This is a genomic window from Streptomyces viridochromogenes DSM 40736 (assembly GCF_000158955.1).
GTDB classification, from domain to species: Bacteria; Actinomycetota; Actinomycetes; order Streptomycetales; family Streptomycetaceae; genus Streptomyces; species Streptomyces venetus.
The window spans coordinates 3,789,391-3,845,233 of the sequence record NZ_GG657757.1 but is presented as its reverse complement, the minus strand read 5'-3'; the positions used below and the strand labels follow the sequence as shown (position 1 = coordinate 3,845,233).

Here is a 55,843-nt window from a genome sequence, read left to right as displayed (position 1 = left end):
GCCCACGGCGCCGGTGCCGGTCCCGTGCCGGTCCGGAAGACCGCCGCCGACGGCCCCTGAGCCGCCGGGGGAACCCGCCAGGAGAACACAGGAGAGCAGCGGGCGCGCAGTACGATGATCGGAACCCCGGTTCGTGCGGGGTCCCGTGACTGAGGAGATGCGTGCCCGTGCCTGCCCGACTTCCTTCGTGGGCCTGGGTGACCGGGCTGACCGTGGGAGCGATAGCCGCGGTGACCGTCCTGGCCGTGCAGGCGGACCAGGGCCCGCACCCCGCCGCCACATCGGCCAAGCCGAGCAGCTCTGCCCCGGCGGGCGCGCGGCCCACCCCCACCGCGTCCGCCCCGACCAAGGTGCCCGACGGCTCCGGCACCGGCCGGCGCGTCGTCTACTCCCTCGGTGCCAAGCGGGTGTGGCTGGTCGACGCGAGCGAGGCCGCGCGCCGTACGTTCACCGTGTGGCCGGGCACGGTCAGCCCCGACCCCGGCACGTACACGGTGTCCTCCCGCAACGCGGCCGCCACCGGCTCGGACGGCGTCCAGATCGAGCACATCATGTACTTCGCCGCGAAGGACGGCGTCTCCGTCGCCTTCTCCAACGCGGTCGACGGCGCCTCACCGCCGCCCGCCGACTCCGGCGCCAGGACGGGCGGGGTCCGGATGAAGAAGGCGGACGGCACGGCACTGTGGGCGTTCGGCACGGTCGGCACGACCGTGGCCGTGGTCAAGTAGACCCGGTGTTCAGGTGGCGGGCGTCTCCGTACGCGGGGCCGACAGCTGGTTGACGACCAGCACGACTCCGCTGAACAGGAAGATCCGGGTCGCGGCGTCCAGCCCGTTCCAGCTCTTCGACTGCCACATCGAGAACCACTCACCGCCTATCGCGATGAACCCGGCGCCGAACAGCAGCATCACCATCAGCAGCCCGTAGCTGGAGAACTGCCGGGCGCGCGCCTGATCGTGCCTGGCCCACAGCCAGCTCCCGTAGACGAGGACGAGTGCGGCGACGGTCTCCCACGCGATGATCAGCACGTAGGCGGTGTCCTGAAGTCCCGTGCTCGTTATGGCCCGCCACATCAGGTCCTCGTCCTTGAACGTGGTGTCCATGGCCAGCACGTGCCGGACGAACTGCTGGTTGGTGCCGAAGTCGGTGATGTTCCCGAAGGCGACCAGCGCCATGTAGAGGGCGATGGTGGCGGTGAGCAGCATGGCGGCAAGGGACAGCCTGCCGCGCGGAGTTGTGGAGGTGGCCATGCCGATCATTCTCCCCGCGTGTGGCCCTCCGGTGTACCCCGTGACCATCGAGCGACAGTGACGACCGCGAAGAGGACGTTTGTAGGGGGAGATTCGGTGCACTCGAAGAACTAACAAAATCCTTATATGACGGAGTGGAGAGGCGTTATGGGCATCATTGCTTGGATCATCATCGGGCTGCTCGCGGGAGCGATCGCCAAGGCTCTGATGCCGGGCAAGGACCCGGGGGGCATCATCATCACCATGCTCATCGGTGTCGCCGGTGGGCTGCTCGGCGGCTGGCTCGGCAAGGTCATCTTCGGCGTCGACTCCATCGACGGGTTCTTCGAAGTCTCCACCTGGATAGCCGCGATCGTCGGCTCCCTGATCCTGCTCGCCCTCTACCGCGCCGTCACCGGCAACCGGCGCTCGCACCGCCACGCATGACCGGTTGACGTTCAGCTCGTCGGAGCCGCCCCAGTCGGTGGGGCGGCTCGTGGCGTTTCTGGAACCATCGGAGCCCTGAGCCCTTCGGTAATGTGTTCGCCACAGGAGGGGCTCACGGCAGCCGCCAGACGGGGGAACAACGTTGACAACCACTCACGCCTTATCCGGGGCGAGGACCAGCCCGCCGCAGGACGGCGACACGGTCATCGACGTACGCGACCTGCGGATGCGCTACCGCAGCCAGGACGTGCTGAAGGGCGTCGGCTTCACGGCCCGGCGCGGCGAGGTCCTCGTGCTGCTCGGCCCGAACGGCGCCGGCAAGACGACCACGATCGAGGTCCTGGAAGGCTTCCGGATGCGCTCGGACGGGGACGTGACCGTCCTCGGCACCGATCCGGCCCGCGGGGACGAACACTGGCGTGCGCGGCTGGGCATCGTGTTGCAGTCCTGGCGGGACCACGGCAAGTGGCGGGTGCGCGAACTGCTGGCCCATCTCGGCTCGTACTACGTGCCGTACTCCACCGCCCATATGCCGCGCCCGTGGGACGTCGGCGAGCTCCTCGCCGCGGTAGGGCTGACCGAGCAGGCGGACAAGCGAGTGGCGACTCTCTCCGGCGGGCAGCGCAGGCGCCTCGACGTGGCCATCGGCATCGTGGGCCGACCCGAGCTGCTGTTCCTGGACGAGCCGACGGCGGGTCTGGACCCGGAGGCCAGGAACGAGTTCCACGGCCTGGTACGCGGGCTCGCCGACGAGAACACGACAGTGCTGATGACCACCCACGACCTCGCCGAGGCGGAGAAGCTCGCCGACCGGATCCTCATTCTCGCCGGTGGCCGGATCGTGGCCGACGGCTCGGCCGACGAACTGTCCCGCCAGGCGTCGGCCGAGGCCACGGTGCGCTGGACGCTGGACGGACGCCCCTTCGAGGAGGCGACCGCGGAGCCCACCGCGTTCGTCCGCCGGCTGTTCGAGGAGCACGGAGACGCGGTCGGCGGACTCGAGGTGCGCCGGGCGAGCCTGGAGGACACCTACCTGACGATGGTGCGAGAGCTGGAGGCAGCGCGATGAGCCCGGTGTGGCACGCGGCGGGAGCAGGACTCCGGCGCGGCTGGACGGAACTCCGGCAGACCTTCACCACCGGCCAGGACGTGTTCGGGTACGTGCTCTGGACCGTGCTGCTCATGGTGCCGCTGTTCCTGCTCAAGGACGATCCGCTGAAGGGCGCCGGCATCTCGACCGGCGCGTTCATGCTGCCGAGCATGCTGGGCATGACGCTCGCGTTCACCGGGATGATGACCACGGCGCAACTGCTCGCGACCGAGCGCGAGGACGGCACACTCCTGCGGGCCAAAGCGGTGCCGCACGGCATGGTCGGTCACCTGGTCGGCAAGATCATCATGGTCTCGGGGACGGCCTTGGCCTCCATGGCACTCCCCTTCGCCGTCGGCATGTTCCTGGTGGACGGCGTCGCCCGGCAGGGCGGCGGAGCGTTGCTGACGCTGGTGTGGGTGATCCCGCTGGGACTCCTGGCGACCCTGCCGATCGGCGCCGTCATCGGCTCACTCGTCAGCAGTCCACGCACCATCGGGCTGCTGATGCTCCCGGTGATGGGACTCGTCGTGATCTCCGGGATCTACTTCCCCCTGTCGGAACTGCCCGAGTGGCTGCGGACCGTCGGGCAGATCTTCCCCGTGTACTGGGTCGGCCTCGGCCTCCGGTCCGCGCTGCTGCCGGCCGACGCGGTAGCCGCCGAGATCGGTGCGTCCTGGCAGCACCTGGAGACAGCGGGCGCACTGGGTGCGTGGACGGTCGCCGGTCTGCTCCTCGCCCCGTCCGTCCTGCGCAGGATGGCCCGCCGCGAGTCCGGGGCCGCGATGGCGGAACGCCACCGCAAGGCGATGCAGCGGGTCGGTTAGCGACCCGTCGCGAACTCCAGGAACTGGGACCAGGCGCTGTCGGTGAAGGCCAGACGGGAGCCGGTCCTGTTCTTGGAGTCGCGGATGTGGACGGTGGGATGAGGGGTGGGGGATATGGCGGCCTCAAGGCAATCGGGGCCGTCGTTGCCGCTGTAGCTGCTCTTGAACCACGTCAGCGGAGTGGTGGTCATGTCTCGTCTCCCAGCACTTTTTCGATGAAGGCCAACGACTCGCGGGGCGAGAGGGCTTGCGCCCGGATCATGCCATAGCGCGTATCGAGGACCTGCACGTCCTTCGGCTCGCTGATCACCCGGTCGTACAGCTGGCTCTCCGTGTGACCGAGCGCCTTGCCGCCCTGGAGCTTCAACAGCCGGAACGAGCCCATCACGGCCGCGTGGTCCTCCCTGTTCATAGGCAGCACCTGGATCTCGACATGCCGCAACTCGGCTACCTTCAGGAGGTGTTCGAGCTGGCGACGCATCACCATCCTGCCTCCGAGTGGCCGCCGCAACGTCATCTCTTCCTGGACAAAGGTGATGACAGGCCGCGGCACCCGATCGAAGACGGCCTTCCGTGCCATGCGTGCGGCCACATGACGCTCGATCTCGTCCTCGGTGTAAGCGGGACGCCGCATCTCGTACAACGCCTGGGCGTAGTCAGGGGTCTGCAGCAGTCCATGGATGTGCAGGGCGGAGTAGGCCCCCAGCTCGACCGCCTGGTCCTCCAACTTGGTCAGGTCGCGGACGGTTTTCGGATACCGAGCCTTCTCCACATCCTCCTTCATCGCGGAGAGCTTCCCGCCGGCGCCGAGCACCTCATCGGCCTTGTCGAGGAAGTCCGGCTTGGGGACCCGTCGCGCCCGCTCGACGGACGAGACCATCTCCTCCCCGTACCCGATGGCCGACCCCAACTCCGCCTGCTTCAACCCGGCGGCCTCACGCCACATCTTGATCTGCCGCCCGACGGCCCTGAGCACGGCCGCAGCTTCCTCGTCCTCCATGCCTTCCCCTCCTGACGTACCAGCCGTACGACCCCGCCACGCAGTCGGACAGTCACCCTCCGTACCGAGGTCATTGCTGTTCAGGGTAGGGACGAACGACCACGCTGGGTGACATGAGTCAGAAATCCCCCACCCGAATCCCGCTCCACACCCGGCACTTCGCTGTGCAGCTGTCCGCTACTCGAAGAGGTGCTCGACTGGCCCGCCTGCTGACCGAACGCCAACTCGACGCGTGGGGCGAGCCGTACGAAACTGCCGCGCAGGTCGTGGCGGAGCTGGCGTCCAACGCCGTACGACACGGCCGCATCCTGGGCAGGGACTTCCGGCTGCGCCTGAAGCTGCACGCCGACCGCACGCTCCGTATCGAGGTCACGGACGCCCGGGGCGACCGGGTCCCGCGACTCCCGGACCCGGGGGAGCAGGACGCGGAGGGAGGCAGGGGCCTGCGCATCGTCGAGGCGTACGCGGAGTGCTGGGGGGTGACGGAGGCCCCGGCCGGCGCGAAGACGGTGTGGGCAGAGCTGGTCCTGGGGCCGGATCGCGGCCCGTCATGACCCGGCCGTTCACGACGCCAAAGACCAAAGAACCGGGGAAAGAACCAACCCGCCCCCACCGCCCCCGCAGCTCACCCGCAGGGGTGAACATCACCAACTCGGCTGGCATGGAGGGCAGTCGATGGTGCAGCGTCAGCGCAGACAAGCCCACAAACGAATACGGCCCCCGCCGGGACTGCCATCCCACTGCGAGGGCCTGATCACCAAGGAAGCGAGACCCTTCCCGATGACTGACCAGCACCCTAGCGCGCCCGCACGCGCGCAGTCCGGCACTTCCGGTGTCCAGCACGTGACGGAACGCCACGACGACCACTTCACCGTCGTCGGCAACCACCTCGCCCAGCACCCGGACCTGTCCCTGACGGCCATCGGCCTGGCCGTCCACATCCAGTCGCTGCCCGCCGGAACGCCGGTCGGCATCAAGGCGCTGGCGGCGAAGTTCCCCGAGGGTGAGATCCGCGTCGCGGCGGCCCTGCGGGAGCTGGAGGCACACGGTTACCTCGCGCGCCCCAGGGAGCGTCTTCAATCGGGCCGAGTCGTAACCCGCACGGTGTCGTACAACAAGCCTCAGACGGCGACCCCGGACCGCCGCCTCGTATCCGCCGCACCCCGGAAGGAACCCGCGCCATCGCCGTCGCGCGGAACCGCCGCCGACCTCCTCACCGGCCTGCGAGCCCTGGACTCCCGCCTCCTCCTCAGCGAACGCGACGTACACCGTCTGGCTCCGGCGGTCTCGGCCTGGCTGGAGCGCGGCGTCCCCGCCACGGCCGTGGCACGCACCTTGACGTCCGGCCTCCCCCAGACCCCGATCCACCACCCGGCGGCCTTCCTGGCCCACCGCCTGACCAGCCTCCTCCCGCCGCCGCTCCCCGAGGCGCCGCCCCGTCCCGAACCCGCACCGCGCCCGCACCCCCTCCAGACCTGCGACGGCTGCGACCGAGCCTTTCGGGCCTCGGAGCCCGGCCGCTGCCGCGACTGCCGCACCATCGAACCGACGGCGGCCTGAGGATGCCGGGAACGGGCCATGCGGTCCCTGACCTGACTCCGAACGCATTGCGTGATGCCGTCGCCCGGGTCGCCCCCAGCCGGCTGCCGGTGCTCACCCAGCACCTCTTCGAGGCCACGACCAACGCCCAGCAGACCCAGAGCCTGGCGCCCCTGCGTGCGTTCATCCACTCCTGGGCCGTTTTCGTCGCCATCGAGCGCCACCCCGCGCGAGCCGAGCGCCTTCGCGAACTGGAGCGGATCGTGGACCTGGGCGAGGAAGACCCCTCTGAAGCCATCGCCGAGATCCGGGCCGTCCGAGAGGCCGCAGAGGCAGAGGCAGGGCTGCGACGGACGTGAAGGGAGCCCCCCGCCCCCATTCGATTACAGTGCTGGGCATCGTACGAATGGACGGTCCCTGGGAGGTCGAGGTGGGTGCGACTGCCGGCGCCGTCTGGGGGCGTACGGAGCAGCAGGACTTTCGTAGCCGGGTGCGCGGGACGTTGCTCGGTGTCGCCGTCGGCGACGCGCTCGGCGCGCCCGTCGACGGGCTGGGGATCGACGCGATACGGGAGGCACACGGCGGGGAGGGGCTCGTGGATCTCGCCCCCGCCTACGGCAGACGCGGGGCCGTGACGCATCTCACCCAGCTCAGCCTGTTCTCCGTCGACGGGCTGATACGGGCGCAGGTGCGGCGCGACACCGGCGCCTGGCATCCGCCCACCGACGTGCACCGGGCGTACCTCCGCTGGGCCGCCACCCAGCGCGACTGGGGGCCCGACATGCGGCGCAAGGACGACGGCTGGCTCGCCCGGGAGGAGTGGCTGTACGCGCGGCGGGACCCCAGCGGGGCGCTGCTGCTCGGGCTCGGTGACGAGACCATGGGAACCCCCGAGGCGCCGAAGAACCCCGGCGAGCTCGGGCCCGAGGCCGCTGCCCGGTCCGCTCCCTTCGGGCTGCTCGTGGGGTGGGAGCCGCAGCTCGTCGCCCAGCTCGCGGTGGAGTGCGCGGCACAGACCCACGGGCACCCCACCGCCTGTCTCGCGGCCGGTGCGTACGCCGTGATCGTGCACGCGCTGGCGCTCGGCGAGAGTCTCGACGGGGCCGTGCAGCGGGCGTTCGCGCTGCTCGCCGCCCGGCCCGGGCACCAGCCCGTGTCGGAGGCGCTCCAGCACGCGCTGGGTGCCGTACGGCAGGGCATGCCCGGACCCGAGCGTGTGAGCGAGCTGTGCGGGGCCGGTACGGCGGAGAGCCTCGTCGGCGCCGCCGTGTACTGCGCCCTCGTCGCCGCCGACGTCCGGCACGGGCTGTGTCTCGCGGTCAACCACGACGGCCCGTCCGCCGCCACCGGTGCGCTGACGGGCGGCCTGCTCGGTGCCCTGCACGGCGAGACGGCCCTCCCCCCGGCCTGGCTGGCCGAGCTGGAGGGCCGTCCCACGATGCTGGAGCTGGCCGACGACTTCGCCATGGAGATGACCCAGGGGCCCGCCCTGCACGGGCCCGGCGGATCGTCGCCCGGGTGGCTCGCCCGCTATCCCCGTGCCTGACAGCAGAACCTCGTGATCACTCCTTGAGGGTCGTCCGCACCGCCCCGTCCGCCGGACCGGCCGGTGTCGGGATCGCGGCCGCCGCTGCTCCGTCCCCGTCGGTGTTGATCTTCTCGATGAGGGCCAGCCGCTCGGGGGTGTCCTCCGGCTTGATGTAGCCGACGAGGACGTAGAGGACGAGGGACACCGCCAGCGGCACCGACACCTGGTACTGGAGCGGCACGCCGCCCTCGACGTTCCAGTTGATCGGGTAGTTCACCAGCCAGAAGGCGAGCAGGCCCATCGACCAGCTGACGAGGGCCGCCGTCGGACCGGACCGGCGGAACGTCCGCAGCAGGCCCAGCATCATCGGGATCGCCATCGGGCCCATCAGGCCGGCCACCCACTTGATGACGACCGTGATGATGTCCTTGAACGCCGGGGAGTTGACCTGGGTGGCCGCCGCCATCGACAGGCCGAGGAAGACGACGGTCGCGATCCGGGCCACCCGCAGGCCCTGGCCCTGGGACCAGGTTCGTGCCCTGGCCCAGATCACCGGCGCGCAGTCCCGGGTGAACACCGCCGCGATGGCGTTGGCGTCCGAGGAGCACATGGCCATCGTGTGGGAGAAGAAGCCGACGATGACCAGGCCCAGCAGGCCGTGTGGGAGGAGCTGTTCGGTCATCAGGGCGTAGGAGTCGGAGCCGTCGGGCTTCTGGGACTCGACCAGCAGCGGTGACATCCACATCGGGAAGAACAGCACCAGCGGCCAGACCAGCCACAGGATCGCCGACAGCCTCGCCGACCGCTCGGCCTGGTACGCGTTGCGCGTGGCCATGTAGCGCTGGGCCTGGTTGAGCATGCCGCCGTTGTACTCGAAGAGCTTGATGAAGAGGAAGGCGAGCAGGAACACCGTGCCGTACGGGCCGACCAGCGGTTTCTCGTGGCCCTGGAGTTCGGGGGAGTCCCAGACGCCGAAGAAGCCTCCGTGGTTGTCGAGCCGTACGGCGACGGCGATGAACATGGCGACGCCGGCCAGCAACTGGATGATGAACTGGCCCAGTTCGGTCAGCGCGTCGGCCCACAGGCCGCCGATGGTGCAGTAGACCGCCGTGATGGCGCCGGTGATGAGGATGCCCTGGTTCAGGGAGATCCCGGTGAAGACCGACAGCAGCGTGGCGATCGCAGCCCACTTCGCGCCGACGTCCACGATCTTCAGCAGCATGCCGGACCAGGCCAGCGCCTGCTGCGTCTTCAGGTCGTAACGGTTCTTCAGGTACTCCAGCGGGGAGGCCACATGGAGGCGTGAGCGCAGGCGGTTGATGCGCGGCGCGAATAACTTCGACCCGATGGCGATGCCGAGGGCGATCGGGAAGGACCAGGTGACGAAGGACGTGACGCCGTAGGTGTAGGCGATGCCCGCGTACCCGGTGAACATCACCGCGCTGTAGCCCGACATGTGGTGGGAGATGCCGGAGAGCCACCACGGCATCTTGCCGCCGGCGGTGAAGAAGTCGCTGACGTTGTCCACGCGTTTGTGCGACCAGACGCCGATCGCGACCATCACGGCGAAGTAGCCGATGAGCACGGCCCAGTCGAGACCGTTCATGTGCGCCCTCCCAGGGATCAGCCCGGCGCTCATCGTGGGCACTGTCACGTGAACACGACAAGTGACCGTCGGGTCAAAGGGAGGTAAAAATGTTCGACGTGATGGCCTTGGTTCACCTACATGAACTCACCGCATCAACTCCCCGGCGTTGACCAGCAACGACTGTCCGGTGATCGCCCGCGCCCGGTCCGACGCCAGGAACACCGCCGCGTCGGCCACGTCCGTGTCCGTCGCCAGATCGGGCAGCGCCATCCGCCCGGTCAGCCGTTCCAGGACGGTCGCCTCGGACACGCCCTCCGACTGGGCCGCGAACCGCACGTACGCCCGCACCGGCGGCCCCCACATCCAGCCCGGCAGCACGGTGTTGACCCGGATCCGGTACGGCCCCAGCTCCCGGGCCAGCGAGTACATCGCACTCGTCAGCGCCCCCTTCGACGCCGCGTACGCCGCCTGCCGCACCTGCGACGGGGCCGCCACCGCCGACTGCGTCCCGACGAACACCACCGATCCGCCCCCGCCCTCCTTCAGCGCCGGCAGGCAGGCCCGGGTCATCCGCAGCGTGCCCAGCAGGTTGACGTCCAGCACCGAGCGCCAGGACTCGAAGTCCGCGTCCTCCAGCCCTCCGAAGTAACTGTCCAGGGCCGCCACATGCACCACCGCGTCGATCCCGCCGAACCGCTCCCGCGCCAGAGCGGCCAGCGCCTCGCACCGGGCCTCGTCGCAGATGTCGACCGCGCGGTACGCCGTACGTGCCCCCTCCGGATCGACCTCCTCGGCGATCTTCGCCAGGTTCGCCTCCGTACGGGCCCCGAGCACGGCCCGGCCGCCGTCCCGTACGACGGCCGCGGCCACCTGCCTCCCCAGCCCGGCCCCGACCCCCGACACGACGACCGTCTTCCCCGCGAGCAACGACATCGCAGACCTCCCCGGAACCCTGGCGCATTATCTGACGGAGCGTCAGAGTATGGGTCAGCCGCCGAAGAAGGGGAAGGGCATGAGCGAGGACACCCGCAGCGAGCTGTACGCCGAACTGGCCGCCGTCGGCCCCTACGGCACCCACCCCGGCCACGCCCTCATCACCATGGTCGAACCGCACCCGGGCCACGAGTACGCCTACAACCGCTGGTACGAGGACGACCACTACTACGCCGGTGCGATGGCGATGCCCTGGATGTACGCCGGCCGCCGCTGGGTGGCGACCCGGGACCTGCAACTCCTGCGCTACCCGGAGAAGTCGGCCGTCGCCCAGCCGGTCACCGCCGGCTGCTACCTCTCCACGTACTGGATCACCGCCGGCCGCTACGACGACCACATGCGCTGGACGGTCGCCATCAACAAGCGCCTGGGCCGCGACGCCCGCGTCTACCACGACCGCACGCACGTCCTCACCGCCTTCCAGGACCACGAGGCGACGGTGTACCGGGACGGCGCGGCGGGGCCACGCGACGTCCACGCCCTCGACCACCCCTACGCGGGCCTGGTCCTCCAGGTCGTCGAGTCGGACACCGCGGAGCAGCGCACCGCACTGCTGGAGTGGCTGCGCACCCGCCACCTGCCGGGGCGCCTCGCGGGCTCACCGGCGGCGATGGTGACCGTCTTCCGGCCCACCCCGCTCCCCGGCGACCGCATGACCTACGTCAAGCAGGTCGAGGGCGTGGACACCCGGCTGACCCTGCTGTGGTTCCTGCGGACGGACCCGAGGGAGTGCTGGGAAGCGCACTTCACCGGCCTGGACACGGCCGTGGCGGAGTCGGGACTGGGCAGGGTGGAGCTGGTGGCGCCGTTCGTCCCGACGGTGCCCGGCACGGACACGTACGTGGACCGGCTGCGCTGACAGGAAGGCGCCAGGCCGGGCTCGCCGGGCTCAACCGGACGGCGCGACCGGGGACCGCACGCCGAACCACTGCTCGGCGCCGAACTCCTCGAACCGCTCCACCTCGGTGAACCCCAGCCTCGCCGCGAGGCGCATCGAGCGGGCGTTGGCGGTCTGGGTGCAGAGGACCACCGGCTCGCCGGGCAGCGCGTCGGCGCACCAGCCGAGCGCCGCCCCGCACGCCTCGGCGGCGTACCCGCGTCCCCACGCCTGCGGCAGGAACGTGTAACCGAGCTCGACCTCCCCGCCGTCCGCACGGATATGACCCGGACGCTCCGCCTCGCGCCGGTCAAGCGTGACCAGGCCGATCATCGCTCCGTCGAGATCGATCACGAACAGGCCGGGGCGCCGCCCGGGCGCCTCGGGCATCGCGCGGTCGAGCTCGTCACGCGGCCGGGGACCACCGAGATAGGCGTGCACCTCCGGCGACGCGAACAGCTCGACGAACGCCGCACGGTCGCGGGCCTCGGACTCGCGGAGCACGAGCCGTTCGGTCCGTATCGGGGCAGGGGGCCAGGCGACGGGTCCTAACTCGGTCATGGCGGGCAACCTATCGCGCGCCGGACCCACCCCGGTCAGCGCAGTTCCTCCGGGCACGGCGTCCCCCGGGGCAGCTGGTAAGGCGCCGCCAGGCGGTACGTCCCCGCCTTCGGGGCGAGGAGTTCCGTCCACTTGTCGCCCTGCGCGTCCTCCACCGTCTCGGTCAGACAGCCGTTGACGTTGACGTACGTCTTCGGCTCGCCCTCGGGACGGTTCCTGGACGCCGGCGTCTCCTGCGGCGGCTTCAGGCTCTTGCCCTCCTCGTCGACGATGCTCAGCCACGGCGAGTACGGGATCCGGACCAGGATCCGGCCCGCCTTCTTCACCTGGAGCACCATCTCGCCCTGCTCGGCCCGGTCGACGACCGTGTTCGGCTCGGCCAGCGGGGTGGGGGCGGTCACCTCGAACAACTGCCAGGTGGCGTCACCCCAGACCTGGTTGAGGTACGGCAGCCCGCGCCGCACCAGCGCCCGCTCACGCTGGCCCCCGTCACCGTCCGGCTCGCCCTTCGGCAGCACCACGTAGTGCACCGCCCAGCGCTTCAGCCACTCGTGGTAGTTCGCCGAGTTGAGCGTGTCGTCGTAGAAGAGGGGGTTGCGCTCCATGTCGGCCTGCCGGTTCCAGCCGCGGGCCAGGTTGACGTACGGGGCGAGGGCGGAGGCCTCGCGGTGGGAACGGGCGGGGACGACCTCCACCCGGCCCTTCTCGGCGCCGACCTCCTGCAACTCGTTGACCAGCGGGGCCAGCTCGCGCGACCAGTTCGCCGCCGGGGCCGTGTGGACGATGTCGTCGACCGACTTGAAGCCGATCCACACGACGAAGCCGACGAACGCCACGACGACCGCGTACCAGCCGCGGCTGCGCGGCACCGTGAACGGCAGCGCGGCCACCAGCGCGACCCCGGCGAACAGCATCGCCAGACGCGTGATGTTCGAACCGATCTGGCTGCTGATCAGCCACACCAGCACGACACTCAGTCCGTACACGGCGGCCGTCAGCCGGACCGTCTTCCACTCCTCCGGCACGAGGACGTAGACCAGGACGGAGAACGCGAGCGGCAGGAGTACCGAGGCCCACGTCATCGGCTGCGTCCCCGAGAACGGGAACAGCCACGCCGACATCGCCACCACCGCGGTCGGCGCCAGCCCCAGCGCCCACGCGCCGGGCCGCCGCTTCTGCAGGAACAGCGCCACCGCCACCAGGCCCACGAACAGGCCCGCGACCGGCGACGACATGGTGGCCAGCGCGGCCAGCGGCGCCGCGGACAGGGCCTTCGCCCAGCGCTTGTAGCGCCAGCGGTACGGCCAGCAGAACACGACGGCGACCGCGCCGAGCGCGAACATCATGCCCAGGCCGAACGTGACCCGCCCGGACACCGCGTTGCAGAACAGCCCGAACACGCCCGCCAGCGCAGCCCAGAGCGGGTTGCGGACCGAGCGGCTGCGCATGAGGAGCAGGGTCAGCAGGCCGGCCGAGACCGTCCCCGCGATCATCATCGTCGTCCGCACGCCGAGCACGGACATCAGGTACGGCGACACCACGCTGTACGAGACCGGGTGCATCCCGCCGTACCAGGCGAGGTTGTACGCCGAGTCCGGGTGCCGGCCGACGAACTCGGCCCACGCGTCCTGCGCGGCCAGATCGCCACCGCTGTTCGCGAACGTGAAGAACCAGACGACGTGGAGCACTCCGGCCAGACCGGTGACGGACAGGACGGGGTGGCGCAGCATGCGCTCACGCAGGGTCAGGAGGACGCCCGGCATCCGGGAGTCGGAGGTGCCGGGGGTGCCAGGGGTGGGGGTGCCGGGGTCGCCGGTGGTTTCGCGGGTGCCGGAGGCGCCAGGGGTGCTGGGCACGTCGCCGTCACGGCTGCCGGGGCCGTCGCGGCCTTCCCGGGCGCCGGCTTCCCGCATCCCGGCATCGCGCGTGCCCGTTTCCCGCGTGCCCGCCTCCCGCGTGCCCGCCTCCCGCGTGGTGCCGGCGCCCCGCGGGTCGGTGTCCCGTGGTGCGGACAGGCGTATTCGCGGGCCGGATACCGGGCCCGGATCGGCGTCGTCGGCGCGTGTCGGCTCCGCAGTGGCCACTCGAAGGCACTCCCCGTGTCCCGTCTTCTGTTCTCGACGTCTCGTTCTCGTCTTCCGCTCCCGGCCGTGTCCCGTTGGTCCGCGGTTCACGGCCGTGCCGCAGGCAACCGAGTCCTGCCCGATTCGCGACGCTAGCACGCACCCCACCGGGCGGCGCCCGGACGGGCGCTCACCCGGTGGGGTGCGGTGGTGCGAGCGGGCGGTCCCGGCTCAGCCGAGGCGCGTCAGCTTGTCCGCGAAGCCCGGCTCCACGAGGTCCTTCTGGAGGGCGACCGGAACCTTGACCGCGCTGGTGGTGCCGTCGCCGACGGTGAGCGTGCCCACCTTCGTACCGGCCTTCGCCACGTGCGGCAGCTCGTCCGCGGCGAACGTCAGCTTCACGGACAGGCCCGCCCAGCCGACGGCCGTGACGTCCTCGGTGACGGCGACCGGCGTACGGCCGCCGAGACCGTCGTCCGCGTACCCGACGACATCGCCCTTCTTCAGGATCGTCGCCGACTCCAGCGCGCCCTGGGCGGCCCGGATCAGCTGGTCGCCCTCGTGGAGCGCGGCGCCCAGGATGGTGTTGTCGGGGCCGCCGGCGGGCTGGCGCACCACGGCGCCGATGATCCGGCGGGTCTCGCCGTCGACGTCCTTCTTCGCGGCGAAGACGAGGTTGCCGAGGGCCGAGGTGGTGGTGCCGGTCTTGATGCCGGTGACGTCGTTGTAGCCGACCAGACGGTTCCAGTTGTCGTGCTTGGTGCCCTTGTAGTCGACGTACGACATCATCGCGGCGACCTCGCGGAAGGCGGGCTGCTGCATGGCGGCCTTGGCGAGCTTCACCTGGTCCACGGCCGTGGAGACGGTGGTGTTGTTCAGACCCGACGGGTCGGTGTACGTCGTGTTCTTCATGCCGAGGTCCTTGGCGGCGTCGTTCATCTTCTGCACGAACGACTTCTCGGAACCGGCGTCCCAGCGGGCCAGCAGGCGCGCGATGTTGTTCGCGGACGCGATCAGGATGCTCTCCAGAGCCTCCCGCTGGGTGATCTTGTCGCCCTTGGTGACGTCGACGGTGGACTCCTGGCCGGCGTCGGACTGGTCCTCGGCGGCCTGGTCGATCTCGATCTTCGGGCCGGGCGCGCCGCTCTTCAGCGGGTGCTCGCGCAGGATCAGATAGGCGGTCATGACCTTGGCGACACTGGCGATCGGCACGGGCTTCTGCTCACCGGACGACCCGAACGTGCCGATCCCCTGCACGTCCAGAGCGGCCTGGCCCTTGTCCGGCCACGGGATGTCGGGCTTGCCGCCCTCGAAGGTGTAGCTGTCCTTCGCGGTCAGCTCGAGGGTGGGCGCCGGCAGCGGGCGCACGCTCTGCACGACCCCGAGGAGGACCACCAGCAGCAGCGCCAGCGGCGTCCAGATCTTCACCCGCCGTACGGCCGTCCGCAGCGGGGTGTCCGGCGGCGGCGGGGTGTTGGTCAGCTCCGCGAGCAGGTCCAGCGGAGGCTTGGGCGGCAGCGGCTGCTGCGTGGTCCGCTCGGGGCTGACGGTGGGTACGGGGGCCGTGGCGTCGGCGGGGGCGGCCTGTTTGGGCGCTGCGGGCGCTGCGGTCGGTGCCGTCGGTGCGGTTTGTCCGGTGGACGCCGGCTTGCGCGTCGACGGGTCGTCCAGCGGCTTGAGCGCGACGAACTTGCTGGTCCGCTCGGACTCCTTCTCGGGCACGTCCTTGACGCCCTTGGCGCCCTTGACGTCCTTCGCGACCCCGCCGAGCTTCAGCATGGTGGTCGGCTGGTCGACCGGCGGCCGCGGGGCCTTGAAGACGGCGGTGGGCTGGTCGACCGGGGGTTCGGGGGTGGCCTTGTCGCCGTCGTCCTCGTCGTCGTCCGCCTTGGGGGCCTTGTCGGTGCCGTCGGCGTCGGAGTCCGCGTCGGAGTCGGGGTCGGGGTCGGAGTCGGTGGTGTCGTCCGTGTCCGTGTCGGCCTTGGGTGCGGCCTCGGCCTCGGCCTTGTCGTCGGCGGCGTCGGTGTCCGTGGCGGAACGGTCCGCCTCTCGCTCTTCGGCCTCCTCGTCGGCCCCGTCGGCCTCGTGGCTCTGAGAGGCCTCAGACGCCGCCTCTACGGCCTTCTGGCCGCCTTCCGGGGCGTCCGCGGGCTCTTCGGCGCTGTCACTCGCCTCATGGTCGTCCTCGGTGACCTTCTCGGCTGCGGCGGCGGGCTTGTCCGCGTTCTCCGCCTCGTCGTCGTCCTCGGCGTGCTTGCCGGTCTCGGCGGCGGGCTCGCCCGAACTCTCGGCTTCGCCCGAACTCTCGGCCTCGTCGTCGTCCTCGGCGTGCTTGCCGGCCGCGGCGGCGGGCTTGTCCGCGTTCTCGGCCGCGTCGTCCTCGGCCTCCTGGTCGGCCTCGGTGTCCGGTTCGGCCTCGGCGGAGTCGTTCCCGCTTCCCGCCGCCCCGGTCTCCCCGGTCTCCTCGGTCTCCTCGGTCTCCCCGGCCGGGTCGTCCGCGTTCTCGGCGTCAGCCTTCCCGGCGTTCCCGGCCTTACCGGCCTTCCCGTCGTCCGCGGAATCCTTTCCGGCGTCCTCGGAGTCCGCGTCCTGGGCCTCCGTACCGGCAGGCTTCCCGTCCTCGTCCTCGTCCTCGTCCGCCGACGCGACCCACGCGGCGACGGCGTCCCGCAACCGGCCGTCACCGGAGGCGGAGTCGGAGTCGCCCTCGCTCCGCTCACCCGAGCCGGAGGACTCTCCGGTGCCCTCGTCCTTCTCGGCGTCCGCGCCCGCGTCCTCGGCGCCGGAGTCGCTCTCGCCCTGCTCCGTGTCCTCGTCCTCCGGCCCCTCGTCCGTCCGCACGGACAGCACACGGGTCGCCGTGTCGACGCCTCCGCGTGTCGAGGACCTCTTCGCCTCCCTGGCCATCGCGAGCCGCGGATCGGCGGACTCGCTCCTGGCCTCGGGAACCGGACTCGCGCTCCCCGACGTCCGTTCTGCCGACGACTCGCGCTGCTTCGACCTGTCGGGGGACTCGCCCGCCACCGATGCCTCCTCCTCGCGCCGCACTCCCCGCGTGCGCGTACCGAACCGTGAACCGCCGCCCTGACACCGCTTTCCCGCGCTGTCCGAACCATGTACCAGTGTCCTGTGCGCGCACTGAACCCACCCGGTAGACGAGAACGACATACCTACTGGTTCCACTACGAACCGGTCACGCACCCTCGACAGACCAATGTGAGAGGGGTCACCCTGTCTTTCATCCACGCGGGGAGGCATGGATGGGCAGGAGCCGCAGAACACTTCCGGAGGAGCTTCTGCTGCTGGCATTGGACCCGGCCACGGGTACCACTGCGCAGCCGCAGTCGCTCGACCTCGGTCTGGCCGGAGCACAGCTAGTAGAGCTGGCGCTGGCCGGACGGATAGCCCCAGACGGGGATCGTATCGCCGTGGTAGCCCCACGGCCGACTGGAGACCCAACGTTGGACTGCGCGTTGGAGTTGCTGCGTAGGCGCGGCGCTCCCGTGCGGGCAGTGAACTGGATTGGCGGGCCGCGTCTCGGGCTTCGCCAGACCTACCTCTCGCATCTGGAGCGGTGCGGCATGGTGCATGCCGTGGCGGGCCAGATGTGCGGAGTGCTGCCGACGACTCGCTACCAGGCGACGGACACCGAAATCAGCCGGGAGATCAGGGCCCGGCTGGACTCGGCGATCCGCACCGGCGTACCGCCGGACCCGCGGACCGCCGCGCTCGCCGCCCTGGCACACGCGGTCGGCCTCGGCAAGCACCTGTACCCGGGCAACGAGGGACGCTCCTCTCGCTCCCGGCTGCGGGACCTGATCAGGCACGACCCCATGGGCGGTCTCGTCGCGCACGCCGTGATGGACGTCCAGAACGGCGTGGCGGCCCAGCCGCGCCGCAGCCCGGCCCCGTCCGGCCGTCAGGCCGCCGGCGGAGCCAGGCCCGCACCGGAACCCGCCCGCGGTGTTCCGATGCAACCGCGCCACGGAACCATGGCGCGTGCCGCGGCCCACTGAGCCGCGCCGCACCACGAACACCACGCCGCACCCAGAGCCCGGTCACGGGAGCCGCTGTCCGAGCGGGGCGGGGAGAGCACACACTCTCCCCGCCCCGCTCGGCGTGCCCGTGTCCGAACTGGCGGGTACCCGCCGCATATCCACCGTTTCCCAGCGGTAGTAAGCGCCTTGGTGGCAGTCTGCTCAGCAGCAGATACGCAAAGTAGAGGCACGCAGCCGGAGGTGCACGTCCCGTGGCGTCCAATGTCAATCCCACCGTCAGGCGCCGCCGGCTCGGCCAGGAGCTGCGCAGGCTCCGTGAGCTCAAGGGCATGACGGCCGAAGAGGTCGCCGAGCGGCTGCTGGTGTCGCAGTCGAAGATCAGCCGGCTGGAGAACGGCCGGCGCAGCATCAGCCAGCGGGACGTCCGCGACCTGTGCGGGGTCTACGAGGTCGAGGACCAGCGGATCGTCGACTCGCTGATGCAGATGGCCAAGGACTCCCGGCAGCAGGGCTGGTGGCACGCCTTCGGGGACATCCCGTACAGCGTCTACATCGGCCTGGAGACGGACGCCGAGTCGCTGCGGGTCTACGAACCGCAGATCATCACCGGCCTGCTGCAGACGCGTGCGTACGCCGAGGCCATCATCCGGGGCGGCTCGCCCGAGGCCTCGGAGGCGGACAACGACAAGCGCGTCGAGGTCCGGCTGCGCCGGCAGGGCCGTATCACCGCCGAGACCGATCCGCTGCGGCTGTGGGTGGTCCTGGACGAGGCGTCCCTGCACCGGGTCGTCGGCAGCCGGCAGGTGATGCGCGAGCAGCTGGAGCACCTCATCGAGATGTCGCAACTGCCCCACATCACCGTGCAGGTGCTGCCGTTCGAGGTCGGCGCGCACGCCGGCATCAACGGCCAGTACTCGATCCTGGAGTTCGCCGACGCGGCCGACTCGAGCGTGGTGTACATCGAGGGCGTGACCAGCGACCTGTATCTGGAGAAGCCGCTCGACGTGCAGAAGTACACGGTGATGTACGAGCATCTGCGCGCCCAGTCGCTGAACGTGGACCAGTCGCGGCAGCTCGTCGAGCGCCTGGCGAAGGACTACGCGCGGGGCTGACCAGCCGTCGGGTGACCTTTCGTCGGGCAAAGCGCGGGATGCTACACCCCTGACACGCCTGACTGGAAGTCTCCCCTGGAATATGCCATCCAGTCGAGTGAATGGCTGCTCCGAAAGAGGATGTTGGCGAGTAGCGTCGATCACGCCAACCACCAGCACGGGTTGGCGTAAACGCAACTGGCTACGGAGCGAACATGGCAATTCGTCTGGGCGCCACGGAAACGTGGACGACGTCCTCCTACACCAACAACAACGGCGCCTGTGTGATGGTCAGGTCGACCGTCGAGCAGGCGCTGGAGCTCGGTGACACCAAGATCCCCGAGGGCCCCAAGCTGGCGTTCCCCGCCGACGCGTGGAACGCCTTCGTGGCCTCGGTCAAGTCCTGAGACACCGAACGACGACAGCACAAGCACCACCGACAGAGCCCTCTCGACCAGCATCGCCGTCCTAGCCGAGAGGGCTCCGCTCGTGCCCGGCCCCCGAAGAGGGGTCAGCTCACCGGGAACGCCACGTCACACACCGGGTCCCCGGCTCCCGCCGCGTCCCAGTCCGCGAAGTACACCTCCCGGCACGGGCCCGCCTGTTCCAGGCCCTCCCGGGTGATCCACTCCTCCACCGCCTCGAAGGCCGCCATGATCTGAGGATGGGCCACCTGCGCCTTGGTGATCCGGGTGTAGGCCAGCCGCCGGGCGGGGTCCACCCGTACCGTCGTCCCACGGGCCCGGCCGTGCCGCTCGACCCACTCCCGGGCCGCCGCCTCGTCGGCCACCGGCACGCAGGCCTCGGCCGGTCCGTCGCTCTCCATCGACACCTCGGAGTGGTAGACGACGAACGGCGCCGCCGCGACGCCGCCGCACTCCCGTGCCGCCGACTCCAGGCGGCCCAGCGACGCCCCGATCCACGTGGGCAGCTCGCCCGCCAGGAGATGCCGGGTCTCGCTGATCACCACCTGCCCGGGCACGTCCACCGTCTCCACCGCGAACTTCTCGTACATCTCGGAGCTCCTCCCCGACAGCCGTCCACGGAGGTACTCGGCGAGCGTCCGCTGCCCCGCCACCCGCGCCTCGACGTTCGCCCAGTACGCGCCGAGCAGCTCGGCCGCCGCCGGCCCGTCGCCCGCCGAGACCACCTCGGCGATCCGGGCGAGCGGCATGTCCAGCTGCCGCAGCATCGCCACCAGCCGGGCCCGTTCGACCTGGCCGGCGCGGTAGTAGCGGTAGCCGGTGGTCTCGTCGACATGCGCCGGTGACAGCAGCCCCAGCCGGTCGTACAGCCGCAGCGCCTTGGCCGACAGCCGGGCGCGCGCGGCGAACGCCCCGATGGTGAGCAGGTCCCGGTCCGGTACGTCCACCACGGCATCCTCCGTCATCGGGCGGCTCTTCCGCCCGACGACGAGGACACTCGGGCCTGCCCCAGGGGCAAGGTCAACCGGGTCGGTTCTCAGGCCAGCTGGGCCTCCACCGCCGCCACGACCTCCGCCGACTCCGGCTCGGTCTGCGGCGAGAAGCGGGCGACGACCTGGCCGTCCCGGCCGATCAGGAACTTCTCGAAGTTCCAGCGGATGTCCCCGCTGTGGCCCTCGGCGTCGGCGAAGCCGGTCAGGCGGTCGTACAGCGGGTGCCGGTTCTCACCGTTGACCTCGACCTTCTCGGTCAGCGGGAAGGTCACGCCGTACGTCGCCGAGCAGAACTCGGCGATCTCCTCGGCGCTGCCGGGCTCCTGACCGAGGAACTGGTTGCAGGGCACGCCGAGGACGGTGAACCCGCGCTCCGCGTACTGCTCCTGGAGCTTCTCCAGACCCGTGTACTGCGGGGTCAGGCCGCACTTGGAGGCGACGTTCACCACGAGCACCGCCTTGCCCGCGTACTGGGACAGGGCGGCGGAACCGCCCTGCAGCGCACCGATCTCGACGTCGAGGGGAGAGGAACCGTTGGTATTCGTCATGCCGGGAGCCTAGCTCCGCCGGGTGCCGTGCCGGCTGCGGGCCTCGGCGGCATCCACCAGTACCTGCCCCGCCGCCGTCCGCGAGTACAGCACCGACCTGCCCGCCCGCCGCCGCTCCACCAGCCCGGCGTCCAGCAGCACCCGCAGATGCCGCCCGACCGACCCGAGGCCCTGGCCGGTCACGGCGACCAGCTGGCTGGTGCTGAGCGGGGAACCGAGCCGGACCAGCACACCGGCGCGGGCGGCTCCGAGCAGCGCGCCGAGGCCGGCGGGAGCGGTCCTGGCATCGGGGTCGGCGAGGGCACCCGCACACGGGTAGACCAGCGCGTACCGGTCCGTGCCCTCCCAGGACACCCAGCCGATGCGCTGCGTGGTGATCGGCACGAACACGAGCTCCGCGCCGGAGATCTCGCGCGGCGGATAGTCGCGCGCGTTGACCTGGAGCCGGTTCTCGCCGAGCCACCGGGTCCCCGGCCGCAGCGCGCCCAGCGCCGACGCCCAGCCACCCCTGCTGACCTGCGCGGTCCGCGCGACCACATCGGCCTCCAGGATGCGCCGCCGGTGCGGCCAGTACGGTCGTACGGCCGTGGCCCAGACGTACGTCAGCAGGTCCGCCGCGCGCTCCGGCAGGTCGTCCCGGTGCAGCCGGGCCGGGACCGGGCCGCGCAGGGAGAGGGTGAGATCGGAGCGGGCCGCCGCCGGGTCGGCCGCCCGCACCTTCGCGACGCCCTCCTCGAAGGTCTCCCCGTCGCGCGGGGTGGGGGAGAGGAAGTCGGCCGTCCAGTCCCGCCCGATCCCGGCGCTGACGAGCAGCGCGGTCACCGGATCCCGCGCCAACCGCCGCCGGTAGTCGGGCAGATGGGCGTCCAGCCAGCCGCGCTCGCCGGGATGCGCGGCCACGGCCCCGTGCAGCAGCCGCAGGCTCCCGAAGGCCTCCGCGAACGGCGAGATCAGGAACCGGCTGCCGGCCAGGGTGTCGGCGTTGATCTGCCACCAGCCCATGGAAGACCCCCGATGTTTCGCATGTGCGCGAAACGATAACCCTGCGATCCGCGGCGCCACAGACTCCGTCACATGCGCAGTTACCGCGAACTGTTCCGCACACCGGAGTTCACCCCGTTCTTCCTGTCCGGCTCGGTGCAGACGATCGCCCGGACGATGAGCGGACTGGCCCTGGGCACTCTCGTGTACCGGGCGACCGAGTCGCCGCTGCTGTCCGCGGTGAGCATGTTCGGCTCGTCGCTCGTGCAGGTGCTGGGCGCGACGTTCCTGCTCTCGGCCGCCGACCGGCTCCCCCCTCGTGCGGCCCTGACCACCCTGCACCTCCTCTTCGCCGCGGCCACGGCCGCCCTGGCCCTGCCCGGACTGCCGGTCTGGGGGATCCTCGCGATCGTCCTGGCCAAGGGGCTGGTGGAGTCGGTGGGCGGGGGAGTGCGCTGGGGCCTGCTGAACGAGATCCTCTCCAAGGTCGGTTATCTGCTGGGCCGCTCGGTCTTCAACATGATGACCGGCCTCATGCAGATCACCGGCTACGCGACCGGTGGCGCCCTGGTGGCGCTGCTGTCCCCGAGGGTGTCCCTGATGGTGGCCGCCGCCCTGTACGTCCTGGGCGCGGTGGTCGTCCGCCTCGGCCTGACCCGCCGCCCGCCGCGCACGACGGGCCGCCCCTCGGTGACGGCGACCTGGCGCGCCAACGTGCTGCTGTGGTCCTCCGCGCCCCGCCGCCAGGTCTATCTGGCCCTCTGGATCCCCAACGGCCTGGTGGTGGGCTGCGAATCCCTCTACGTCTCCTACGCGCCCGACTCCGCCGGCACCCTGTTCGCCTGTGCCGCGCTGGGCATGCTGGCCGGGGACGTGCTGGTGGGCCGCCTGCTCCCACCCCGTCTGCGGCCGCGCCTGGGCTTCCCGCTCCTGCTGATCCTGGCCGTCCCGTACGTACCGTTCGTCCTGCGTCCACCGCTTCCGCTCGCGGCGGTCGCCGTCACGCTGGCGTCGGTCGGCTTCGGGGCGAGCCTCGTGCAGCAGGAGCGGCTGATGGCCCTGACACCCGACACGCTGGCGGGGCAGGCCCTGGGGCTGGACTCGGCGGGCAGACTCACGATGCAGGGTGCGGCGGCGGCACTCGCGGGGTCGGTGGCCCAACTGACGTCACCGGCCTCGGCCATGACGGCGACGGCCACGGGCTCGGTGGCGGTGACGCTGCTGCTGATGGCGGCGGCGAGGCGCACAGAACGCGCACCGGCGACGGTGCCGGAACGGCTCTCCTAGTGCCGCGGCAGCCAACGTGTGCCCGTCAAGGAGCGGCGTCCGGCGCGGCGAGTGGGGGTGCCCCGAACGTTGCCTGTCGGGGCACTAGCCGTACGTCCGCTCCTCGGAGCCCGAGGCGGCCTCGGTCTCCGCGAACACCTCAGGAACCTCGTTGTCCACCACGACCCGTGACAGCAGCACGGCCAGGCGGTCCCGCTCGGCGCCGCTGAGCCCGGAGGGCAGCGCCTCCATCCGGCGGCACGTCTCGGCGTAGAACCTCCCGGCGAGCGCCGCCCCCTCCTCGGTCAGGCCGACCCGCACGGCCCGCCCGTCGCGCGGGTCGGCCTCCCGCCGCACGAGCCCCCGCTGCGCCGTCCGGTCCACCAGCCCGGTCAGACTCGACTTCGCCAGCCCGAGTGTCTCCCCGAGCTCACCCATGCCGTACGGCTGGGGCATGAGCACGCACAGCAGCTGTCCCTGCTGCGGGGTCAGCCCGTAGGCCCGGCTGGTCTCCGCGTACACACCGTCCACCAGGAACGCCGCCCGCACCAGCGCGGCGACGACCCCGACCTGCCCGCCTGCCCCCTTGCCCATCGGGTCAGGGTACCGACCGGTAGGACCGGCCCAGGGAAGTACGGCGGACAACCGGTCACTCCTCGGCCGGGTCACTCCTAGCCCGGGTCACTCCTCGTCGGGGGCCTCGCCCTCGATGAGCCGTTCCGCGATGTCGTCGGCCCACTCCTGGGCCCATCGGCGGAGCCCCGCGACGTCCCGGACGTCGAGGCCGCGGGCGGTGAACGCGCTGTCGTCCAGCCAGTCCGTGCCGGTCAGCCGGGACTGGAGGTCGCTGAGGTCGAAGGCGTCGGAGTGGCGGCGGCCGAGTTCCTCCAGTTCGGGGTGGCTCCAGCGGGCCGAGGCGGCGTGCACGTCGACCAGGTCACGAGCGAGACCGCGGTCGGCCAGGTCCCGTACGCGGGTACCGACGAGGTCGTCGAGGGAGAGGGCCGGCCCGAGCTCCGTCACCACGGGCGGACGCCACAGCACCTCCTTGTGGACGCCGACCCCGTACTCCTCGGCGGTCGCCGGGTCGGTGACGAGGAACTGGGCGGACAGCGGGTCGGTCTCCAGGCTCCGCACCAGCCACCCGCGCTCCACCAGCCCGGCCCGGACGGCGTCGGCGATGCCGTCCATCGCGGCGGGATGCTCGGTGGCGACGTCCACGTCCGGCCCGGCCCGCCCCACGAGCCCGTGCGCCAGCACGGCGTACCCACCCATGAGGACGAGCGAGTACACCCCACCCACATCAACCAGATCCCCGATCAACCGCCGAACCGACTCGGGGACGGGGGGAGGCGGCGCGACCATGCCCTGATTATCCCGACCCGCGGCCCGCGACGCCTTCTTTACCTTCGGGCACGCGGGCAACCGCGCAATCTTGGGGGCGCGGGGAACTGCGCGATCTTGGGGGCGCGGGGAACTGCGCGACCAGCCCCCACGGCGCCGCACCCGCGCCACAACCCCGACCACCCCCTACAGCTTGCGCCCCACCCCACAGAACGCATCCACGCCACCGGCACCAACACCAGCACCCTCAGACCCCGCCCGCCACTCAGGCACCCTCACCACCCCCGGCTCCACCAACTCCAGCCCCTCGAAGAACCCGGCGATCTCCTCCACACTCCGGACGTAGTACGGCACGGCCCCACTCGCGTTGTACGCCTCCGACGCCGCGATCATCCCCTCACTCGTGGCCGTGCTGTCACTGATCACGAGGTGGCTGCCCGACGGCAACCCGGCCATGAGCCGCCGCACCAGCTCACGCGCCTGGTCGTGGTCGGCGACATGGCCGAGCGTGTTGAGGATCATCAGGCCCACCGGCCGGGAGAGGTCGAGCGTGCCCGCGGCGGCCTCCAGGACGGCCTCCGGGTCGTAGAGGTCGGCGTCCAGATAGGCGGTCCGGCCCTCGGGGGTGCTGGTGAGGAGGGCGTTGGCGTGGGCCAGCACGATGGGGTCGTTGTCGACGTAGACGATCCGGGCGTCCGGTGCGACGCGCTGCGCGACTTCGTGCGTGTTGTCGGCGGTCGGCAGCCCGGTCCCTATGTCGAGGAACTGCCGGACTCCCTGCTCACCGGCCAGGTACTGGACGGCCCGTCCCAGGAAGCGGCGGCTGGTGACCGCCACGTCGACCAGGCCCGGAAAGATCGACTTGATCTGGTCGCCGATCTCACGGTCGACCTCGTAGTTGTCCTTGCCCCCGACGAAGTAGTTCCAGAAGCGCGCGGAGTGCGGCTTGGACGTGTCGATACGGGCGCGCAGGCTGTCGTCGGGCATCCGGGTCTCCTGGGGGCGGGGGGTAGGGGGGACCGGCCCACCAACCTAGGTGAGATTCCCGGCCGGACCCGGACCTCGGCCGCCCCTGCTGCCTGCCCACCGTGGGGTTTCGGCCATCAGTCCCGCCCGAGTGGCCCGGCGGGAAGTCCGAAGTGCTCGGCGATGATCCGGACGGTTTCGGCGCCGTCGGCGTTGAAGCCGGGTTCGGAGTCGTAGCGGGTGGTGCGCCCGACGAGGCCCTCCTCCAGGAACTGCCGTATAAAGAGGTCGGCCTGGCTGCCGAAGCGGTGGGACTCCCGGCGCTCGCCGAGGTTGAAGAGCGACACGGCGAAGCCGCCGCGGCTGTAGGCGAACTGGCAGGGGTGCTGGGCGCAGTGCGGCACCGCGTAGGAATGGCCGCAGGCGCAGGCCGGGGTGGAGGCCAGGAAGACCATGTGGACGTTGTGCTGGTCACTGACGCGGTCCGCGTAGCGGAAGCCGGTGATGTACTGGCCGAGTTGCTGGATCGCTCCGCCGTCCGGGTTGGTCTCGGCGTGGTGGGCGAGCCAGGCCCAGCCGTCCTCCGACGCACCGGAGGCGGCGGGCAGTCCGGCCTCGGTGAAGAAGCCGTTCAGGTCGGCCAGGGGGATCCCCCGGCAGAACGTGCGGAAGCCGGCCGGGGCGAGCCAGGTCACGGGGCCGTCACCTCCGCGGACAGCGGCGGCGAAGGCAGGGAGAAGAAGCCGGCGACCGCCCGGACGATGCGGTTGTGGTCGTCGTAGTGGTGGTCGAAGCAGTCATGGCCGCTGTCGTCCGCCTTCTCGCACTCGGCGTCGGGTCCGATCAGCTTCGCGGCCAGCAACTCGGCGGACAGGTGGTCAGGGTTGTCCCCCGGACGCTGCGTCAGGTCCTCGAAGCTGAACCAGGTGATCAGCCGCCCGTCCCGGTAGTACTCGAAGTGCGGCGGATGCGCCTTCGCGCTGCACGGCTCGGTCACGAACACCACGATCTCGGCGCCCGCGCTGAGCGGCCCGTAGGAGACCGGGTCGAAGTCCTCGATCTCGGCGTTGAGCATGTCGTGCACCGCCCACGCCCATCCGTTCCCCTCCCCGGTGACCAGGGGTTCCCGGTGCACCCCGCGCAGCCCTTCGGCGAGCGCGTCGAGCCCCATGCCGCGGCCGAAGACCAGGTTCACCTCGTCGTGCCGACCCGAGTCCAGGACAGGGTCGGTGACGTGCATCCATTCAGGCATGCGACGCATCGTAGAAGGGACCACTGACAGTCGGTCGTCCGCCGTTCTGCCGGGTGGCGCGACGGCTCGCGGATGCCGTCGCGCCGTTCGGTCAGCCGGGGGCGACGGCCCGGCCCGTCTGCGGGGAGATCATCCCCGCGCACAGACCGCGGGCCGTCAGGGACTGGGCGATGCGGGGGACGGCCGCGAGGGTGTTGGCGGGCCAGTCGTGCATGAGGATGACCTGGCCGTTGGTCAGCCGGCCGACGGACTGGACGATGGCGTCGGTGCTCGCGCCGTTCCAGTCCTGGGAGTCGACGTTCCAGATGATCTCGGTCAGGCCGTACCGGGCCGCGACCGACTTGACCGTCGCGTTGGTCTCGCCGTACGGCGGGCGGAAGAGCTTCGGTGAGCCGCCGCCGGCGTTCGCGAGGGCCTGCTGGGTCCGGGAGATCTCGGAGTCGATCTGTGCCTGGCTCAGCTGGGTCAGGTGCGGGTGGGTGTAGCTGTGGTTGGCGACCCACATGCCGGCGGCCACCTGGGCCCGGACCAGGGACGGGTTGGCCGCGGCGTACTGGCCCTGGTTGAACATCGTGGCCCGTAGGCCGTTCCGGCGGAGTGCGTCCAGCAGCTTCGTCGTGTTGCCGGACGGCCCGTCGTCGAAGGTGAGCCCGACGTAGCCGTTGCAGGCCGCGGCCCGGTCCGGGACGGCGGCGGCGGTGGTGGCGGTCGTGAGGGTGGCCGCCGCGGCCGTCGCGAGGGCTGTCAGCGTCGTGACCAGGGCGCGTCGTGAGGAGCGTGTGCGGGTCCTCATCGTCAGCGCACCGTGATGTTGGAGCTGCCGCTGCTCTGGTAACCCTCGGTCGCCATGATCATGTAGTACTTGAAGTTGCCGAGGGGCATGCCCGCGCGGGCCCACGCGTCGAAGTGGTTGCCGGCGGTGATGGTGCCGCCCGTCCGTTTCGACTGCCGCACGCTCCAGTACTGGTCGAAGGTCTTGTTGCCCTCCACGGACGGGGCGTTGTAGCGCGTCGTCTTGTAGATGTCGTACGTGCCGCCGTCACTGGTGACGGTGCCCTTGTAGGTACCCGTGGGCCGGTACGTGCCCCAGTTGTCGACGATGTAGTACTCGATGAGCGGGTTCGCGGTCCAGCCGTACAGGGTCAGGTAGGCGTTGCCGGACGGGTTGAACGTGCCCGAGTAGGTCACGGTGCGGCGTGCGCCGGTGCTCCAGCCCTTGCCGGCGACGAAGTTCCCGGTGTTGCGCCATGAGGTGCTGTAACTGCCGCCGGAGGAGAGGGTCATGGAGACCGTGCCCGGCGCGTCCGTCCAGAACGAGTAGTAGTAGCCGTTGTTGGTGCCGGTCTGGTTCGTGGTGACGACCGTGTCCGCGTGGGCGGTGCCCGGCAGGGCGAGGGCGGCGACGGCGACGAGCAGCAGGGTGACGGTGCTGCTGAGCAGCAGCCGTAAGCGGCTGAGGGCGTGGGTCATGGGGGTGCTTCCTCCTCGTGTGCGTGGGGTCGACGGAGGCGTTCTGTCACCCGGGAGTGTTGGTCTGGCCCTGTCAACTGTCAATGGTTTCGGCAGCTGTTGCGAAATATTCGTCGCCGATCCCGTATGCCCGAGGGTGGATTTGTGCTGTTCGGTGGGTGGTTGAGCGTCGATGACGAGGAGAACCCTGCCCACCTGGTGCGGAGGGCAGGGTTCCGGTCATCGAATGTTTCGTTGGCTTTCCGGATCAAAGCGGGGTCTTCGCACCTCGCGTCCGCATGATCCGCTCCATCCTCTCCTCCAGTTCCGCCCGCTCCGCCGCCGCGCGCTCCGCCTGGGCCCGCTGGTGCTCCTGGTCCAGACGGCCCATGCGGTAGGCCGTGTCCAGCTGGACGCGGTGGCGCCGGACGTCGTGTTCCATGCGGGCGCAGGTGTGCTGGACCTCCAGCTCCTCGGCGTACAGCCTCCGGCTCGTGCGGCGGCGGGCTCCGAGGAGGTTGTCGTACGAGGTGGCGCCGCTGAGGACCTTGGCCAGGACGGGCATCGCGTCCAGGCAGAGCAGCAGCAGGTGCAGCACGATCGTCAGGAACAGCGCGAAGCCGTCCGACTCGGCGACCTCCTTCAGGCCGTGGGCGCGGGTGAGGATGCCGTCGGTGTCCAGGTCGGCCGCCCGCCGCCGGGTCTTGTCGTCGACGGCCTTCTGCAGCAGGGGCTGGTACTGGTCGGCGGCCTCGTCCTTCCGGGCGGACAGCTGCTGACCCTTGGCGACCAGGCCCTTGAGCTGCTCCTCGTACGTCTTGAGCTTGCTGTTGTCCTCGTACTCCGAGGTGGCCTTTCGGGCCCGCTCGCAGGTGATGGTGACGTCCCGGACGCCGCCCCGGACGACCCAATACTTCGGGCCGCACAGGCGCTGTTCGGTGTCGAGCTTGTCGTTCAGCGTCTTGTTGATGTCGGCGACCTGGGTCCGCAGGGCCGCCGCGCGCTCGCCGTTGCTCTTGATCTGGCGGGCCAGTTCGGCGGGGGAGCCCGCGACCTTCAGCTGGTAGCGGGCGCACTCGGGACGTCCGGTGGTGGAGGCGCCGTCGGTCGGGTTGCAGGAGACGAGCATGCCCCGGTAGTCGGCGACCTTCTGCTCGTTGCCGACGGCTATCTCCTGGCGGATCTCCTTGTCGAAGATCTGGAAGAGGATCGGCTCGGCGATGAACAGACCGAGCAGCACCGACAGGAAGAACCGCACGAGCAGGGTCCACTTGCGCACCCCCGTGCCGTGGGTGCTGGAGACCAGCCAGCTGTCCAGGGCCAGGATCACCCAGAACCAGAGCACGGCGACCACCAGCACCGCCGCCAGCGGCAGGTCGGAGCGGAAGCTGGACAGCGCCAGCACCATGGAGACCGCGCCCAGCAGCGCCGTGTTGACGACGAGCGCGCCGTACCAGGTGTAGCGGGGGCGTTCCTCCGGCACCCAGGCCAGCAGCCCCTCGTCGATGCCGATCAGGCGGCGCAGCCGGGGCGCCACACCGGACGCCGGCGGCGCGGGGCGGGACTGGCTGCTCCGGTCGTCGTCGAAGGCGGCGCTGTCGGCCGGACGGAGCGGGGTGTCAGTTGCCAAGGCGCCCCTCCTGGTTCGCGGGATCGAAGTCGTCGGCTTCGTCCATGTCGTCGGTGGCGGGCTCGGTCTCGGCGGCCCGGGGCCCCCGGCGCAACTCGCCCTTGACCTCGCCCTTCAGCTCCGCCTTGGGCATCTCCGGGCCGCCGCCCTGCGCCGGGGACTGGTTGTAGGGGACGTCGCCGACGCTGTTGATGAAGGCGCCCGCGTCGTACATGGTGCTGTCGAACAGGCCGCGGTCGATGGCCTGTTTGCCCAGCGTCGCCCGCACGCTGAGCTGCTCCTTCGCCCACTCGCGCTGGTCGCGCTGGAGCTCCTTGGCGTCCGTGCGTTCCTCCTGGCGCCGGCGCAGCCGGTCCTCGTGCTCCAGGTCCCAGCGCCGGGCGTCCTCGTGACGCTGGGCGGCCGTCTCGTCCTGCTCCTCCTTGCGGGTCAGCTCCTGACGCCGGTCGTCGCGTTCGATCTGCCAGCGCTGGTCGTCCCGGTCCAGGCCGTGGCGCTGGAACTCGTAGTCGCGGTCGAGCCGCAGCCGGTCGTCCTGGCGGGCGTCCTGGCGCTCCTCGGCCGCGTGCAGCCGCTTGGACAGCTCGTCGGCGCTGATGTCGCCGCCCCGCCAGGCCAGGAAGTCGGCGGAGATGGGGTCGGAACCGATCAGCTGGAGGTCGTCCTCGATCTCGGCCCGGGTGAAACGGTTGCGCCGCCGCTCGATGGCCAGCTCGTAGTCCTGCTGGTCCACACCGGCGCCGCGCTCGTAGCCCGTGCGCAGCGTCTCCTCCTCCTGCCGGTTGCGCTCCTTGCGCACCGCCTGGAGGTTGCGGATCTCCTCGCGCTTCAGCTCCAGTTCGGCCTCGCGCAGCGCCCGGTCCAGCGCCGCCTGCTGCTCCATCTCCTCCCGCTGGCGGTCGCGTTCGCGCTCCCGGCGGGTCCTCTCCATCTCCGCGACGTACGCGGACATCTCCTCGGGGGTGAGGACCTCGATCACCCCGTGCCGGGCGCGGATCCCCGACACCACGGAGGGCCGCATCTCGTGGTACGCGGTCAGCCGGGCGTCGATCCGGGCCCGTACGGCCGCGGTGTCGACGATGGGCAGGTCGCTGCCGTCCTCGGTGAGCCCCGGCACCTCGCGCAGATGGGCGAGGAGCAGCGCCTCCACGTCGGTGACACCGTCGCGCACGACCGCGCACGGGTCGGTGACCGTGCAGTGGAAGCAGGCCCGGACGGTGAAGTCGCCCGCCTCGGCCGAGGGGATGCGGGTCTCCACGACGACGGGCACCTCGATCCGCCGGTCCACGACCGTGACCGAGCTGGCGTCCACCACCACCGGGTCGTCGGCGCGCAGCTGCCCGTGGTCCTCGACGTACTCCTCGCCGACCCGGAAGACGCGCACGTGGTGGGCGGCGACCCGGGGCAGCTCCTCGTCGGCGCGCGTCATCCGCTTGCGCCAGATGCTGCCGCGCCTCTCCGGCCGCCCGTACTCCCGCTGCTCGACGAGCGGGTATTTCTCAGCCATGCCTGTCAGCCCTCCGTGCTCAGTACGGCGGTAAGGAAGATGTCGACCACCGCGGTGGTCTGCTCGTCGGCGCGGGCGGCGACCTGCCGCAGGGCCGCGGCCAGCGGCGGACCGTCGTCCGGCGGCAGGGCCTCGCCCACGGCCCCGCCGAATCGTTCGGCCACCTGCTCGGGCCGTTCCGAGACGGCCGGCAGCTCGCGCAGGGTGGCGTACAGGGCCGCCAGGGTCCGGCCCCGGCGCGGCAGGTTGTCCAGCACACCCGCCCACAGCTCGCCGATGGTGGCGGTCCGGCGGACGTCCCGCTCCAGCAGCGACGCGCACACCAGCCGCCCGGTCCTGGCGTCGCGGGCCCGCAGCACGGTCAGGGCGGCACCCAGGAGGTTCTCCTTGTACTGCCCGGTCAGCGTCTCGCGCTGCGCCCGCAGCCGGTACGCCAGCGGCCGGAACACCGCCCCCGTGTCCTGCCCGCACTCGGCGAGCACCGCGACCAGACCGGCCAGCGCGAACGCCGCGTCCACGGGGAGGCCGCCGCGCCGGACGATCATCTTCAGCAGGATGGTGACGGCGTCCGTCGGGAAGCGCACGCCCAGCGCCCCGCTGAACGCCGCCGCCGCGGTCGACCGCAGCACCGGGTCGTAGGAACGGGCCCAGCCGCGGGCCAGACCCAGCGCGGTGGCCGCCAGGCTCTCGTCCAGGCACATGCACTGCAGCACCAGTGTGGCCGTCGACTGTCCGGCGGGACCGGCGGCGCCGCCCGCCCAGGGGTGCAGGTAGTTGTCGGCGACCTCGTCGAAGGCGGGCCGGGTGAGCAGCGCGAGCCCCTGCGCGACGGACAGCTGGAGCCCCAGTCCCGGCTGGGCGGCGACGAGTTCGGTGAGCCAGTCCCGTACGCCGTTCCAGTACGGGGTGGAGAGCCGGGTCCACAGCTCCTCCAGCGCCCACTGCCGGTACTGGGGGTGGGGGAAGACCAGCGCGGTGCGGGTGAGGGGGCCGTTCTTGCGCTGCTCCACGGCGACGAGCTCGTTGTGGGACAGCGACTGCCTGCGGTTGACGGCCCGCCGGGCCGCGGCGGCCTGCTCCTCCTCGGTGACGGGAGCCGCGAACGCCGGTCGCACCCAGGACTCCAGCCGCTCCTGACAGGTCTCGAAGTCGCGGTAGCCGGCCCCGTTGACGAAGGCCAGCGTGGTGACCTCGGCCCACTCCTGCGGCGTACGGTCCTGGGCGAACCAGTCACGCACGGGCTGGGCCGCGCTGCTGCCGTAGTCCCGCCAGACCTCGTCCGGCGCGGCCCCGCGGGCGATCCGCTCGGCGGCCGCCGCGACCTCGGCGATCCGGCAGCCGTCGGGCATCCGCGTCACGGCCCGCTCCACGGTGTCCCGCGCACACCCCTCCCGCACCAGCCGCACCCGCAGGACGGCCGTGAGGTCCGGCAGCTCCCAGGACACGTGCCGCACGGACTCGACGACGCCGCCGTCGACGGCGTGCACGGTGGTGACGACCAGACGGGCGTCGTGCTCGCGGACCGTGTCCCGGACCCGCCGCCAGTCGAAGTCCGCCGTCTGGGAGGTGTCGTCGCTCATCCGGTCGAGCAGGACGTAGCCGACGCCCTTCTCGAAGGCGACCCGGCCGCTCGCGAGGTCGTCCAGGCTGCGGCCCGGCGACAGCACGACGTACTCCGACCCGTCCGCGAGCGCGTCGACCAGCGCCACCGCCCCGGACCGCTTGCCCGTGCCCGGAGGCCCGACCAGGACCACGACCCCGTCCTGCTCCAGGGCGAGCGCGGCCCGCTCGAAGCACGCGGGCTTGACGTACGGCGCGAGGATCGCGTCCGCCTCGCCCGCGTCGAGACGGCCCACGGCCCGGCGCCGCGCGTTGTCGGAGGCGGCCGTGCCGATGCCGAACTGGGCACCGGAGGCGCTGAGTTCGCCGTAGAAGTACTGGTTGACGCTGTTGTGGTGGACCTGCTCCGAAGGGGTGGCCGGGGTTGCCTGGGCCGGTGGGTCCGCCTTCTCGGGTCGGTCCTGTTGCTGGGGTTCGGACTCGCCGGTCCTCCGCGGTTCCGGTTCCGATTCCGGTTCCGGCTCCGCTTCCGGCTCTGCCGGCGATTCCGCTTGGGCCGGGGTGTCCGGCACATCCTGCGAGGGTTGCGCCTCCGGTTCACCCTGGGGCGCAGCGCTCTGCTCGCTGTGTTCCTCGTGTTCCTCGTTCATCCTCGGCCGTCGCTCAGGTCACTTGGAGATCCCGAAGACGGCACCCTGGGCGTGCACGGTTCCGTTGATCACCTGAACTACTGTGTCGCCGGGGGCAGTTGGGGCGCCCGAGGGGCGCACATCGGCAGCTGCCGCGCCCCCTGCGCCCCCTTGCGCGCCGGGATCGGTGTCCCCGAGGTCCAGGGCGTTCACGTCGTACCCCGGCACCCGGATCCACGCCCGCCCGGCGTACTCCTTCTCCGCGATCCGCACCTCACGGAACTCCTGCGGCCGGATCGTCGTGTACGCCTCGCCGATCACGTCGTTGAAGACGGTCGCGGAGACCGCGAGCGCGAGCGGTGCGTCCGGTGCCGCGGCCAGCGCCGCCTTCAGCACCCGGCTGTCCAGCAGCCGGCCGATCTCGACCGGGGCCCGGCCCTCGAAGCCGTTGGCCGCGGGCGAGGCCGTGCCGAAGTGCACGGCGGCCCGCAGCCGCAGCCGGGCCTCGTCGCGCCGGTTGCGGTTGAAGGTGCGCAGACCGGCCTCCAGATGCCGCGTGAACGGATCGACGAGGCAGGGCTCGGACGCCCCCTGCGGCAGCACCGCGAACACCGAGTCCCCGCCGACCTGCGTCGCCCACTGCTCCCAGTCGAGCCCCGCCGCACCGGCCGCCTCCTCGAGGAGCCGCCGGATCGCCTCCTGCCACTCGCGCTGCGTCACCACGTCGACGCCGCCGTATCCCTTCGCGTCGACCGCCAGCAGCAGTCTGCGACCGAACGTTCCCATGCCTGACTCCCCGCTCACTGAAATGGAGCCGCACCCCGGGATCTGGGCCGGGGGCGCACTCCGGCAGACACCGGCGTCCGCTCCCCCCACACGCGGACGCCGGTAGGCCAGTCCTACACGCGCCGTCCGCCGCGAACCCCGTCGAAATACGGGATGCGGAAAGGTGCGGAAACATACAGCGGTAGCCGCAAGTTACGGACGAGTTCGGCAAGTTGGCGTGAAACGTGACTGATCGGCGGCCGGAATCCCGCAGAAATCCCAGGTTCCGTGGCCGGTTTCGGGGCGTACTGGAGACCCGGACAGCCCACCGGCCCCAGGAGGAGCAGCATGCCGTCGTCCACCGGCGCCCGCCCCGACAGCCGTCCCGCGCAGTTCATGTTCACCGCCCTGCAGACCACCCACCAGCACGCCGACACCAAGGCCGGGATCCTCGCCGCGGCCCAGGCCGCGCTCGTGGGCACGGCCGGCTACTGGAGCGCCCCGGCACTGCGCGCCGCCTCGGAGGGCGGCCCGTCGGGCGTCCTCGCCGGACTGCTGCTCGCCCTGTTCCTCGGCACGATGTTCGGCGGCGCGGGCTTCCTGGCGGCCACCCTGCGTCCCCGGGTCCTCAGGCCCACCGGAGCCAACCGCTACAGCTTCGTCCACCTCGCCTCGGGCCCCGACATACTGCCCGCCCGGAACGCCGACGCCGCCGACGCCGCCGACGGCGCCCCGGACCGGGAGCGCGGCGAACTGTCCCAGACGATCCGGTTCCTGTCCCAGGTGGCCGTGCGCAAGTACCGGTGTGTGACGGCGGCGGTGGTGTGTACGGCGTTCATGGGGGCGAGCGCCGGGCTGCTGGTGGTGCTGCGGCCGGTGCTGGAGTGACGCGCGCGGCGGGACGAGCGGGGGTCCACCGGTGATCAGTCCTCGGGCGCGAGGTCGCCGATCTCCCTGAGCCGGTCGAGGTCGCGGATCAGGGTCGACCCGTACCCCGTCTCCAGCAGGCCTTCCCGGCGCAGTTCGCGCAGCCCTTTGTGGATCGTCGTCTCGGCCGCGCCGGTGAGCGCGGCCAGTTCGGGCTGGGTCAGCCGGCAGCCCAGCACGGTGCCGTCCCCGACCGGGCGCCCGTACCGGGTGGCGAGCTCCACCAGCAGCCGGGCCAGCCGCACCTTCGCCGGATAGCCCTTGAAGTCCAGCCGCCGCCGGTTGGCCCAGCGCAACCGGTCGGCGAGGATCCGGGTCAGCGCCAGGTGCACCTCCGGGCGGCGGGCCAGCAGGGCGTGCAGGGCGGCCGGCTGCACGACCATCGCGGACAGCGGGCCGCACGCCGTCACCGTGGCCGAGCGCGGCGACCCGTCCAGGGCGGCCATCTCACCGACACTGTCCCCGCCCACCCGGACCGCCAGCAGGGACTCCTCCCCGTTCTCCACGCGTGCCGTCACCTTGGCGAAGCCGGACAGCAGCACCAGCATGTGCCGCGTGCGGGCGCCCTCGGTCAGCAGCACCTTCCCCGCCTCGAACCGCGCCGGCACCCCCAGCTCGAGCAACTCCCCCCGCGCCTCGGGCGCCACGACCCCGAGCAGACTGCGCGTAGGCCACTCCGCGGAGCTGTACACCATGGCAGCCTCCCCCGGCCGACGGCGAACCACGAGCCCTTGAATCCTGCCCGTTGTTCGTGCCCCGGGTGGGGGAATCCACCCACGAGGTGCTCACATCATCTAGAGCAGTGCGAGGCGGGCCCGCCCGGGGTTTCCTTCCCGGGTGTGCCCGCCGTCTCGTCCCAACCGTCGGCCCAGCCCCTCACCGACCGCGCCGCACGCTCACCGGGCGAGGCTGTCGCGCCGCACCGTGCACAGGGCCCAGATGACGAAGCTCGAGATCGCGATCATCACGACGGACCAGACGGGGTACTGCGGCAGCGAGAGGAAGTTGGTGATGATGGCGAGGGCGGCGATGCCCACGCCGAGGACCCGTGCCCACGTCGCGGCCTGGAACAGTCCGAGGCTGACGATCACGGCGACCGCGCCGATGATGAGGTGGATCCAGCCCCAGCCGGTCAGGTCGTACGCGAACACGTAGTTGGGCGTGGTGACGAAGACGTCGTCCTCGGCGATCCCCATGACGCCCCTGAAGATGTCGAGCAGGCCGACGAGGAAGAGCATCACGGCGCCGAACACGGTCATGCCGGTCGCCCATTCCCGTTTGGCCGTGTGAGCCGGCCGAGTGTGAGTCGCGGTCATGGCGCACCTCGTTTCGTGTTGTCCGGAGGGTCAGCGACCAGAGGAGGGGACGGTGGGGGACCCCGCGTGGCCCGCGGGGTCATGGCCCCGGTCCGGTCCCTGCGCCTGGCCGGGGCCGGGACCCTGCGCTTGGCCGGGGCCGGTCAGGACGAGTTCCTTGGCCCGGCGGAACTCCTCGTCGGTCATGTCGCCGCGGGCGCGGAGCTCGGACAGCCTGGAGAGTTCGTCGACGCTGCTGGTCCGGCCGCCGGCCGCGGTCTCCTTGACGTAGGCCTGGAACTCCTCCTGCTGCGCCCGTGCCTGCGCGACCTCCCGGCGGCCCATGTTCCTGCCGCGGGCGATCACGTAGACGAACACGCCCAGGAAGGGCAGCACGATGCAGAAGACCAGCCAGCCGGCCTTCGCCCAGCCGCCCAGGTCGTCGTCGCGGAAGATGTCCAGGACGACGCGGAAGAGCAGGACGAACCACACGATCCACAGGAAGAACCAGAGCATGGTCCAGAAGGCGCTCAACAGGGGGAAGTCGTACGCCAGGTAGGTCTGCGCGCTCATGTCCGTCCTCCGTTCCGAGCGCCCGGCGGCAGCATTGCCGCGCCGACACTCAGCGTGCCCACGGCAAGTCCCTCCCGGCCTCACCCGCCGGGGGTGAGCCTGCGGTGCGGCTCACGTCTGCTTCCCCGGTTCGCTGTCCGGAGGTTTCCCGGGCCCGCCCTCCGGAGGCTCGCCGCCCGGCCCGGCTCCCGGGGCCTGCCCGGTCCCCGGGGCCTGCCCGGTCCCCGGGGCCTGCCCGGTCGCCGGGGCCTCCCCGGCTGCCGGACCCGCGGCAGCGGCGAGCACCGCCAGGGCGATGAGGACCGCGAGCATGAGGCAGAGGACGAGGGCCACCGCGCCGGCCGTGGGGTCGTTCCAGAGCAGCAGCGCCAGGACGCCGGCCGTGACGACCGCGGCGGTCGTCCACACCGGGTGGCGGGCCAGCCGGCGTCCGGGGGCCCCGGTACGCACTCCGGCTCGCACCAGCGCGCCACCGGCGGCACGCGTGGCCCGCTCCGAGGTCCCGCGCACAGCGCGCGCGAGGCGCCCCGGACCGTACAGGTACGCCGTCAGCGCCGTGATCACGGACGCGACCAGCAGGGTGACCGCTCTGTTGTGCAGGAAGCGCACGAAGGTGTCGTAGATCGTCGCGGCCGCGTCGGGAGGCAGCACCGACGGCGGCACCGAATCCAGGTAGACCCGGCGTGCGACGGCCAGCGCGACCAGCAGCAGCACCATCATCACGCCGGTACCCGTGGCCGTGATCATCAGCATCAGGCGGTGCGACGGCGCGGTCCACACGGCCAGCGCGGCGAGCAGCACGGTCAGCACGGGCACCCAGAGGCCGACGACGTCCAGCACCCGCATCGCGTCCTGGGCCCGGCTCAGCTCCTCCGCCCGGAACAGCGTGATCGTCCGGTCGCTGTCCGGGATGGCGGCGGCCTTGTCGAAGCCCGCGTCGACGAGCCGCTGCTGAACCTGGTCCACGACCACCCCCACGTCCAGCTGGACGTTCGCGCCCTCCGCCCGCACCGCCCCACCGCCCTCACCGGTGAGCACCTGCACCACCGCGGCGTGGGCTCCCCGGTTGGCCCCCTCCCACGCCTGCTGGAAGGCCTCGCTGGTGATCACGCCGGTGACGGTGCGGTCGACGGTGCTCCTGACCGCGGAACGCAGCGGCTCCGTGAGCGCGTCGGCGCCCGCCACGACCCGGGGCGACGCCCCCGCCTCCTGGAGCTGCCTGCCGAGCGCCGCCGTCACCGCCGCCACGTCCACGTTCCGCACGACGCGGTCGGTGAGCCGGTCGATCAGGACGTCCTGCACGGCCGGGTCGGAGGCGAGCGGCGCGACGGTCTTCACGTACCGGCCGGTGTCGGAGACCGTGTCGTCGACCCAGTCCGCGACGACGGCCAGGGGAGCGAGGAGCAGGGCCGCCAGCAGGAGGAGCGAGGCGCCGACGCGGCGCAGCCCCCGGTGGCGTACGGCCGCGGCCCGGCGCAGCCGTACGTACTCCGCGTGCTGCTCGGCGGACAACGCACGGCCGTCGTCACCGTCTTGTCCCGCCCCTCCGGGGTCCGGTGATGCCGAGGTCGCCTCGGGGTCCATGGGTGCTCCCCTCGTCGTGAGCGCCCCCGGCCACTTCCGTGTCAGGCCATGTCGGCCGGACCGTCTCGCCCGCCCCTGACGCCCGCCCGGTGCAGCGCGGCCCGCCACGTGAGGGCGACCGCCACCTCCGCCAGGCCCAGCAGGACCAGCCACAGGCCGAGCAGCCGGGTCAGGACCCGGGCCGACTCGGTGGGCAGGGCGAGGACCACGATCCCCGCGACGATCCCGATCACCGCGACGCCCAGGAGGATGCCGCGGTGCGGCAGGTCCCTGGCGACGACGGCCGTGTAGAGGGTGAGGACGCCGGACACGAGCCAGACGACGCCGACGATCAACGAGAGCGCGGCGATGGTCTGCAACGGGTGCCGCAGGCACAGCACCCCGGCCAGGATGTACAGCACGGCCAGCAGCAGTTCCGGGAACCGCTCGCCGTGCTCCTCCCGGGCGAACACGGCCACGAACCGGAACACGCCGGTGACCAGCAGGTACAGGCCGAGGAGGACCGCCAGGACGTGCAGGGTCGCATCCGGCCAGACCAGCATCAGGATGCCCGGTACCAGGGTGGCGACGGCCGAACCCATGATCCAGGCCCAGGAACGGCCCAGGCGCGCCAGCAGGGCCGCGGGGTCGGCCGCAGGAGGGAAACCCGTGTCGTCGGCCCCGGCTTCGGGGCCCGTACGCGGTGCCGGGCCGGACGACGAGGTCATGGCTCCTCCTCGCGTTCGTCTCGCGGTCGAGCCGGTCGTCCCCGGGCCGCCGGCGGGCGGTGTACGGGAACCTGACAAGCTCAGCGTCCGGCGCTTCCGCGTCGGCCGGGTCACCCCTGACGGGTGATACCCGCGCGGCCCCGGGTCAGAGCTCGGGCAGCTGCCGCATCTCCACGACGCGCAGGCCCAGCGACTGGAAGCGGGCCAGCAGCCCGTACAGGTGCGCCTCGTCGACGACGGGGCCGTACAGGACGGTCTGGCCGGACATCGTCACGTGACCCAGCTCGGGGAACGCCTTCGTCAGCGTTTCCGACATGTGTCCCTCTACGCGGATCTCGTAGCGCATGAGCTGTTCTCCCGCGGGTGGCCGTAGGGGAGAGGAGACCGGAGTCCCTAGCCCCGATGGTCGGCCCCCGCGTCGGCGGCCGCTTCACCCGGCGGAGGTGACCTCAGTGCTTCAGCGCCAGCTTGAAGCCGATGATCAGCAACCCGAGGACCAGGTTGACCGAGGCCGTCCCGTACACGAGCCCCCACGGTGCCCCGGCCCGCCGTGCCGCCGCCACGGACCAGCCGACCTGCCCGGCCACGGCCACGGAGACCGCCAGCCAGCCCGCGCCCTGCACGTCCAGGCCCAGCAGCGGACTGACCGCCACGGCGACGGCGGGCGGGACGGCGGCCTTGACGATCGGCCACTCGTCGCGGCACACGTGCAGCACGGTCCGGCGGTCCAGGTTCTGCTCGGCCAGACGAGCCCCGAACAACTGGGCGTGCACGTGCGCGACCCAGAACACCAGGCCGGTGAGCAACAGCAGCGCCACCAGCTCGGCACGCGGGAAGTCGCCCAGTGTGCCGGCGCCGACCACCACGGAGGCGGCGAGCAGGGAACCGTAGACACCGCCCGTGTAGTCCGCCCGGGCCCGGCGCTCGGCACGGGCGGCAGCGGCCGCCGCGGGTTCGGTCCTGCGCACCTCTGCCTCCTCCGGTCGGCGCCCCGCTGCTCGGCGCGTCGATGCTCAGGGTGTCGGTCCGGCGGCCCCCACCGGAGCCCCGGACCCGGCCCCGGCTCCGGTCGGCTTCCGGGAAGGACCGGCCGGCAGATGCCGCGTGACGGTGAAGCTCACGAGCGCGATGCCGCCGGTGGCGAGGATCGCCGCCTTGAGACCGTCGAGCTGCGCCGAGGCGTAGGAGTCGGTGACGGCCTCGACCTCGGACGGCGGAAGCCCGGCCCGCTCGGCCGCCGAGCGCACCTGGCCGGTGGAGACGAAGGTGATCCCCGCTTCGAGCGCGACACCGGTCTGCTGCCGGGTCTCCTCGGACAGCCGCGGGTCGTCCGCGACCTGGGAGGTGAAGGCGTGGGCCAGCGCGCCGACGAGGATCGACCCGATGAGCGCGGTGCCCAGCGCGGAGCCGAGGTTCTGCGCCGTGAACTGGAGCCCCCCGACCTCACTGCGTTCGTCCTCGCCCGCGCTGGACTGCACGACGTTGCCCAGCTGCGAGGCCAGCAGGCCGATGCCCACACCCAGCAGCGCCATGGCACCGGCGAACTGCGCGTCGTCGATGACGGGATCGATGGTCGCGAGCAGCCACACGACCGCCGCGGTCAAGGTCACCAGACCCAGCCGCACCACCCTGCGCGGCCCCGCCACCCGCCCCAGCGAGGACCCGCACAGCGACACCACCAGCATGGCGGCCGACACCGGGAGCAGCCGCAGCCCGGTCTCGAAGGCGTCGAACCCCTGCACCACCTGGAGGTACAGCGGGATGGCGAAGAACAGCCCGAGCAGGATGAGGTTCTGGCTCAGCAGCGTCAGCAGCCCGGCACGCAGCGGGGGCCTGCCCAGCAGCGCCATGTGCACGAGCGGATCGGCGCCCCGCTCCGCCCGCCGCCGCTCCCAGTACCGGAAGACGCCCAGCACCACGATCCCCGCCCCGACCACGAACAGCGTCGGCGCGAAGCCCAGGACCGTGAAGGGAGGGTTGCGCGGCCGCACCCACCCCCAGGTGCTGCTCTGCAGCACGCCGAGCACCCCGAGCCCCAGCCCGGCCGCGGAGAGCGCGGCTCCTACGCCGTCCAGCCGGGGACGCGGCCCCGTCCGGTCGGTCCGCGGGATCACCCGGTGCGCGCACAGCACGGCCACGACGACCACGACCTCGCCGGCGAACACCAGCCGCCAGGTGAGGTACGTCGTCACCCAGCCGCCCAGCAGCGGTCCGACGGCGATCCCCGCACCGGCCAGACCACCGATGACCCCGTAGGCGACGGCCCGGTCGCGACCCCGGTACGACTCAGCGACGAGGGCGGCCATGGCCGGCAGCACCAGGGCGGCGCCGAGTCCCTCGACGACGGACCAGCCGAGCGCGAGGACCCACAGGGCAGGTGCCACGGCGGTGACGGCCGAGCCCGTGGCGTAGACGACCAGCCCGAGCAGGAACACGCGGCGCCGCCCCAAGATGTCCCCGAGCCTGCCGCCGATGATCATGAACGCGGCCATGACCAGCGCGTACAGCGTGATGACGCCCTGAATGGCGGTGACCTCGGTGTCGAAGTCCTCCACCAGCTGACTGATGGAGACGTTCATGACGGAGGTGTCCAGGACCATCAGGAACTGGGCGGTACCGAGGACGATCAGCGCACGCCAGCGTGTCACGGAGTCCATGGCATCCGATGCCCGGCGTTTCCGCCTCACCCGTCATGGGGGAGCAGCAGCGCGCAGCCGGTGTGGAGCGTGATGCGGGTCGGTTCGAGGCCGACGGCGTCCATCGGGGGCTCTCCGGTGCCGGGGTTGGGGGCGTAGCGCGGATGGGCACCGCCGCTGATCTGCCAGCGGACGCGGTGCCCGGCCGGGAAGCGGTGGGCGGTGGAACTCATCGGCACGATGGCCTCCGAGGGTGCCTCCCCCGCGGTCTCCAGCTGGGCGAACCCGTCGCAGACGTTGGTGGAGCGGCCTCGCTCGTCCACGTCGCACAGGCGGGTGAAGACGTCGGCGTACCCGGTGTCCGTGGAGACGGACAGCCGCGCGGAGACCGGGCCGAGTATCTCCACGGGTTCGGTCAGCGCAGGGCCGGTGAACGTCAGGACGTCCTCCCGGGCCTCCAGGTCGCTGTTGTCGCGGGGACCGGCCGTGCGGGAGAGCAGGGCGCCGCCGACGGAGGGGGTCGGGTCGGCCGGGTCGTAGCGGAAGGACGCGAGCGCCGGGGGCGTCACGGGCGAGGGGCCCGCGGGGGCCGCGGGGGCTGCGGGGTCGCTCCGGGTCAGGTGTCCGTCCGGCGTGGGGAACCACGGGTCTGTGGCGTCTGTGGCGTCTGTGGCGTCTGTGGCGTCGGGGGACGGCGGGGCGGACGGCGGCCAGTCGTCGAGGTCCCGCCAGGCGTCCTCGCCGCCGACGTGCACGCGCACGCGGGTGGGGCGCAGCCCGGAGCGATCGCCGCACAGGTGCGCGCGCAGCCAGGCGAGGCTCTCCGCGAAGACCTCGGGCCAGCCCTGCTGGAGCGCGGAGGTGTGGGTCCAGGGGCCCACGAGCAGGGCGGTCTCGCCCCCGGTCCGGCGCAGCCGGGCGTACTGCTCGAACGTCTGGTCGGCCAGGGCGTCGTGCCACCCGGTGACCAGACTCGTGGGGACGCTCAGCCCCTCGGCCGCCCGCGCCAGGGACGCGCCGTCCCAGTACGGGTCGCCGGCGTCCGGATGCGTCATCACGTCGTCCAGCCACGGCACGTCCCCGAGGGCGGACGCGTACGCCCCGCGCAGCGGCCGCGCGCCGACGATGTCGCGCATACGGCGCTGCAGCCGCAGCGCGGCCTGGGCGAAGGGCACGACCCCCCGGTGCTGGTGCGCCACGCCGACACCGACGAGGAGGGCGTTCTCCAGCCGGAGGGCACGGCCCGAGTGGAACAGGGCGTGCGGGTCGTGCAGCCCCACCTGCACCACCATCGCCTTCAGCTCCGGCGGCGGGTCCAGGGCGAGCGCCCACTGCACGTATCCCAGGTAGCTGGGGCCGACCGTCCCGAGGGTGCCGTCGAACCAGGGCTGGTCACGCAGCCAGGACACGGTGGCGAGGCCGTCCGCGGGCTCGTTGCGCCAGTAGTCGAACGCGCCGCCGGAGCCGCCGGTGCCGCGGCAGCTCTGCAGGACCACGTGGAAGCCCTGTTCGGCGAAGAGCACGCCGTACTGGGGGGACCAGGGCAGGCCCCGGCCGTAGGGCGAGCGCACGAGCAGGGTCGGGAAGTCGCCGTCCGCGCGGGGGAAGTAGTGGTCCGTGACGAGCGGGCTGCCGTCGCCGGCCGGCACCACCAGCCCCGGCTCCCACCCGACGTCGTACCGCTTGGCCGGGAGGCCGCGCCAGATCGCCCTCATCATCCGTGAGGACAGCGGCGGCTTCCGGGCGGACGGTGCCCAGGCCGGCCTCGCCGCGGCGTCGTGGGTGCGTGATGCCATGGTTCCCCTCCTCGTTTTTACGTACAGTGTACGAGAATAGGGGATGCTTGGATGAGCTCCACAGTGGCCCGCGGTGATCGGGCCCAGGCGATCGGCGGAAGGAGTGCGGAGCCCGTGACGCGTGACGGCGGATCCGGCGCCACTGGTGTGGATCCCGAACAGCTGTGGCTGAGCCCCGGTCAGCCCCGCAGAGGCCGCAGGCCCGCCTTCAGCCGCGAGGCGATCACGGCGGCCGCGGTGGCCCTGGCGGACGCGGAGGGGCTCGACGCGGTCACGATGCGCCGGGTGGCCGCGGAGGTCGGTGCGGCGGTCATGTCGCTCTACAGCTACGCCGCCGACAAGGAGACGCTGCTGGAGCTGATGGTCGATCACGTCAGCGGCGAACTGCCGGCGTCGGCCGCTCTCACCGGCGACTGGCGCACCGACCTCAAGGCCGTCGCCCACCACCAGCGCGACCTCATGCTCCGCCACCCCTGGCTGCCCGCCGCCCTCTCCACCCGCCGCAGCCTCGGCCCCAACACCCTGGCGTTCCTGGAACACGCCCTCGCCGCCCTGCGGCCCACCGGCCTGGACGGCGCGGCGAAGCTGGAGGTCTTCGCCCAGCTCACCGCGTTCGTCGCCGGGCACGTCGCCCACGAGGTCATGCAGGCGGCAGCCGTCCGGTCCCCCGACCGGGCCGCGGCCGAAGCCCGCTACCTCGCGACGGTCGCCGCCGACGGCCACCACCCGGAACTGGCCGAAGCCCTCGCGGCCCCCGCCCGCACCCTCACCCCCGACGCCACCTTCACCCGCTTCCTCAACCGCCTGATCGACGGCCTCGGCACCGACTGACCCGCGGGGGATGCGGCGGGCGCCGCCACGGGGAGGCCCCGTCCCGGACTTGGCACCAGAATGGAGTCACCCAGTTCTCTCCTGTCGTTCCTGTCTTTCGTGGCGGCGGATCGGAGGCACCCATGGCGGACCTCAAATTCGAGCAGAAGCGCTCACTGACCCGCCGCGAGGCGGCTGACCAGCTCACGGCACTCGCAGCCGCGCTGCGGGAAGGCGAGGACGCCGAACTGGAACTCGGTCCCGGAACGCTGAGCCTGCGCATCCCGGACGACCTCCGCAGCGAGATCGAGGTCGAGATCGGTGAGGGGGAGATCGAACTCGAGATCGAGTTCAAGTGGCCTGCCACCCCGACCCGGACCGCCCCGACCCGGGCCGCCTCGACCCGGGCCGCCTCGACCCGGGCCGCACCGTCGCTGACGGCCTCGGGCGCGGCGACCTCCACGAAGCGGAAGAACCAGACCGCCAAGCCCGCTCGCGGCGGCACGACCACCACCAGCGGGAGCACAACCGGGAAGCGGACCGCCAAGACCTGATCGCGGCGTGATCGCGGTGTGATCGAAGCCTGGTCGCGGCCTGGTCCCGCTCGGCGGCGGCAGCGCGGCCTCACCGGGCCACGGTTGCGAGAACATCGTGGCCAAGCCGCCGGATGACATCCGTGGCCAGCCGGTGACGCACCAGCTTGCCCTCCCGCGCCGACCGCACGAGGCCCGCCTCGCGCAGCGTCCTGAGGGCGCGGGAGACCTGTGGCTCGCTGGAGCCGAGCCGGGCGGCGAGCTCGGAGGTGGTGATCGGCTCGCCGAGCAGATGGCGGCACAGCTCCATCCGGGCGGGCGAGGTCAGCGCCATCAGCCGGTCCTGCAGATCCCGCACGGTCAGCTGCCCGCCCGGGGCGGTGGCCGCCACCGGGTACTGCACCGCCACGCACGAGGGGTGTTCGTGCTTGACCGTGAGATGCGGCCACACCCGGGCGGACGGCACGAGCACGAGGGGACGCGGGGCCACCTTCACCTCGTCGATCTGCAGCTTGTCCAGCCGCACCCGTTCCCCCGGACCGACCCGCTCCGCCGTCGGCAGCAGCTCGGCGAGAACGTCCGCGGGCGACCGGGTCGCGAGCCGGCGGCGCACCTCCCGCGCGTGCTCCTCCAGGACCGGCCGCAGCGCCCGCCAGTCCTCGGCGAAGAAGGCCGCGTCGGCGGCGAGCAGCACCGCCAGCAGCCGGTCCCGCAGCTCCAGAGGTGAAGCCACCAGCTGTCGCGCCAGCTCACCGCGGGCGTAGGAGCGGCGCAGGCAGCGGCGCGCGTACTCCTCCGCGGCGGCACTGCCGGGGCGCAGCTCGCGAGCCGGCGGCACGGGCATCGCCGTGGTGCCGAGGACCCCGGGCGCCACCAGCTCCAGGAACTCCTCGGCCCGCAGCGCCGCGACCGCCGCCAGCTCCTCGTCCAGGCCCGCCGCGAGCGGCACGGTCCGGGGAAAGAACAGGCGGCAGCGGAAGCGGGCCCAGAGAGGGGCGAAGAAGAACAGCTCGTCACCCAGCTCGGGGTCCGCCGCGGCCGCGCGGGCCGCCCAGCCGGCGGCCTCCGGGTGGTGCTCCGGTTCGGCGAGCACATGCAGGCTCGCCATCAGTTCCGACAGGGCGCAGGGCCCGGCCACGAGATCCGCCGGGCCGAGTCCTCCGAGGTCGAGGACGATGCTCACGCTGTCACCGTACGGCGGAACTCACCGCACCGGCGTCCCCGGGCCGAGCGGGATGCCCAGCAGGTACCAGGCGAAGAACAGCAGCACCCACACCCCCAGCATGATCATGGCGACCGGCAGGGTGAAGGAGACCAGGGTGCCGATGCCGGCCTTGCGGCGCAGGGTCTGCAGATAGCCGACGCAGAGCATGAACGAGGTGCTCATCGGGGTGATGGAGTTCGTGCAGGAGTCGGCGATCCGGTAGAGCGCCATGGTGGTGGCCGGCTGCGTGCCGAGCAGCATCAGCATCGGCACCAGCGCCGGGGCGACCAGGGTCCACAGGGCGGAGCCGGAGGTGATGAGCAGGTTCATCAGCGCGACCACGACGATCAGCAGCGTGAACAGCAGCAGCGTGGGCGCGCCCAGCCGCTTCAGGAAGTCCGCGCCCTCGACCGCGACGACCGTGGAGATGTTGGTCCACTTGAACAGGGCGAGGAACTGGGACACGGCGAAGAAGAGCACCAGCAGCGGGGCGATGGAACGCACCCCGTCCGCCATGAACTCCGGTATCGCGCGACTGCCTCTGATCCGCCCGGTGAGCCGCCCGTAGACCGTGCCGATGAGCAGGAAGAAGGCGGTGAGGAAGACGGCGATGGCGTCCATGAAGGGGGACTCCACGATGGCGCCCCCCTCGCCGCGCAGCGGCGACGAGCCGGGCACCAACGCCAGCACGATCAGCGCGGCGTAGCCGAGCACGGCCACTCCGGTCAGCTTCAGGGCGCGCATCTCGGTGGCGTCGTCGACCCCGGCCGCGACCACCTGCCGGGCCGCCGCCTCCTCCAGGTCCGGGTCGGGAGCCAGGCGGTGCTCGCGCTTGGCGAGGATCTTGTCGACGACCAATGCGATGGTCCCGGCCAGCACGAACGCCGAGACGGTGGTGAAGTACATGTTGTCCGTCGCGCGGACCACCACGTCCTTGTCGACGAGCTGCGCCGACTCCGTGGCCACGGACGCGAACAGCGCGTCACCGGGCGCGATCAGCGGGTTGGCGTCGCCCGCCGCGTTGATCGAGACGAACGCGACGATCATGCCGAGCATGGGGGAGCGCCCCACGGCCCGGAACGCCACCGCCCCCAGCGGTATGAGGACCACGTACGCGGAGTCCGACAGGAACTTCCCCAGCACGCCGCCCAGAGCCACCCCCAGCACCACCGACCGCGGCGACAGACCCGACAGCGTCCGGCGGGCCAGCGCCTCGAAGAGCCCCGAACGCTCGGCGACCGCCACACCGAGCATCACCATCAGCACGATGCCGAGCGGGCCGAAGGTCACGAACGACTCCTCGGCACCGGTGACCAGGTCCCGCACGGCGTCCGCCGACAGCGCGCTGCGCACGCCCACCAGATCACCCGAAGACGGATCCTCGACCCGGAGCCCGGACACGTTCAGCACCCAGCTGACGAGGGCGACGGCCCCGCCCAGGATCCAGAACAGCCAGAACGGATGAGGCAGCGCGTTTCCCGCGCGCTCGACCAGGTCGAGGAGCCGGGAGCCCCGCCCCTCCTCGCCGGGCTCGGGGTCCCGCACCTCCGGGGTGCGGTGGACGGGTGTGCTCATGGCGGGCTCCTGTGGGAACGGGGAGGACAGGGAAGGGAGGCGGGAAGGGAAGGAAGGGGGGACGAAGGGCAGAGGCGAGGGGGGAGAAAAGGGGGAGGGGGAGGAAAGGGAGAAATCGGGACGGTAGTCCTGCTTGCGCTGCACAGTAGGACCCGTGTCGGCTCCCGTCACCGTCCGGCGCCACAGTTGACCTCATGACGTCAAGTGATCGCCCCCGCCCCGGGCGACTGCCTAGCGTCACGAGCGTGACCTCGTACGACGCACCCCATGCCACCGCCACCACCCGCACCGGCCGACCGGAACCCCTCCAGGACGGCGCCCTGTGGCGCCGCACGCTCCACGTCCCGATGCGGGACGGCGTCGCCCTCGCCGCCGACCTGTACTCGGCCTCACCCGCACCGGAGGCGACCGCGCTCCCGGTGCTCCTGGAGCGCACCCCCTACGGCCGGCGGGCCCAGCGAGGCTCGGACCAGGACCGCGCCGACGCGCCGCTCCCGAGGCCGGAGGAGATCGCCCGCCACTTCACCGACGCCGGCTACCACGTCGTACGACAGGACTGCCGGGGCCGAGGCGACTCCGAGGGGACCTTCGTGAAGTACCTGGGCGAGGGCCCGGACGGCGCGGACACGATCGCCTGGATCAAGGAACAGCCGTGGTGCGACGGCCGGGTCGTGATGACGGGCGTCTCCTACTCGGCGCACTGCCAGGCCGCCGCGGCCGCCGAGGGCACCTCGGGCCCGGCGGCCATGTTCCAGGACTCGGGCGGCTTCTCCTCGGCGTACGACGCGGGGCTGCGCATGGGCGGCGCCTTCGAACTGAAGCAGGTGACCTGGGCCTTGCGGCAGGCGCTGAGCAGCCCGGAGGCGGCGGCGGACCCGGTGCTGTCGGAGGCGTTGCTGCGGGTGGACGTGGCGGGCTGGTTCGGGGCCCTTCCCTGGCGCCCCGGCTGCACCCCGCTGCGCCACCTCCCCGCGTACGAGGACTACCTGCTGGAACAGTGGCGCCAGGACACGTTCGGCGACTACTACCGCACCCCGGCCATCTACGGCCGGGGTTTCTACGACCTCTTCCCGGACGCGCCGAGCCTGCACATGGGCAGCTGGTACGACCCCTACGTCCGCTCCACGATCGAGAACTTCACCGCCCTGCGGAAGCTGAAGTCGGCCCCCTCCTACCTGGTCATGGGCCCGTGGACACACGGCCACCGGTGCGAGACGCACGCCGGGGACGTGGACTTCGGCCCCCGCTCGACCCTCGACGGCAACCTGGCACCCTCGTACCTGGAGTTCCGCCGCCGCTGGTTCGACAGGGCACTGGGCCGGGAAGCGGAGACCGGCGACGACCTCCCGGCGGTCCAGTACTTCCTCATGGGCGGAGGCGACGGCAGACGCGACGCGGCAGGCCGGATGCGCCACGGCGGCACCTGGCGCACGGACACGCAGTGGCCCCCGGAGTCGACGTCCCCGGTGAACCTGTACCTCACCACCGACGGCGCCCTGTCCACCACCCCGCCCACCGCCCCCGTCGCATCCGTCACCTACGACTTCGACCCCCGCCACCCGGTCCCCACCATGGGAGGCCAAGTCACCTCGGGCGAACCGGTGATGGCGGGCGGAGCGTACGACCAGAACGCCCCGGACGCCCGGGTCCACGGAGCCCGCGAGCCCTACCTCCCCCTGGACTCCCGCCCGGACGTGATCAGCCTGACCACACCACCACTTAAACGGGACGTGGTCCTGGCCGGCCCGGTCTCGGCAAGACTCCACATCTCGACCTCGACCTCGGACACCGACTTCACCATCAAACTGGTCGACGTCCACCCGCCCAACGCCGACTATCCCCACGGCTTCGCCATGAACCTCACGGACGGCATAGTCCGCTGCCGCTTCCACCGCTCCTGGGAACAACCGGAGCCGCTCGTCCCCGGCAGGATCTACGAGATCGAGGTGACGGCCCCCGACACGGCCAACCTCTTCGCCGCCGGCCACCGCATCCGCCTGGACATCTCCTCCAGCAACTTCCCCCGCTTCGACGTCAACACCAACACGGGCGAACCAGAGGCAACGGCCCGCCGCACCAGGACAGCGACGAACACGGTCCACATGGACGCGGAGCGACCCTCCCACCTGCGGGTGTGGCTGGAAGGAGGAGCGGCGGCGCTTCGATGACCGGACAACGCACCGCGATCAGCGACCGCGCGCGTCGCCGCCACTGCACATGACGAGTCTTCGCTCGTCCCCGGCGTCACGCATTCGCAGGAGTTGAGGCTGGGATGACGAAGGCCGCCCGCACAGACACGTGGGCGGCCTTCTTACGCGGCGTTCTTCTCTGCGGTCAGCCCGTCGTCCGGGAGGTGCCGGTGACCGGCCAGGATGTGAGGGACACCGGATCCCCGCAGTCCTTGGTGTCCTGGTTTCCGCGGCACACCTTCAGGTCGCCCGTGGTCGTCGGCAAGTAAGCGCCCAGCCGGATGTTCACGGGCGTCGAGCCGGTGCCGCACTGCGTTACCTGTTTCGTGTAGGGCCCCGGGACGAGGTCACGCATCCACCGCACCCACACCGAGTAGCACTCGGATCCGCTGTTGCGCAGCTCTCCCTCGATCACGAGGGCTGAGAAGGGTGATCCGCTGTCACTCGCCTCGGTCCACCGCGTACCGGCCGCGGTGGCGGTTCCGTGCGTCGCGGACCACGCCACGGGAGCTGCCGCCGCACCACCGGTGGTGGCCGCCGCCGATCCTCCTGAGACGGCCGGTGCGGCGACCAGGGCCGCACCGGCGCACAGGGCTGATTTCAGAAAGATTCCGCGCAGCTTGACGTTCAATTCGTCCCCCTCGAACCGATGTGATTTCCCGAGGGGCGATAAACGCGTGCGGTCGACACATCCCCCGGTTGGCGATCAAGAGCCTCACATACGCAAACGTGCCCGCACAAGAACCGGCAATGACTTGACTGGATATCGGCTGTACGCCCCGAATCCGCTTGACCGGCTCACCGAGGAGGGATAGCGGAGCGTTCCCCGTCAGTCAGCTCCGTCTCCGGTACCTCCGGTCCCGGAGACCCGCCGTGCCCATTCCTCGACGACCTGAGAGGGGACGACATGTCGGACGCCTTCCTGTACCAGTGCCTCGATAAGTGCCCGGTGGACTTCGGCGTAGGACTGCCCGGCGTGGGAAGCGCGAGTCCGGCCGACCGCTCGTTCCAGCTTGGCAAGGTTGGCGGCCACGACCGGCACTGCCTTCTCGTACGCGCTGGGCTCGCTGGGCTCGCTGGGCTCGCTGGCCATGGGCACAGCTGATCAGCCGGGATCGGCGGGGTCAAGGGTCGGCCGTGGCGCTGCCGAAGCCGCATGCCACCGCTGCGACACCGTCACCGACCGTCGCGACCCGTCACTGCGCGTCCGACGCCCCGACCCGCTGGTGTAGGCGAAGCGGCCCCGGGTGTTATTGAATGAAATGTGCGGTCAGGAGTCTCGGGCCCCTGGCACACGGGTTCTGGTACGGCCCCGGCACGGCGCCGGGGTTGGCGAGCGAGCTTGAGAGAGCCGCATGGACTCCACACCCTCTCCCTCCCCTCCCCCTTCGTCCTCGTCACCGTTCGAAACGGTCAGCAGCGCCCTGGGGCGGTACATCCCGCGCGGCGGAGCGGCAGCCGCCACCGATTCCGCCGGCCCGCGGCCCGACCGCCCCGCCCGCCGACGCCTGACCTCCGACCCCGCCTCGGGCCCCCAGGAGCAGATCCTCGGCGCGGTCAACCTGGACCACGACCTGAGAATCACCGGCTGCAACCTGGACGCCCCCGTTTTCGAGGGGCTGGACGCCGTGACCGGAAGCCCTTTCGTCGACCTCCTGCCGTCCGGGGACGTACCGACGGTCACCCGGCGCCTGCGGCAGGTCCTCGACACCGGTGAGCCGCACGTCGCCCGCGTCCAGCGCCTGCGCCGCGCCGACGGGTCGGAGATGGTGGTCTCGATGAGCATCCTGGCCGCCGCGGCACCCCATGAGGGCCTGACCGTCTCCCTGATCGCCATGGCCAGGAGGCTGCACCTGTACGCCGCCGAGACCGCGATCGGCACCTCCTTGGACATCGGCGAGACGGCCCAGTCGCTCGCGGAGTCCCTGCTGGCCTGGGGAGACGTGGCCGCCGTCGACCTCGACTTCGCCGTCTGGACGGGCGAGGGGGTCGCCGAGCGGCCGCAGGGACGCATCCGGCTGCGACGGGCGGCCCTGGTGCCGGACCGGGTGTGGCCCGAGGGCTACGTGACTCCGGGTGAGGACCTTCCCCGCGACGCGAGCCGCCTGCTGTCGCAGGCGATACGCCGTGACGATGCCGCGCAGGCCCTCGTCATACCCGACCGGGCGGCGATCGAGCGGGTCCTCGGCAGCCCGCGCCTGGTACGCGCGCTGGTGCCCAGCGACCGGGCGGCGGGTGTGGCGTGCATACCGCTGATCCTGGACGGCACGCCACCCGTCGTGCTGGGCCTGGCGGAGATCTGGCGGCGGGAGGACCGCCCCTTCGGCGACGGCGAGCTGCTCGACCTCCAGGAACTGGTGGCCAGGACCTCCCACCACGTCGACCTGGCCCGCCGGCACCAGCGCGAGCACACGCAGGTGCTGGCCCTGCAGCGCCGTCTCCTCCCGCGGACCAGCGGCGACACCATCGAGACCGCCAGCGTCTACCAGCCCGCGACCCCCGACAGAGCGGGCGTCGGCGGTGACTGGGTGAACAGCTTCCCCGTTGCCGGACGGCCGTACCCGCGCTGGTGGTCGGAGACGTCGTCGGGCACGGCCCTGGGGGCCGCGGCGACCATGGGACAGCTGAGCATGGAGGCCCGGGCACTGCTCTCCGCTGGGCTGGCGCCCGACGAGGTGCTGGAGCACTTGGACGAGACCGTGTCGCTGCTGGACGACGCCGAGTCCGGGCTGGCGGCCGGCTACAGCGCCCTCGGGTCGACCTGCTGCATCGCCGTCTACGACCCGGTCAGCCACCGCGTCGCGCTCTCCAGCGCCGGCCACCTCCCACCGGTCCTGGTGCCCCCGGACGGACCGGCCGGCCCGGTCGCCGTCCGTCCCCACCCCGGCCTGGGCGCCGAGTTCGCGCTGCGGGAGCCGTTCGGCGTGCACGCGTTCGCCGCGCCCCCGGGCTCGCTGCTCGCCCTCTACACCGACGGCCTGGTGGAGGACCCCGCCGTGTCGATCGACGAGGGCATCGGAAGGCTGGCGGACGCCGTGGCCGCGGTGCACCCCTGGGACGCCCTGCAGCAGGCCGCCCGGCACGTGGTCTCCGAGCTGGCGCCCGTGCGGCGGCGCGACGACGTGACCCTGCTGCTCGCGCGCATGATCGGCTACCGCAAGGAGGACACCGCGACCTGGCGTCTGCCCGCCCGCGACGACGCGGCCGCCCGGGCCCGCACGCTGGTCTCCGCGCTGCTGAGGCAGTGGCGGACCAGGGACGACACCCGGGACAGCGTGCTGCTGGTGGTCGACGAGCTGGTCACCAACGCGGTCCGCTTCGCCCGCGGCCCCATCACGGTACGGCTGATCCGAACCGGTCACGGGCTGCTGTGCGAGGTGGGCGACACCGGCAACGGCAGGCCCCGGCTGGGCCCGGGCGCGCTCCTCGACGACGCCGGCCGTGGCCTGCACGTCGTGCATCGACTCACCACCCGGTGGGGGGTGCGGTGGACGGACACCGGCAAGGTGGTCTGGGCGGCGGTCGCGAGGTGACGCGGCCGCGAAGCCGGGCCGGTCGGCCCGACCGCTGACGCCGGCTACAGCCACCGCGCTTCGGCCCGGCCGGTGATGCGGGCTACCAGCCATCGCCCTTCGGCCCGGCCGCTGATACGCGCTACAGCCATTCCCCTTCCAGGGCGGTGGCCGTGAGCCCCGGGGCCGCCGCGTACAGGACGGCACGACTGCCCGGCTCCAGCCCCCTGTCGTGCGCCCTGCGCAGGATGTCGAACACGGCGGCACCTCCGCGGTTGCCGCTGGTGTAGCTGTCCCGGCTGTGGTCGAGCAGCCCCGACGGCCACCCGTCGGGCATCGTCTGCTCCATGTACTCCAGCACCCGGGTCCCGCCGGGGTGCGCGAGCAGCACGTCGGGGTGCCAGGAGCCGGGATCGTCCTGGTGCCGGGTGCGCAGCCACTCCCACATGGCGGTGACCGTCTCCTGCACGGCACGCGGCCCGCGCCGGTCCATCACGAAGTGGGTGCCGTCCGCCCGTGTCTCCAGGCGGTGCAGGTCCTGGGTGCCGGGCAGGGTGTGGTGCCAGGCGGCGTCCAGCCGCAGCACCGACTCGGGCCTCGGGCGGCCCGTGACCACCGCGGCGACCGCGGTGTCCGCGAACAGCAACCGGACGATCAACGACTCCAGCGTGTCGTCCGCGGGCTGGTACGTCGTGCTCAGTGCCTCCGCGATCACGACCAGCACCACCCGGTCGGGGTCCGCGGCCACGAGATCCGCCGCCAGCGCGAGGGAGCGGGTCCCGGCGATGCAGGCCCACTGCGTGGCCGGCAGCAGCAGCACGTCCTGGCGGAGCGGGAGTCTGTCGGCCAGGGCGACGTCCAGGCCCGGCAGCGCCGGGGTGGTGGAGTTGCTGGTGATCAGGCAGTCGACGTCCGCGGGGTCCAGCCCGGCGATCTGCAGAGCCCCGCGCGCCGCTTGCTCCCCGTAGGACCGCACGGCCGCCCAGGCCGGCGCGGTGCGCTCCTGGACGGTCTGCGGCACCGGTATCGCCTCGAGCGAGGCGATCACGCGGTCCACGTCCGGCTCGGCGAACCCGTCACGGGCCAGCGCCTCTCGGGCAGCCCGGGCCCCGGCCGCCAGACCGCTCCCCTCGCCGGGCGCGACGGCGGTCTCCAGCGGCAGCATCCACCCGCGGTTCTCGATGCCCGTACTGGCGGCGATGCCGTCGATCCGCGGCGCCCACGGCGCGTGCGGGTGCCGCTCGCGCACTTCCGCCACGATCTGGCTGGTCTTCACGGTGTGCCTGCCGTGTATCACGGCAGGGGGGCACAGGTAAGCGGCCATGGTTGGCACCTTTCTGCGGGAGCAAGGGGGAGAGGGAGGGAAGAGGGGGGGAGAAGCGGGGAGAAGAGGGGGAGAAGAGGGGCGCACCAAGTCGATGCCGGTGCGCTCCACTTCGGGCGCCCCGGCGTGCGGTCCGAGCATGGCCAACAAAAGGACATTTCCGCTGTGACCTGGGCAACTTGGGGCGACTTTGGGTGCGTGAATCGGCACACACACCGCAAAGGCCCCGGACCTTGATCGGTCCGGGGCCTTTCCGTCGGTCGGGTCGGGTCAGGTCGGGTCAGCTCAGCCGACCCGCGGCAGCAGGGAGAAGACCTTGCCTCCGTCCCGGGCTACCAGCACGTCCTCGTAGAGCAGGAGTTGGGGCTGGCCCCCGAAGCCGGGCCTCGGCTTGCCGGTGTCGACATGACCGCGCCAGACCTGCTCACCCGTACGCAGATCGAGTCCGGACAGGTCGCCGGTCGGGCTGAAGAAGTACACGACCCCTTGTCCCTCCGACACCGCGGGAGACGCCATGCTCTGCATCGTGTTCTGCCCGGGCACCTTGACGCCCACCGGGCGGGTCCACAGGGTCTTCCCCGTGGTCAGCGAGTAGGCCGAGGCCTTCCCCTGCCGGGACACGGAGATCAGACGGTCGCCGGCGATCTGCGACGCGGCCACCGCACCCTCGCTCCGATAGGGGTGCGAGGTCCGCTGCCCGGAGCCGTTGATGGTCATCAGCTCAAGGTCCTTGCCGGCCGCGCCCTTCGCAGCCATCAGGACCATCCGCCCCTCCGAGGTCCCGATGAGCTCCGCCCTGCCCGGGACGGTCGTGACCTTCCTGGCGTTTCCGGTGGCGGGGTCGAGACGGAAGACGTCCGTGTCGTCCGGCTTCTCGGTGTCCGGCGTGCACAGGAGGTAGGGAGCGCCGCTCAGCACCGCCCGCTGGCACACGATGCCCTTGTCCCAGGTGTGGCGCCACTTCTCCTTGCCGGTCAGCGGATCGAGGGCCGACATCGTGCGCACCGACGGTGTGTTCGCCAGCACCGCGCCG

55 protein-coding genes and 1 pseudogene (1 of these 56 cut by a window edge) are annotated in these 55,843 nt (G+C 71.8%); 19 read left to right on the top strand and 37 right to left on the bottom strand.

Translation table 11 applies throughout. The features are described from left to right. Both SSQG_RS16775 and SSQG_RS16770 read left to right on the top strand, forming a co-directional pair. A protein-coding gene (locus SSQG_RS16775; RefSeq protein WP_003990988.1) for a glycosyltransferase family 2 protein crosses the window boundary here: on the top strand, positions 1–60 show its end. The gene continues 936 nt to the left of window position 1, outside the view; only the last 60 of its 996 coding nucleotides appear in the window; its start codon lies beyond the left edge, outside the window; its stop codon occupies positions 58–60. 107 nt (positions 61–167) lie between these two features. Beyond that, entirely contained in the window at positions 168–728 is a 561-nt protein-coding gene (locus SSQG_RS16770) for a hypothetical protein (RefSeq protein ID WP_039935135.1), read from the top strand. 9 nt (positions 729–737) lie between these two features. Here the strand turns inward: SSQG_RS16770 and SSQG_RS16765 are convergent, their stop codons facing one another. Further along, a complete protein-coding gene (locus tag SSQG_RS16765) occupies positions 738–1,250 on the bottom strand; it encodes a DUF2165 domain-containing protein (RefSeq protein WP_003990986.1) in 513 nt (170 codons plus the stop codon). A 147-nt stretch (positions 1,251–1,397) separates the two neighbouring features. On the opposite strand from SSQG_RS16765, the gene SSQG_RS16760 reads away from it, so the two are divergent. From SSQG_RS16760 to SSQG_RS16750, 3 genes are all read left to right on the top strand, one after another. Beyond that, positions 1,398–1,676 carry a GlsB/YeaQ/YmgE family stress response membrane protein gene (locus tag SSQG_RS16760; RefSeq protein ID WP_003990985.1) on the top strand — a complete coding sequence of 93 codons (279 nt, stop codon included), beginning with the start codon at positions 1,398–1,400 and terminating at the stop codon, positions 1,674–1,676. A gap of 226 nt (positions 1,677–1,902) precedes the next feature. Beyond that, a complete protein-coding gene (locus SSQG_RS16755; RefSeq protein ID WP_039932897.1) occupies positions 1,903–2,745 on the top strand; it encodes an ABC transporter ATP-binding protein in 843 nt (280 codons plus the stop codon). After that, positions 2,742–3,593: an ABC transporter permease gene (locus SSQG_RS16750; protein ID WP_003990983.1), complete on the top strand. Its 852-nt coding sequence runs from the start codon at positions 2,742–2,744 to the stop codon at positions 3,591–3,593. The genes SSQG_RS16755 and SSQG_RS16750 overlap by 4 nt, the downstream gene beginning before the upstream one ends. Here SSQG_RS16750 and SSQG_RS16745 read toward each other — a convergent pair. Together SSQG_RS16745 and SSQG_RS16740 are read right to left on the bottom strand one after the other, a co-directional pair. After that, positions 3,590–3,784, bottom strand: coding sequence for a DUF397 domain-containing protein (locus SSQG_RS16745; RefSeq protein ID WP_003990982.1), 195 nt, complete (start codon positions 3,782–3,784; stop codon positions 3,590–3,592). The two genes, SSQG_RS16750 and SSQG_RS16745, sit on opposite strands and share 4 nt — an antisense overlap. Continuing rightward, positions 3,781–4,593: a helix-turn-helix domain-containing protein gene (locus SSQG_RS16740; protein ID WP_003990981.1), complete on the bottom strand. Its 813-nt coding sequence runs from the start codon at positions 4,591–4,593 to the stop codon at positions 3,781–3,783. The genes SSQG_RS16745 and SSQG_RS16740 overlap by 4 nt, the downstream gene beginning before the upstream one ends. Positions 4,594–4,706: 113 nt before the next feature. Between SSQG_RS16740 and SSQG_RS16735 the strand changes: the two genes are divergently transcribed. From SSQG_RS16735 to SSQG_RS16720, 4 genes are all read left to right on the top strand, one after another. Next, the gene (locus SSQG_RS16735) at positions 4,707–5,147 is read left to right on the top strand and encodes an ATP-binding protein (RefSeq protein ID WP_003990980.1); all 441 of its coding nucleotides are present in this window, start codon (positions 4,707–4,709) and stop codon (positions 5,145–5,147) included. A 226-nt stretch (positions 5,148–5,373) separates the two neighbouring features. Further along, complete coding sequence (locus tag SSQG_RS16730) at positions 5,374–6,153, top strand: DNA-binding protein (protein WP_039932895.1); 780 nt, start codon at positions 5,374–5,376, stop codon at positions 6,151–6,153. Positions 6,154–6,200: 47 nt separating this feature from the next. Beyond that, positions 6,201–6,491 carry a hypothetical protein gene (locus tag SSQG_RS16725; RefSeq protein WP_244299156.1) on the top strand — a complete coding sequence of 97 codons (291 nt, stop codon included), beginning with the start codon at positions 6,201–6,203 and terminating at the stop codon, positions 6,489–6,491. Between the two features lie 71 nt (positions 6,492–6,562). Then, positions 6,563–7,678, top strand: coding sequence for an ADP-ribosylglycohydrolase family protein (locus SSQG_RS16720; RefSeq protein WP_003990977.1), 1,116 nt, complete (start codon positions 6,563–6,565; stop codon positions 7,676–7,678). 16 nt (positions 7,679–7,694) lie between these two features. On the opposite strand, the gene SSQG_RS16715 is transcribed toward SSQG_RS16720, so the two are convergent. Together SSQG_RS16715 and SSQG_RS16710 are read right to left on the bottom strand one after the other, a co-directional pair. After that, positions 7,695–9,266, bottom strand: coding sequence for a sodium:solute symporter family protein (locus SSQG_RS16715; RefSeq protein WP_003990976.1), 1,572 nt, complete (start codon positions 9,264–9,266; stop codon positions 7,695–7,697). A gap of 126 nt (positions 9,267–9,392) precedes the next feature. Continuing rightward, positions 9,393–10,181, bottom strand: coding sequence for an SDR family oxidoreductase (locus SSQG_RS16710; protein WP_003990975.1), 789 nt, complete (start codon positions 10,179–10,181; stop codon positions 9,393–9,395). A gap of 79 nt (positions 10,182–10,260) precedes the next feature. Here SSQG_RS16710 and SSQG_RS16705 point away from each other — a divergent pair, with 79 nt between their 5' ends. Continuing rightward, positions 10,261–11,100 carry a hypothetical protein gene (locus SSQG_RS16705; RefSeq protein ID WP_086025166.1) on the top strand — a complete coding sequence of 280 codons (840 nt, stop codon included), beginning with the start codon at positions 10,261–10,263 and terminating at the stop codon, positions 11,098–11,100. Positions 11,101–11,130: 30 nt separating this feature from the next. On the opposite strand, the gene SSQG_RS16700 is transcribed toward SSQG_RS16705, so the two are convergent. The 3 genes from SSQG_RS16700 to SSQG_RS16690 all read right to left on the bottom strand — a co-directional run bounded on the left by SSQG_RS16700 (position 11,131) and on the right by SSQG_RS16690 (position 16,766). Then, entirely contained in the window at positions 11,131–11,679 is a 549-nt protein-coding gene (locus SSQG_RS16700; protein WP_003990973.1) for a GNAT family N-acetyltransferase, read from the bottom strand. Between the two features lie 35 nt (positions 11,680–11,714). Next, positions 11,715–13,763 carry an MFS transporter gene (locus tag SSQG_RS16695; RefSeq protein WP_003990972.1) on the bottom strand — a complete coding sequence of 683 codons (2,049 nt, stop codon included), beginning with the start codon at positions 13,761–13,763 and terminating at the stop codon, positions 11,715–11,717. Between the two features lie 210 nt (positions 13,764–13,973). Next, positions 13,974–16,766: a D-alanyl-D-alanine carboxypeptidase gene (locus tag SSQG_RS16690; protein ID WP_003990971.1), complete on the bottom strand. Its 2,793-nt coding sequence runs from the start codon at positions 16,764–16,766 to the stop codon at positions 13,974–13,976. Between the two features lie 236 nt (positions 16,767–17,002). Here SSQG_RS16690 and SSQG_RS16685 point away from each other — a divergent pair, with 236 nt between their 5' ends. From SSQG_RS16685 to SSQG_RS16675, 3 genes are all read left to right on the top strand, one after another. Beyond that, positions 17,003–17,758, top strand: a complete 756-nt coding sequence (locus tag SSQG_RS16685; RefSeq protein WP_003990970.1) for a GOLPH3/VPS74 family protein — start codon at positions 17,003–17,005, stop codon at positions 17,756–17,758. A gap of 233 nt (positions 17,759–17,991) precedes the next feature. Next, positions 17,992–18,852, top strand: a complete 861-nt coding sequence (locus tag SSQG_RS16680) for a helix-turn-helix domain-containing protein (RefSeq protein ID WP_003990969.1) — start codon at positions 17,992–17,994, stop codon at positions 18,850–18,852. Positions 18,853–19,046: 194 nt separating this feature from the next. After that, positions 19,047–19,238, top strand: a complete 192-nt coding sequence (locus SSQG_RS16675; protein ID WP_003990968.1) for a DUF397 domain-containing protein — start codon at positions 19,047–19,049, stop codon at positions 19,236–19,238. Positions 19,239–19,342: 104 nt separating this feature from the next. Here SSQG_RS16675 and SSQG_RS16670 read toward each other — a convergent pair whose 3' ends face one another. From SSQG_RS16670 to SSQG_RS16660, 3 genes are all read right to left on the bottom strand, one after another. Further along, positions 19,343–20,221 carry a MerR family transcriptional regulator gene (locus tag SSQG_RS16670; protein WP_003990967.1) on the bottom strand — a complete coding sequence of 293 codons (879 nt, stop codon included), beginning with the start codon at positions 20,219–20,221 and terminating at the stop codon, positions 19,343–19,345. 71 nt (positions 20,222–20,292) lie between these two features. Continuing rightward, positions 20,293–20,796, bottom strand: coding sequence for a glutathione peroxidase (locus SSQG_RS16665; protein WP_003990966.1), 504 nt, complete (start codon positions 20,794–20,796; stop codon positions 20,293–20,295). A gap of 9 nt (positions 20,797–20,805) precedes the next feature. Beyond that, entirely contained in the window at positions 20,806–21,798 is a 993-nt protein-coding gene (locus tag SSQG_RS16660; protein WP_003990965.1) for a helix-turn-helix domain-containing protein, read from the bottom strand. Positions 21,799–21,870: 72 nt separating this feature from the next. Between SSQG_RS16660 and SSQG_RS16655 the strand changes: the two genes are divergently transcribed. Continuing rightward, a complete protein-coding gene (locus tag SSQG_RS16655; RefSeq protein ID WP_003990964.1) occupies positions 21,871–23,064 on the top strand; it encodes an MFS transporter in 1,194 nt (397 codons plus the stop codon). Positions 23,065–23,148: 84 nt separating this feature from the next. Here the strand turns inward: SSQG_RS16655 and SSQG_RS16650 are convergent, their stop codons facing one another. From SSQG_RS16650 to SSQG_RS16600, 11 genes are all read right to left on the bottom strand, one after another. Beyond that, positions 23,149–23,637 carry a MarR family winged helix-turn-helix transcriptional regulator gene (locus tag SSQG_RS16650; RefSeq protein ID WP_003990963.1) on the bottom strand — a complete coding sequence of 163 codons (489 nt, stop codon included), beginning with the start codon at positions 23,635–23,637 and terminating at the stop codon, positions 23,149–23,151. Between the two features lie 87 nt (positions 23,638–23,724). Then, positions 23,725–24,408, bottom strand: a complete 684-nt coding sequence (locus tag SSQG_RS16645) for a hypothetical protein (protein WP_003990962.1) — start codon at positions 24,406–24,408, stop codon at positions 23,725–23,727. A gap of 165 nt (positions 24,409–24,573) precedes the next feature. Further along, positions 24,574–25,374 (bottom strand): SAM-dependent methyltransferase, encoded by an 801-nt coding sequence (locus SSQG_RS16640; protein ID WP_003990961.1) that lies wholly within the window; start codon positions 25,372–25,374, stop codon positions 24,574–24,576. A 116-nt stretch (positions 25,375–25,490) separates the two neighbouring features. Further along, on the bottom strand, positions 25,491–26,048 hold the full coding sequence (locus tag SSQG_RS40950) for a hypothetical protein (RefSeq protein WP_039932891.1): 558 nt from the start codon (positions 26,046–26,048) through the stop codon (positions 25,491–25,493). Beyond that, a complete protein-coding gene (locus SSQG_RS16630) occupies positions 26,045–26,605 on the bottom strand; it encodes a DUF6461 domain-containing protein (RefSeq protein WP_244299154.1) in 561 nt (186 codons plus the stop codon). The genes SSQG_RS40950 and SSQG_RS16630 overlap by 4 nt, the downstream gene beginning before the upstream one ends. Before the next feature lie 91 nt (positions 26,606–26,696). Further along, complete coding sequence (locus tag SSQG_RS16625) at positions 26,697–27,398, bottom strand: polysaccharide deacetylase family protein (RefSeq protein ID WP_039932890.1); 702 nt, start codon at positions 27,396–27,398, stop codon at positions 26,697–26,699. A 2-nt stretch (positions 27,399–27,400) separates the two neighbouring features. After that, positions 27,401–28,075 carry a glycoside hydrolase family 11 protein gene (locus tag SSQG_RS16620; protein WP_039932888.1) on the bottom strand — a complete coding sequence of 225 codons (675 nt, stop codon included), beginning with the start codon at positions 28,073–28,075 and terminating at the stop codon, positions 27,401–27,403. Positions 28,076–28,322: 247 nt separating this feature from the next. Further along, positions 28,323–29,684: a DUF4407 domain-containing protein gene (locus SSQG_RS38215; RefSeq protein ID WP_003990957.1), complete on the bottom strand. Its 1,362-nt coding sequence runs from the start codon at positions 29,682–29,684 to the stop codon at positions 28,323–28,325. Further along, positions 29,674–31,191, bottom strand: a complete 1,518-nt coding sequence (locus SSQG_RS16610) for a hypothetical protein (protein ID WP_039932886.1) — start codon at positions 31,189–31,191, stop codon at positions 29,674–29,676. Before SSQG_RS16610 ends, SSQG_RS38215 begins: the two co-directional genes overlap by 11 nt. Positions 31,192–31,196: 5 nt before the next feature. Beyond that, positions 31,197–33,401 carry a hypothetical protein gene (locus SSQG_RS16605; protein ID WP_003990955.1) on the bottom strand — a complete coding sequence of 735 codons (2,205 nt, stop codon included), beginning with the start codon at positions 33,399–33,401 and terminating at the stop codon, positions 31,197–31,199. Positions 33,402–33,419: 18 nt separating this feature from the next. Continuing rightward, positions 33,420–34,166 (bottom strand): hypothetical protein, encoded by a 747-nt coding sequence (locus SSQG_RS16600; protein WP_039932883.1) that lies wholly within the window; start codon positions 34,164–34,166, stop codon positions 33,420–33,422. A gap of 327 nt (positions 34,167–34,493) precedes the next feature. Between SSQG_RS16600 and SSQG_RS16595 the strand changes: the two genes are divergently transcribed. Next, a complete protein-coding gene (locus SSQG_RS16595; protein ID WP_003990953.1) occupies positions 34,494–35,033 on the top strand; it encodes a Pycsar system effector family protein in 540 nt (179 codons plus the stop codon). A gap of 35 nt (positions 35,034–35,068) precedes the next feature. Here SSQG_RS16595 and SSQG_RS16590 read toward each other — a convergent pair whose 3' ends face one another. The 9 genes from SSQG_RS16590 to SSQG_RS16550 form a co-directional block, all read right to left on the bottom strand. Beyond that, positions 35,069–35,767 (bottom strand): Crp/Fnr family transcriptional regulator, encoded by a 699-nt coding sequence (locus SSQG_RS16590; protein WP_003990952.1) that lies wholly within the window; start codon positions 35,765–35,767, stop codon positions 35,069–35,071. A gap of 201 nt (positions 35,768–35,968) precedes the next feature. Continuing rightward, positions 35,969–36,388 carry a DUF7144 family membrane protein gene (locus SSQG_RS16585; RefSeq protein ID WP_003990951.1) on the bottom strand — a complete coding sequence of 140 codons (420 nt, stop codon included), beginning with the start codon at positions 36,386–36,388 and terminating at the stop codon, positions 35,969–35,971. A 30-nt stretch (positions 36,389–36,418) separates the two neighbouring features. Then, positions 36,419–36,940, bottom strand: a complete 522-nt coding sequence (locus SSQG_RS16580) for an SHOCT domain-containing protein (RefSeq protein ID WP_003990950.1) — start codon at positions 36,938–36,940, stop codon at positions 36,419–36,421. Positions 36,941–37,051: 111 nt separating this feature from the next. Beyond that, complete coding sequence (locus SSQG_RS16575; RefSeq protein WP_244299152.1) at positions 37,052–38,524, bottom strand: hypothetical protein; 1,473 nt, start codon at positions 38,522–38,524, stop codon at positions 37,052–37,054. Positions 38,525–38,565: 41 nt separating this feature from the next. Continuing rightward, positions 38,566–39,231 carry an HdeD family acid-resistance protein gene (locus SSQG_RS16570; RefSeq protein ID WP_003990948.1) on the bottom strand — a complete coding sequence of 222 codons (666 nt, stop codon included), beginning with the start codon at positions 39,229–39,231 and terminating at the stop codon, positions 38,566–38,568. A gap of 145 nt (positions 39,232–39,376) precedes the next feature. Next, entirely contained in the window at positions 39,377–39,577 is a 201-nt protein-coding gene (locus SSQG_RS16565) for a hypothetical protein (protein WP_003990947.1), read from the bottom strand. Positions 39,578–39,680: 103 nt separating this feature from the next. Then, positions 39,681–40,199: a hypothetical protein gene (locus SSQG_RS16560; protein WP_003990946.1), complete on the bottom strand. Its 519-nt coding sequence runs from the start codon at positions 40,197–40,199 to the stop codon at positions 39,681–39,683. Between the two features lie 45 nt (positions 40,200–40,244). Continuing rightward, positions 40,245–41,888, bottom strand: coding sequence for an MFS transporter (locus SSQG_RS16555; protein ID WP_039932881.1), 1,644 nt, complete (start codon positions 41,886–41,888; stop codon positions 40,245–40,247). A 26-nt stretch (positions 41,889–41,914) separates the two neighbouring features. Then, complete coding sequence (locus tag SSQG_RS16550; protein WP_039932880.1) at positions 41,915–43,663, bottom strand: CocE/NonD family hydrolase; 1,749 nt, start codon at positions 43,661–43,663, stop codon at positions 41,915–41,917. A gap of 114 nt (positions 43,664–43,777) precedes the next feature. On the opposite strand from SSQG_RS16550, the gene SSQG_RS16545 reads away from it, so the two are divergent. Together SSQG_RS16545 and SSQG_RS16540 are read left to right on the top strand one after the other, a co-directional pair. Then, positions 43,778–44,494, top strand: a complete 717-nt coding sequence (locus tag SSQG_RS16545; protein WP_003990943.1) for a TetR/AcrR family transcriptional regulator — start codon at positions 43,778–43,780, stop codon at positions 44,492–44,494. 122 nt (positions 44,495–44,616) lie between these two features. Further along, positions 44,617–45,027 carry an amphi-Trp domain-containing protein gene (locus SSQG_RS16540; protein WP_003990942.1) on the top strand — a complete coding sequence of 137 codons (411 nt, stop codon included), beginning with the start codon at positions 44,617–44,619 and terminating at the stop codon, positions 45,025–45,027. Positions 45,028–45,097: 70 nt separating this feature from the next. Here SSQG_RS16540 and SSQG_RS16535 read toward each other — a convergent pair whose 3' ends face one another. Next, positions 45,098–46,189: an ArsR/SmtB family transcription factor gene (locus SSQG_RS16535; RefSeq protein ID WP_003990941.1), complete on the bottom strand. Its 1,092-nt coding sequence runs from the start codon at positions 46,187–46,189 to the stop codon at positions 45,098–45,100. Positions 46,190–46,210: 21 nt separating this feature from the next. Next, complete coding sequence (locus tag SSQG_RS16530) at positions 46,211–47,785, bottom strand: AbgT family transporter (protein WP_052310293.1); 1,575 nt, start codon at positions 47,783–47,785, stop codon at positions 46,211–46,213. A gap of 245 nt (positions 47,786–48,030) precedes the next feature. Between SSQG_RS16530 and SSQG_RS16525 the strand changes: the two genes are divergently transcribed. Beyond that, positions 48,031–49,953: a CocE/NonD family hydrolase gene (locus tag SSQG_RS16525; protein ID WP_003990938.1), complete on the top strand. Its 1,923-nt coding sequence runs from the start codon at positions 48,031–48,033 to the stop codon at positions 49,951–49,953. A 166-nt stretch (positions 49,954–50,119) separates the two neighbouring features. On the opposite strand, the gene SSQG_RS16520 is transcribed toward SSQG_RS16525, so the two are convergent. Both SSQG_RS16520 and SSQG_RS41385 read right to left on the bottom strand, forming a co-directional pair. After that, entirely contained in the window at positions 50,120–50,605 is a 486-nt protein-coding gene (locus SSQG_RS16520; RefSeq protein WP_003990937.1) for a hypothetical protein, read from the bottom strand. Between the two features lie 198 nt (positions 50,606–50,803). Further along, complete coding sequence (locus SSQG_RS41385; protein ID WP_003990936.1) at positions 50,804–51,067, bottom strand: hypothetical protein; 264 nt, start codon at positions 51,065–51,067, stop codon at positions 50,804–50,806. Positions 51,068–51,329: 262 nt separating this feature from the next. Between SSQG_RS41385 and SSQG_RS16515 the strand changes: the two are divergent. Continuing rightward, a pseudogene (locus SSQG_RS16515) lies at positions 51,330–53,507 on the top strand (SpoIIE family protein phosphatase). A 121-nt stretch (positions 53,508–53,628) separates the two neighbouring features. Here the strand turns inward: SSQG_RS16515 and SSQG_RS16510 are convergent. Further along, complete coding sequence (locus SSQG_RS16510; RefSeq protein ID WP_003990934.1) at positions 53,629–54,810, bottom strand: polyketide synthase; 1,182 nt, start codon at positions 54,808–54,810, stop codon at positions 53,629–53,631. Positions 54,811–55,095: 285 nt separating this feature from the next. Continuing rightward, the coding region (locus SSQG_RS16505; protein ID WP_039932878.1) for a PQQ-binding-like beta-propeller repeat protein at positions 55,096–55,843 on the bottom strand (748 nt) is incomplete at its 5' end.

Coding starts and splice junctions, on each gene's coding strand:
- SSQG_RS16580 (WP_003990950.1), bottom strand. CDS start 36,940: ATGAGCGCGCAGACCTACCTGGCGTACGACTTCCCCCTGTTGAGCGCC.
- SSQG_RS16710 (WP_003990975.1), bottom strand. CDS start 10,181: ATGTCGTTGCTCGCGGGGAAGACGGTCGTCGTGTCGGGGGTCGGGGCC.
- SSQG_RS16590 (WP_003990952.1), bottom strand. CDS start 35,767: ATGGTGTACAGCTCCGCGGAGTGGCCTACGCGCAGTCTGCTCGGGGTC.
- SSQG_RS41385 (WP_003990936.1), bottom strand. CDS start 51,067: ATGGCCAGCGAGCCCAGCGAGCCCAGCGAGCCCAGCGCGTACGAGAAG.
- SSQG_RS16510 (WP_003990934.1), bottom strand. CDS start 54,810: ATGGCCGCTTACCTGTGCCCCCCTGCCGTGATACACGGCAGGCACACC.
- SSQG_RS16700 (WP_003990973.1), bottom strand. CDS start 11,679: ATGACCGAGTTAGGACCCGTCGCCTGGCCCCCTGCCCCGATACGGACC.
- SSQG_RS16650 (WP_003990963.1), bottom strand. CDS start 23,637: ATGGGCAAGGGGGCAGGCGGGCAGGTCGGGGTCGTCGCCGCGCTGGTG.
- SSQG_RS16600 (WP_039932883.1), bottom strand. CDS start 34,166: ATGGGAACGTTCGGTCGCAGACTGCTGCTGGCGGTCGACGCGAAGGGA.
- SSQG_RS16765 (WP_003990986.1), bottom strand. CDS start 1,250: ATGGCCACCTCCACAACTCCGCGCGGCAGGCTGTCCCTTGCCGCCATG.
- SSQG_RS16750 (WP_003990983.1), top strand. CDS start 2,742: ATGAGCCCGGTGTGGCACGCGGCGGGAGCAGGACTCCGGCGCGGCTGG.
- SSQG_RS16645 (WP_003990962.1), bottom strand. CDS start 24,408: ATGGTCGCGCCGCCTCCCCCCGTCCCCGAGTCGGTTCGGCGGTTGATC.
- SSQG_RS16675 (WP_003990968.1), top strand. CDS start 19,047: ATGGCAATTCGTCTGGGCGCCACGGAAACGTGGACGACGTCCTCCTAC.
- SSQG_RS16735 (WP_003990980.1), top strand. CDS start 4,707: ATGAGTCAGAAATCCCCCACCCGAATCCCGCTCCACACCCGGCACTTC.
- SSQG_RS16585 (WP_003990951.1), bottom strand. CDS start 36,388: ATGACCGCGACTCACACTCGGCCGGCTCACACGGCCAAACGGGAATGG.
- SSQG_RS16670 (WP_003990967.1), bottom strand. CDS start 20,221: ATGACGGAGGATGCCGTGGTGGACGTACCGGACCGGGACCTGCTCACC.
- SSQG_RS16665 (WP_003990966.1), bottom strand. CDS start 20,796: ATGACGAATACCAACGGTTCCTCTCCCCTCGACGTCGAGATCGGTGCG.
- SSQG_RS16760 (WP_003990985.1), top strand. CDS start 1,398: ATGGGCATCATTGCTTGGATCATCATCGGGCTGCTCGCGGGAGCGATC.
- SSQG_RS16730 (WP_039932895.1), top strand. CDS start 5,374: ATGACTGACCAGCACCCTAGCGCGCCCGCACGCGCGCAGTCCGGCACT.
- SSQG_RS16530 (WP_052310293.1), bottom strand. CDS start 47,785: ATGAGCACACCCGTCCACCGCACCCCGGAGGTGCGGGACCCCGAGCCC.
- SSQG_RS16640 (WP_003990961.1), bottom strand. CDS start 25,374: ATGCCCGACGACAGCCTGCGCGCCCGTATCGACACGTCCAAGCCGCAC.
- SSQG_RS16555 (WP_039932881.1), bottom strand. CDS start 41,888: ATGGACTCCGTGACACGCTGGCGTGCGCTGATCGTCCTCGGTACCGCC.
- SSQG_RS16625 (WP_039932890.1), bottom strand. CDS start 27,398: ATGAGGACCCGCACACGCTCCTCACGACGCGCCCTGGTCACGACGCTG.
- SSQG_RS16745 (WP_003990982.1), bottom strand. CDS start 3,784: ATGACCACCACTCCGCTGACGTGGTTCAAGAGCAGCTACAGCGGCAAC.
- SSQG_RS16570 (WP_003990948.1), bottom strand. CDS start 39,231: ATGACCTCGTCGTCCGGCCCGGCACCGCGTACGGGCCCCGAAGCCGGG.
- SSQG_RS16685 (WP_003990970.1), top strand. CDS start 17,003: ATGGGCAGGAGCCGCAGAACACTTCCGGAGGAGCTTCTGCTGCTGGCA.
- SSQG_RS16595 (WP_003990953.1), top strand. CDS start 34,494: ATGCCGTCGTCCACCGGCGCCCGCCCCGACAGCCGTCCCGCGCAGTTC.
- SSQG_RS16715 (WP_003990976.1), bottom strand. CDS start 9,266: ATGAACGGTCTCGACTGGGCCGTGCTCATCGGCTACTTCGCCGTGATG.
- SSQG_RS16605 (WP_003990955.1), bottom strand. CDS start 33,401: ATGAACGAGGAACACGAGGAACACAGCGAGCAGAGCGCTGCGCCCCAG.
- SSQG_RS16540 (WP_003990942.1), top strand. CDS start 44,617: ATGGCGGACCTCAAATTCGAGCAGAAGCGCTCACTGACCCGCCGCGAG.
- SSQG_RS16655 (WP_003990964.1), top strand. CDS start 21,871: ATGCGCAGTTACCGCGAACTGTTCCGCACACCGGAGTTCACCCCGTTC.
- SSQG_RS16755 (WP_039932897.1), top strand. CDS start 1,903: ATGCGCTACCGCAGCCAGGACGTGCTGAAGGGCGTCGGCTTCACGGCC.
- SSQG_RS16620 (WP_039932888.1), bottom strand. CDS start 28,075: ATGACCCACGCCCTCAGCCGCTTACGGCTGCTGCTCAGCAGCACCGTC.
- SSQG_RS16610 (WP_039932886.1), bottom strand. CDS start 31,191: ATGGCTGAGAAATACCCGCTCGTCGAGCAGCGGGAGTACGGGCGGCCG.
- SSQG_RS16565 (WP_003990947.1), bottom strand. CDS start 39,577: ATGCGCTACGAGATCCGCGTAGAGGGACACATGTCGGAAACGCTGACG.
- SSQG_RS16740 (WP_003990981.1), bottom strand. CDS start 4,593: ATGGAGGACGAGGAAGCTGCGGCCGTGCTCAGGGCCGTCGGGCGGCAG.
- SSQG_RS16630 (WP_244299154.1), bottom strand. CDS start 26,605: ATGCCTGAATGGATGCACGTCACCGACCCTGTCCTGGACTCGGGTCGG.
- SSQG_RS16705 (WP_086025166.1), top strand. CDS start 10,261: ATGAGCGAGGACACCCGCAGCGAGCTGTACGCCGAACTGGCCGCCGTC.
- SSQG_RS16660 (WP_003990965.1), bottom strand. CDS start 21,798: ATGGGCTGGTGGCAGATCAACGCCGACACCCTGGCCGGCAGCCGGTTC.
- SSQG_RS16575 (WP_244299152.1), bottom strand. CDS start 38,524: ATGGACCCCGAGGCGACCTCGGCATCACCGGACCCCGGAGGGGCGGGA.
- SSQG_RS16550 (WP_039932880.1), bottom strand. CDS start 43,663: ATGGCATCACGCACCCACGACGCCGCGGCGAGGCCGGCCTGGGCACCG.